The sequence below is a fragment of the Yersinia kristensenii genome, assembly GCF_900460525.1.
GTDB lineage: Bacteria > Pseudomonadota > Gammaproteobacteria > Enterobacterales > Enterobacteriaceae > Yersinia > Yersinia kristensenii.
Genome location: NZ_UHIY01000001.1, coordinates 2,593,425 through 2,651,095, shown reverse-complemented (window position 1 = coordinate 2,651,095; position 57,671 = coordinate 2,593,425). Strand labels below are relative to the sequence as shown.

The following is a 57,671-nucleotide window of genomic DNA, read 5'->3' as shown; positions in this document are numbered from 1 at the left end:
GTCTAATTTTTGGGGGGGTTATAACGGGGAAGTAATACTACCAGTGGGAGGCAGAAGCGGATATCGGCAGCAATCTGCCCCTGCAAAGCCAGCAAAACAATAACACAGCTACAGAGCGAAGAACCTGTTGGTATTGACCTGCTGGCAGACATAGCGAAGTCACAGACAAGGAGGCGCTTGTCCCCTTAATCTTTTATTTCAATCGGTTACCTTGGTCATCAACGACTCTTTCACCATCTTCCTTAGTAAAAGCACCTTTCTGTACCTCCGGCAGAATATCCAGAACCTCTTCTGAAGGACGGCACAGCCTGGTTCCAAGCGGCGTCACCACAATCGGACGATTAATCAGGATGGGATGTTGCAGCATAAAGTCGATCATCTGATCGTCAGTAAAACGGTCTTCGGCAAGCTCTAACGTTTCATACGGTTCTACATTTTTACGCAGCAATGCCCGTACTGTGATGCCCATATCCGCAATAAGTTTGACCAGTTCATCGCGGGAAGGTGGTGTCTCAAGATAATGGATAACAGTCGGCTCAGCACCGCTGTTACAGATCATCTCCAGCGTATTACGCGATGTGCCGCAGGCTGGGTTGTGATAGATAGTAATGTTGCTCATATCAGTATCTCATTACAAAGCGAAAGAGAGACGTAGCGCCAGCGCGGCCAGCGTTACAAACAGCACCGGCAGAGTCATGATAATCCCGGTGCGGAAATAGTATCCCCACGTGATGGTCATATTCTTCTGTGAAAGTACGTGCAACCAGAGCAGTGTTGCCAGGCTACCAATAGGGGTAATTTTAGGCCCCAGATCACAACCAATGACATTGGCATAAATCATCGCTTGTTTGATAACACCTGATGCGGTGCTTCCATCGATCGATAATGCGCCAACCAGCACGGTAGGCATGTTGTTCATGATGGATGACAGGAATGCTGTCAGGAACCCCGTGCCAAATGTGGCGGCCCAAAGCCCCTGGTCGGCGAGTAAATTCAACACGCCAGAGAGATATTCTGTTAGCCCGGCATTACGCAAACCATAGACCACCAGATACATTCCCAGCGAGAAAATCACAATCTGCCACGGCGCACCACGCAGCACTTTACCGGTGTTAATAGCATGGCCTCTTTTAGCAACGACAAAGAGGATTACTGCCCCTACCGCCGCAATAGCGCTGACCGGAATACCCAACGGCTCAAGAACAAAAAAACCTATCAGTAGAAAGATTAATACAACCCAGCCAGTTCTGAACGTCGCCGGATCTTTGATAGCGAGCGCAGGTTCTTTCAGTCGGTTCAGGTCATAGGTCGGTGGGATATCTTTGCGGAAGAACAGGTGCAGCATCACCAGTGTGGCAATAATGGCGGCAATATCCACCGGTACCATAACAGATGCATATTCTGTGAATCCCAGAGAGAAAAAGTCAGCCGAAACAATATTGACCAGATTTGACACAATAAGTGGCAGACTGGCGGTATCGGCAATAAACCCTGCAGCCATAACGAAAGCCAGCGTAGCGCTTTTACTGAACCCAAGCGCCAGCAGCATGGCAATAACGATCGGTGTCAGAATGAGAGCCGCACCATCATTGGCAAATAGCGCTGCCACCGCCGCACCGAGCAGAATGATATAAGTGAACAACAGGCGGCCACGGCCCTTTCCCCAACGGGAAACATGCAATGCTGCCCATTCAAAAAAGCCAGACTCATCCAGTAGCAAGCTGATGATAATCACGGCAATAAAGGTTGCTGTAGCGTTCCAGACGATATTCCATACCACTGGAATATCGGCAATGTGTACGACACCAGAGATGAGTGCCAGTATCGCGCCTAACATGGCGCTCCAGCCAATCCCTAACCCTTTCGGCTGCCAGATAACCAACACGATGGTCAGGATGAAAATTGCGCCTGCCAGTAACATAAAACCTCCTGACAGAGCAGCATGACTGCCCTGTATACATTAAAAATCAACCTGCGATCTGTCTGAGTTTGTCGACAGACTCCGGTACTGCACATATTGCCGGATCAAACACCGTTAACGTTTTCATCCCCAATACATCATATTTGAAAAATCATATATGTTTAGGCAAATTTTTTAGATACAAACAGCTTTACCACTACCAGAACAGTTTGACGATACCAGTTGGCGAGCGATGAGCTGTACGTCGTCCTGTTGGCTTAACCAAGCTTGCTCAATAACTTGGGCGGCCCACGAAGGGATATGTGGAGATAAGCGATAATGAACCCACTTCCCCTGTTTGCGATCCAGCAATAACCCACTCTCACGGAGCATTGCCAGATGACGGGAAATCTTGGGTTGTGACTGCTCCAGCGCCGAACAGAGATCACACACGCACAACTCTCCCATCTCCTTAAGCAGTAACACAATGCCCAGACGGGTTTCATCGGATAGGTTTTTGAAGAGTTGTAGGGCGGTAAGTGACATAGCTATCTCCTGATTATCAGCTCTAATGATAATCAGATTGTTTCTGCTGTCAATTATACATTCGATTTTTCATATATAATGTCAAAACAAAAGGGGAAATTTGTATTCCAGTTTGATTTTCTAAAGTGATAGTCAGTCTCAGTTTTTTTTCAAAAACGAGTTACATCACTAAAATATGAGTTCAACACATCAAGAATACTTTTAACGTCGACTACAACAATGTGCCTAAATCAGAGTCCGGTTTTAGTTGGCCGTTACAAACCATTAAATACATTCACTCGCCATCGGTAAATTTATAAAGCTTGTCCGCTGGCTTTGCACTTCTTACCTTTACACCGGTTAATGCCATTTGTAGCTCTTGATTGCTGGCTGTTGATATAAGATCCCATTGAACCTGAACTTACCGCCATTTATACCTCCAACTATCGATAGAATACAGTGAGTATGGGTGGCCTCCCAATCTGGTTTGGTCATTTTTAGAATTTCCTGCGAATTGGTAAAGTCTCAGCCACTAGTCAGTCTACATTTTTAAATATTAAAATAAATATAAAATTCAATCATATAAAAACAGTTCGATAAATAAATCATCATTCATTTAATTATTATTTCATTACTTATTGTAAAATAAAGCCCTACTAAACATACAAAGGAACCTTTTCACTTGAAAATTTCAATCATTACAGCAACCATTGTATTTAGTGCCATTTTAAGTGGGTGTGCAGTGCAAAATGACAAAACACAGTTTCACGGCATTGGTTTAACATATCAAGCAGATGTAAAAAAACTAGATAATGGGGATTACTTCACTGAAGTTGAAGCAGCACCTGCAGCAGGTCGAATTAAAGGTGCTATTGGCACGGCCAACAAAAAAGCGTCAGATTTTTGTCGGGCACAAAATAAAGCCATGAAAGAAGTGAAGACTGATATAGATACTCATTTACTCGTGAATGGTGTTGCTCGTCTGACTTTCCAGTGCGTATAAATATCCGTAAGAATTATTAATTTTTTATGATACCAAGAGAGCCGTTGTGAAAATAGCTCTCAATTGAGTTGGCTCCGAAATCAGAATTACCTATTTATCGCTTTGGCCATTTCTTGCCTTCCATCGCCAGCTGAGCATCACGAAAGGTTCGACACGCTAATAGATATACCGAATAAATCAGAAAGTGCATTGCTGATCAGTAATCATTTATACCCTCCTGAAATGAAAAAAAACGCACAAGGCGGGACAGTATCTTCAGCTATTATTTTTAATTAATACATTCGCTCCACACAGCCCATCCTCGCACTGTGGTGTCTAAATCGCATAATCTCTGGCCGTCATTATCGATAATTTCCCCGTCATATTTATGACCTTTCTCATTGAGAAACCTTATAGTTAAGGTACCATCATCTCTGACGTAATGTATTTTCCTATCAGTTATTTTTTTCAAATCTGATATATGATTGTCATCATTCTTTTTATCTAAAAAACGATACCCACCCAAAAATTCAGTACTACCATCTTTCATCCCTGCCGTTACGTTAAAAAAGACATAGTGGTACTCTTTATTGGTTGAAAGTCCGAGACCTTTTAAATCAAAAGTAACAAGTAATACATTTGGATGTGTCTTTTTCAAATCAATAATGGATACCAAATTGGTTTTAAGGGAAAACCATCCCCCAGAGCAATCTAGTCTATGTAAGAAATGCCATTAGATATATTTAGGATGGTAAAATATGCTTTATTATTTTTGTGTGTAGCCCAAGATGAAGTGACAATAATCACATCACTATCATAATCTGGAATATTTTATTTTTTCGCCACATAATGTTTTATACCCTTCCCTTGACAACATATTATCCGATCGTATTTCTCTGCGGATTGTATATTTATTGCGGGAAATGAAATTTTATCTCCCGCGCCTTGCTTAGCAATTTTTTGACAAATATTATCAACATCCTTTCCATAGCTAAAAATGAGATAAAAGATATAACTGACAATAGCCATTTCATAACTCACACCTTTACATATCATTTTACCCGCAATTTATCACTGTATGACTATGACTTCATCACTATATTTCATTATTGAGTATTATGAATAATTCATCGATGTTGATATTTTCGCCCCCTTTTGAACGGAGACTTTTTGTCGTTCACCGGTTTTGTCAGAAATCAACGTAAGTTCAATTTCTGTCTTTTCTTCTCCTATCCCCCGTGAGATATCACTGATACCTCGCACACTGTTATTAATCGGATTTAAAATTGAATCGGGCTTGTTTGGAATCATGCTTTCGATGACATTTGTGCTTTCATGGCTCGGATTAGTGGGCTGTTGGGGCAATACCACACCAGGAGACCTCACTCCATACTCATTAATAGACCCCGATTGATAGCAGCTTTTCTTTTCCAGCAATCCGATATTTCAACCGCCAGTAACGTGAACCATTTGTGTTTACTAAAAAAATAATCCGCCGCCGTCGGAGAGCTTATAAGGTTTCTCTTTTCGCTTTGCGGTATCCACTTGCCGGGCGTTTAGTTTCATGTGGGGGTATCTCATTCCATTGAACCTAGACTTACCTCCATTTATACCCCCAACTATCTATAAAACTCAGTAGATGTGGATAAGCGTAGGGATACTAGGAAGTTCCAGAGATACTGATTATATAAGGGATTTATGGACTTAGATAGACTTCAGGAGACGTAAAGATGGTACGCCCTACAGGGCTCGAACCTGTGACCTACGGCTTAGAAGGCCGTTGCTCTATCCAACTGAGCTAAGGGCGCATTTGATATTTACCGCAGCATAGAACGCTGCTGGTAGTCAGTTGCGGGTTGGATTATACGGGCAGTCGCCTTTGAGTCAATGGCTTTTCGCCTTACGGTTTATCAACTGGCTATTTAATCGTTAATTAATCGTTATTATACGCCTGACAGCACGCCCCGCTTCTGACAAAATAGGCTGATTCCCGCTTTTTTAATTGATGGACCCTTCCACTGATGTCAGCGAAAATTATAGATGGTAAAACGATTGCGCAGCAGGTACGAAACGAAGTAGCTGCGTTGGTACAGAAACGTTTAGCTGCGGGTAAACGTGCCCCAGGTCTTGCTGTTGTGTTAGTAGGTGAAAATCCAGCCTCACAAATTTATGTCGCCAGTAAACGTAAGGCATGTGAAGAAGTGGGTTTCGTGTCCCGCTCTTATGACCTGCCGATGACCACCACGGAAGCTGAGCTGTTAGCATTAATTGATTCCCTGAATGGTGATAGTGAAATCGATGGGATTCTGGTGCAACTGCCACTGCCCGCGGGTATTGATAATGTCAAAGTTCTGGAACGTATTCATCCGGATAAAGACGTGGATGGCTTCCATCCATACAACGTGGGTCGTTTGTGTCAGCGCGCACCAAAGCTACGCCCTTGCACCCCTCGCGGCATCGTGACACTGCTAGAGCGTTATGACATCCCAACTTACGGCCTAAACGCTGTCGTCGTGGGAGCATCCAATATTGTTGGTCGCCCGATGAGCCTTGAGCTGTTGCTAGCGGGTTGTACGACTACCGTTACACATCGGTTTACCAAGAATTTGCGCCAACATGTCGAAAATGCAGATTTATTAATCGTTGCCGTGGGTAAACCCGGTTTTATTCCCGGCGAGTGGATAAAACCCGGTGCTATCGTGATTGATGTCGGCATTAACCGCCTGGAAAGTGGTAAAGTAGTCGGCGATGTAGAATTTGATGTCGCCGTTGAGCGTGCGGGTTGGATTACACCGGTTCCCGGTGGCGTCGGGCCGATGACTGTTGCAACACTGATACAAAATACCTTGCAAGCCTGCGAGGAATATCACGACATCAACGAAAATAGAGTGAAAGGATAGTAATGGACATTTTTCATTTGGAAAAACACCCGCACGTCGAACTGTGTGACTTATTAAAGTTGCAAGGTTGGAACGATAGCGGTGCATCAGCAAAAGCCGCCATTGCTGATGGGCAGGTAAAAGTTGACGGGAATGTAGAAACGCGCAAGCGCTGCAAGATCCTGGCTGACCAAATTGTTGAGTTTCAAGGTATGAAAGTACAGGTTAAAGCCTAATAACCTCAGCAACGGCGAGTTTTAGCTGGTTATTGCGAAAAACTGCCGTAGCAACAGTTAAAAGTACAAAATATGGGCAAAAAAATGCGGTTACTGGTCAGCGCCAGAACCGCAATTTTTTTAATCTTAGTTCACTGAATAGTCGCCCACTCAGCGCCCAAATACGGTGTTACTTACGCCGCCATATCGTCCCTTGTGGACCATCCTCCAGCACAATCCCCAGCTCATTCAATTGATCACGGGCAGAATCTGCCAGTGCCCAGTCTTTACTGCTGCGGGCATCATTGCGCTGTTTGATAAGAGCTTCGATTTTTGCCACTTCGTCGTCGTCAGTCTGCGCACCACTTTGTAAAAACAGTTCTGGATCTTGCTCTAATAACCCCAGCACATGCGCCAGTTTACGCAACTCTGCCGCTAACGCATTTGCCGCAGTCATATCTTCAGCTTTGAGGCGGTTCACTTCACGGGCGATATCAAACAGCACAGAGTAGGCTTCTGGCGTATTGAAATCATCATCCATTGCCGCACGAAAACGTGCTTCAAATTCAGCGCCACCCGCCGGCGTTGCATTGGCATCAGTACCGCGCAGCGCGGTGTATAAGCGCTCTAAAGAAGCACGTGCTTGCTTGAGATTTTCTTCACTGTAATTAAGCTGGCTACGATAATGACCGGACATTAAGAAATAGCGCACGGTTTCAGCATCATAATAGGCCAGTACATCACGGATGGTGAAAAAGTTATTCAGTGATTTCGACATTTTTTCTTTGTCGATCATCACCATACCGGAATGCATCCAGTAATTCACATAAGGGCCATCATGCGCACAGGTAGATTGTGCAATTTCATTTTCGTGGTGCGGGAACATCAAATCAGAGCCGCCACCGTGAATATCAAAATGCGCGCCTAACTGCTTGCTGTTCATTGCCGAACATTCAATATGCCAACCAGGGCGGCCCGGCCCCCAAGGTGATTCCCAGCTAGGTTCGCCGGGTTTGGACATTTTCCACAGCACGAAATCCATCGGGTTGCGTTTAACATCAGCCACTTCAACTCGCGCCCCCGCTTGCAACTGGTCCAGATCTTGACGAGATAACAAACCGTAATCTGGATCACTCTCAACAGAGAACATAACATCCCCATTGGCAGCCACGTAAGCATGCTCGCGGGCGATCAAACGCTCGGTCAGCTCAATAATTTCGGGGATGTGATGGGTAGCGCGCGGCTCTAAATCTGGGCGTTTGAGGTTCAATGCATCAAAATCTTTGTGCATTTCAGCCAACATCCGCGTAGTCAGTTGCTCGCAGGTTTCATTGTTTTCAATGGCCCGTTTAATAATTTTATCGTCAACGTCAGTGACATTGCGGACGTACGTCAAAGAATACCCTAAATAACGCAAATAACGCGCAACAACGTCGAAAGCGACAAAAGTACGCCCATGCCCAATGTGACACAGGTCATAAATGGTGATCCCGCATACATACATACCTATTTTACCGGCATGAATAGGCTTGAATTCCTCTTTTTGGCGACTCAGTGTATTAAAAATCTTTAGCATCGGGACATTCCGTGGTTTTTGTTTTTGCGATACGCATGGTTTAACAAGATATCATCAGATTATGCGGTAAATTTGCCTTCGATACAGCACTTTTTCGCACATCTTGCCGGCGTTTCGAATGCTGACTCAATCCCGCAGATATGATATAAGAGCCGTCTAAAGAGTTACGACTCATTTGTGAATACACTTATTACACTAGCGGGAACATTATTATGGTCACTTTTCATACTAATCACGGCGATATCGTCATCAACACCTTCGCGGATAAAGCGCCAGCTACTGTTGAAAATTTCCTGAACTACTGCCGTAAAGGTTTCTATGATAACACTATTTTCCACCGTGTTATCGATGGCTTCATGATCCAGGGCGGTGGTTTTGAGCCGGGCATGAACCAGAAAACAACGGATGCCCCTATCAAGAACGAAGCCAACAACGGTCTGAAAAATACCCGTGGCACCTTGGCAATGGCGCGTACCAACGATCCACACTCTGCTACTGCTCAGTTCTTTATTAACGTTGCAGACAATGACTTCCTTAACTTCCGTTCAGAGCGCCCAGATGGTTGGGGTTACTGCGTGTTCGCTGAAGTGACTGACGGCTTGGACGTGGTTGATAAAATCAAAAACGTCGCGACTGGCCGCAGCGGTATGCATCAAGATGTGCCAAAAGAAGATGTGATCATTCAAAGCGTTACTGTTAGCGAGTAATAACGGCTTAATGAGCACGCTTTTTATTGCAGATTTGCATCTTAGCGTTCAGGAACCGGCAATCACTGCCGGTTTCCTGCATTTTATACAGCGTGATGCTATTCATGCTGATGCATTATATATCCTGGGCGATTTATTCGAATCCTGGATTGGTGACGATGATCCCGAGCCGCTGTATCGGCAAGTTGCTACTGCGTTAAAATCACTCCAGCAACAGGGCGTGCCCTGCTACTTTATTCACGGTAACCGCGATTTTTTGCTGGGCAAACGCTTTGCGCTTGAAAGTGGTATGATCTTGCTGCCGGAAGAGAAAGTTGTTGAGTTGTATGGCCGTAAAATCGTTATTTTACATGGCGATACCCTGTGTACTGATGATGCCGACTATCAGCATTTTCGCCGCCGAGTACACAATCCCCTGATCCAAAAGCTCTTTCTGTGGCTACCGCTGCGTTTTCGCTTACGCATTGCTGCTTATATGCGCAATCAAAGCCAACAAAATAATAGCGGTAAATCGCAACTGATTATGGATGTCAATCCACACGCGGTGGTTGAGACTTTCGAGCGAAATAATGTCAGTTGGATGATTCATGGGCATACCCACCGTCCTGCGGTTCATATTGTCGAATTAGCGGCGGAAACGGCACACCGGCTGGTTTTAGGTGCCTGGCATGTTGAGGGCTCAATGGTTAAAGTCACGGCTGATAGTGTTGAATTGATTAAATTCCCGTTTTAACCTTCCCGCTGCACCCCATAAACTGCGATAAAAAACTGATAAAACCCACTAAAAGCCGCTACGCAACCGTTTTCCTCGCCTTTGGCTCATGATATGCTCTACGCCCTCTCCGCCAGCCATGATTGAAATAAGATCATTCTGGCCGACGCTTGCGCAATCACAGGAGCTTTACACTCATGGGAGCTAACCTCGATTCGGCTTATCCAGCCGGGGTTAAAATCGCTATCGTAATGGGGTCCAAGAGTGACTGGGCCACCATGCAGTTCGCCGCCGACGTGCTCACCACGCTCAATGTCCCGTTTCATGTCGAGGTGGTTTCTGCCCACCGCACCCCCGATAAACTGTTCAGTTTTGCTGAACAAGCCGACGCGAATGGCTTACATGTCATTATTGCAGGCGCGGGCGGTGCTGCTCACCTGCCAGGTATGCTGGCGGCCAAAACACTGGTGCCGGTTTTAGGTGTGCCGGTACAAAGTGCGGCATTAAGCGGCGTCGATAGTCTCTATTCCATTGTGCAGATGCCACGGGGTATTCCGGTGGGGACGCTGGCTATTGGTAAAGCTGGGGCGGCGAATGCTGCATTGCTGGCGGCGCAAATACTGGCGCTGCATGATGTTGAATTGGCTGCACGTTTAGCGGATTGGCGTAAGAACCAAACTGACGAAGTGTTGGATAATCCCGATCCGAGGGATGAAGCATGAAACCCGTTTGCGTATTAGGCAATGGTCAGTTGGGGCGCATGTTGCGTCAAGCTGGTGAGCCGCTGGGTATTGCTGTTTATCCGGTGGGTTTAGATGCCGAGCCAGAAGCCGTGCCTTATCAGCACAGTGTGATTACTGCCGAGATTGAGCGCTGGCCAGAAACGGCTTTAACCCGCGAACTCGCCACCCACACCGCTTTCGTTAACCGCGATATTTTCCCACGTTTGGCTGATCGTCTGACGCAAAAGCAATTGCTCGATAGCCTGAATCTCGCCACCGCGCCATGGCAATTGCTGGCCAGCAAGAGTGAATGGCCGCAAATTTTCACCACACTGGGTGAGTTAGCCATCGTGAAACGTCGGGTCGGCGGTTATGACGGTCGTGGTCAGTGGCGTTTACGCGCCGGTGAGCAAGAGTGTTTGCCAACCGATGCTTACGGCGAATGTATTGTCGAGCAGGGGATTAACTTTTCCGGCGAGGTTTCACTGGTCGGTGCGCGCAGCCATCAAGGCCAATCAGTCTTTTATCCACTGACCCATAATCTTCATGAAGAGGGCATTTTGCGTATGAGCGTGGCATTGCCACGGCCCAATCGCAAACTACAGCAGCAAGCAGAAAAAATGCTGTCTGCAATCATGGATGAGCTGAATTATGTGGGTGTAATGGCGATGGAATGTTTTATCGTCGACGACAGTTTATTAATCAATGAGCTGGCACCGCGAGTACATAACAGTGGTCACTGGACACAAAATGGGGCGTCTATCAGCCAGTTTGAGCTGCATCTGCGGGCTATTTTGGATTTACCGCTACCCAAGCCGGTGGTAAATACTCCCTCCGCGATGGTCAATCTGATTGGCACGCCAGTGAATATCACGTGGCTGTCACTGCCCTTGGTGCATCTGCATTGGTATGAAAAAGAAGTGCGCGAAGGCCGCAAAGTGGGCCATTTGAATTTAAATGATCCCGATGGCGCAGCATTAAGTGCGGCCCTGACGGCATTAGCACCTTTGCTACCCGCGGAATACCAAAACGCTCTGCGTTGGGCGCAAGCTAAGCTGTAGCTAACTTCGATCAATACCCAAAGTAATTGGCATTGCAGCCAGGCGGCAAACGAGCGAATCCCGATGAGCTGACACAAGTCAGTGATTCGGGTGAACGAGAGCCGCCAACAACGCTGCAACGTCAAGTAAGAAGGGTATTCCGCCCCTGCAACAACCGCGCCCCCAACCAACCACCGCACAGTGACAGCAACAGTGCTGCCGCCAGTGGCAATAACCACCACATCATCCAGTTAGGTTGCCACGGGAAATCAAACACTAAGCGCTGCAATGCCCAAAGTGCCGCTTCTGCTCCAATGGCAGCCGCCATACCTGCCACCAGCCCCAGCAATGCAAATTCCCACCACAATGTGCCGCGCAGTAAGCGTTTACTTGCACCAAGTGTCCGGTAAACCACCAGTTCTTGACGACGTTGGCGCATACCGACCTGTACCTGTGCTAATAGCAGCAAAGTGCCACAAATAATCACCAATACCACCATGACTTCCAGCGCTCGGCTGACCTGTTGCAGCACCTGCCCAACCTGTTTCAGCATCGCACCAATATCCAGCAAGCTAAGGGTCGGGAACTGGCGATTCAATTGCGTCAGAACCTCGCCGTCACCGTGATAGCGGAAGCTGGTCAGCCAGGTTTGTGGCTGGCCATCCAACGTGCCTAGCGGGAAAATAAAGTAAAAATTAGGGCGCAGGCTTTCCCAATCTACCTGGCGAATACTGCTCACGGTCGCACCAAATGACTGCGTATCGCCACTGAATGTCATTTTATCGCCGATTTTAATCCCCAGCCGGTCAGCAATTCCCTTCTCAATCGACACTTCATCCGCCTTAGGCGGCCACTGTCCGGCGGTCAAAATATTGTGTGCAGGCAAATCTTGCTGCCAGGTCAGATTCAACTCGCGATTGACCGCCTCCCCGCCGGGCGCATCTTCCGCGACTCGCTCCGTCGCCAGTTGTTGATTAATTTCAGTCAGCCGAGCGCGAATAATCGGATAGAAAGTCGACGCCGTTATCTGATGTTGCGCGAGGAATTCCGTGACTTGCGGTACCTGCTGCGGCGTTATATTCAGCAGGAAATAGTTCGGGCTATCCGGCGGCAATTGCTGCTGCCAACGATCCAATAAATCACCGCGTAATACCAATAATAAAGCCAACAACATAAATGACAGTGAGAATGCCGCCAGCTGCGTTAGCGTCATCCACGGTTGGCGCAACAAGCGGTTAATCGCCAGCCGTAATGACAAGCGAGTCACCGTCAGGCGGCGCAACAGCAATAACCCCCCCCAGCCGATAATGCCCAGCAATAACGCCAGCACCACCATGCCGCCGAGAATGGCCCACAGCAGCGAATTCCCGCCCATCAGTAAGGCCAGCAAGCCGACCACCACCGCTATCATCACCGGAATAAAGTAGCGCAGCGGCCAAACATTGGCTGAAACATCGCGGCGTAATACCCGCAACGGCTGAGTTGCCAGCAGTTGCCGATAGGGGCGAATGCCCACCAGCAATGAAATCAATATCAGCGATCCCATTGACCATATCCATGGCCAGACACCGGCGGCCGGTAATGCAGCCGGTAATACCGGGGACAACAAGCGGATTAACACTTTCTCGAACAACAAGCCAATCACACTGCCGCACAAGCCCGCCAGCACCAACACCGAGATCCACTGCCCGATAATGAGCCGCCGTAGCGCGCTGCGCCCGGCCCCCAAGGTTTTCAGCACCGCCACCAAATCATAGCGACTGCGGCAATAATGCCCCATGGCCACGGCGACTGCGGCAATGGACAGTAATAATGTTAATAATGCCGATAACAGCAGGAATTGCTGGGCGCGTTGTAGGGATTTCCCCAGCGCGCCACCAGACTCTTGCAAACCATACCAGCGCTGTTCCGGCTTCAATTGTGGGGTCAGCCAATCACTAAACTGAGCAATAGCCTCCGGTGGCCCGGCAAACATATAGAGATAGCTCAAACGGCTACCCGGTTGTATTGCACCGGTTTTCTCTACATCCGCCAGATTGATTAAAACCCGCGGCGCGGTTTGAAATGGGTTAAAACCGGCGTCAGGCTCCTGTAACACTTCGCCAATGATTTTTAGCGAAGTATCACCAACTTCCAGTGTATCGCCGACTTTAACTCCGAGCAGCGCCAGTAATCGCGGGGCTGCCAGCGCAGTTCCTGGTTCAAGTTTGACATTCGCCGGTAAGGTTTCCAGCTTGCCATACAGCGGATAAGCTAAATCTGTGGCTTTCACGTCCGCCAGTTGTGGGCGATCACCGGCAAACGTCATAGTCATAAATGAAAGTTGGTGGCTGATAGCCAGCCCCTGCTGCTTCGCCTCCAGCAACCAGCTCTCCGGCACCGGATGAGAAGCTTTCAACACGCGGTCGCCCGCCAGAAAATCACGGCTCTGTTGACTCAGCCCTTGCTCCATCCGGTCACTAATACTGCCCAGCGCCAGCACACAAGCCACCGCCAGAGTTAACGCCAGCCAGACAATCAGCAGTGAGGGTGAGCGCCACTCACGCCAAAACCAGCGCCAAATCATGCTTCCTCCCACAATTTACCGTCTTGGAGCCGCAGCCGCCGCTGGCAACGGCCAGCTAATTGCACATCGTGAGTAACCAAAATTAATGTGGTGCCGTAGTCCCGGTTAAGGGAAAACAGCAAATCAGCTATCTTGTCACCCGTGTGCCGGTCAAGATTACCGGTTGGCTCATCGGCAAACAGTACTTTTGGCCGCCCACTAAAAGCCCGCGCTAGCGCCACGCGCTGCTGCTCACCACCCGAAAGCTGAGCAGGCAGATGGTGCAACCGCTTCTCCAACCCCACCAATTTTAATAGCTCAATGGCATGGGTTTTACTTTCGCGCTCGCTTTCTCCGCGTAATAGCGCCGGAAGCTGGACGTTTTCTAATGTATTAAGCGTCGGCACCAACATAAATGATTGGAAAACAAAACCGATATTTTTTGCCCGCAGTTGCGCGCGCCCTTCTTCATCCATGGCGGTCAAAGACTGGCCGAGTAAACTGACTTCGCCGCTGCTGCCATCATCCAGCCCAGCCAGAATGCCCAGTAAAGTTGATTTACCTGAACCTGACTCACCAATCAGCGCAATTGTCTGCGCGGGTTTGACAACCAGCTCAACTCCGGTAAGGATGGAGAGCTGTTGCTCACCCTGACCGACGTGTTTATTAAGATGATGAACTTCAAGAACGTTTTCCGCTGGCATCTTCCCTTCCTATTACTGTTGGGATTATTCAGTTTGCGTGCCGCCGCAACCGATACACTTTTGATTCTCGGCGACAGTTTAAGCGCCGGTTACCGCCTGCCAATTGCCGAAGCCTGGCCTTCGCGACTGGATAAAACATGGCAAGCCACGCCGTCATTACCGAAGGTGGTTAACGCCAGTATCAGTGGTGATACTGCTGCGCAGGGTCTGGCCCGCCTGCCTGCCCTGCTGAAACAACATCAGCCCCGCTGGGTACTGATTGAGTTGGGTGCCAATGATGGCCTGCGCGGTTTCCCACCGCAGGATATTCAACGGGATTTAACACAAGTTATCAATCAGATTAAAGAGGCTAAAGCTCAGCCCTTATTAATGCAAATCCGCATTCCACCTAACTATGGCCGCCGTTATACTGATGCTTTCACCGCTATGTATCCGCAGCTCGCACAGCAATTTGGCATTCCTTTGGTGCCTTTCTTTATGGAACAAGTTGCCGTCAAACCCGAGTGGATGCAGGATGATGGGTTACATCCTAACGCCGAGGCCCAACCATTCATTGCTGAATGGATGTCGCAACAACTCAAACCGTTAGTCGCTGTTCAATAACCAGAAACCACAAGAAGTAATAACACTTGTTTAGATAAATAGAATCACTCACTAGGTAAAGTTATGCAAAAAGCAGTATTAATTACCGGTTGTTCCAGCGGTATTGGCCTGATTGCGGCGCAAGACTTGAAAAACCGAGGTTATCGCGTGCTGGCGGCCTGCCGTAAAACCGATGATGTCGCGAAGATGACTCAATTGGGTCTGGAAGGTATTGAACTGGATTTGGATGACAGCGCCAGTGTCGAACGCGCTGCAGCGCAGGTTATCGCGTTGACCGGTGGACGCTTGTATGGCTTGTTTAACAATGGCGGTTTTGGGCTATATGGCCCCTTGCAGACGATTTCGCGCCAGCAGTTGGAAAAACAATTTTCCACCAACCTGTTTGGCACCCACCAACTGACGCAACTTTTGCTGCCCGCCATGCTACCTCACGGTGAAGGGCGCATTATTCAAACCAGTTCAGTAATGGGGTTGGTTTCAACTGCCGGTCGCGGTGCCTATGCTGCCAGTAAATATGCGCTGGAAGCTTGGTCAGATGCATTGCGTATGGAACTGCATGACAGCGGGATTCGGGTCAGTTTGATTGAACCTGGCCCGATAAGCACCCATTTCACGCAAAATGTCAATCAAGCTCAAGTTGATAAGCCGGTGAATAATCCTGGTATTGCCAAGCGTTTTACACTGCCGCCAGAAGCTATTTTGCCGAAATTGCGCCATGCGTTGGAAAGCCCGCGTCCGCAATTGCGCTATCCGGTCACTTTAGTCGCCCATGCGCTGACGATCTTGCGCCGCATCTTGCCGGGCCGCCTGTTGGACAAAGTCCTGCGTGGCAATTCCTAAGCTTGAGGTTGAAGCGACATAATCTGCCCCCATCTACTGTTAAAACGGATGAGAGAAATAATTCATGCTAGCACCTACTACGATTGATATTACTGAAGCGAACCTACATCAGGTTTTAGAACAATCCATGGCTGTGCCTGTGCTGTTCTATTTTTGGTCTGAACGCAGCCAGCACTGTCTGCAACTGACCCCAGTGCTGGATAAACTGGCCGCAGAATATGCGGGCCAATTCATTCTGGCGCGTGTTGATTGCGATGCACAACAAATGGTGGCGTCACAGTTTGGTTTGCGCTCCATTCCGGCTGTTTATCTCTTTAAGGACGGTCAGCCCGTTGATGGATTCCAAGGGCCACAGCCAGAGGAAGTTATCCGCGAACTACTGCAACGAGTGTTACCGAAACCTGAAGAGTTGAAAGCTGCCGAAGCTGCACAGTTGATGAGTGAGGGTAAAATGCAGGAAGCATTGCCATTGCTGAAAGACGCCTGGCAGTTGATGCAACAAAGCAATAACCCGCAAACCAGTGACATTGCGCTGCAACTGGCGGAAGCACAAATTCAGTTAAACCGCAGTGAAGATGCTGAAAGCGTATTGGCCACTATTCCACTGCAAGACCGTGACACCCGTTATCAGGGGCTAATTGCTCAAATTGAGTTGCTTAAACAAGCCGCTGATACCCCCGAAATCCAGTTGTTACAACAACAAGTGGCTGAACAGCCGGATAACGCTGAACTGGCAGTGCAATTAGCCCTGCAACTGCATCAGGTCGGACGTAACGAAGAGGCTCTTGAGTTGCTGTTGGGGCACTTGAAGAAAGACCTGACTGCGGCAAATGGCACGGCGCGTAAGACATTAATGGATATTTTGGCCGCATTAGGTACTGGCGATGCGCTGGCTGCCAAATATCGCCGTCAACTTTACTCCTTACTCTACTGAGGGGCGCGTTTAACGGTTATTCGCCGTGATACGGTTGCCATTATTTGCTACTGCGCGGGGCCATCCCGCGCTGTTTTATTCTGCCCCGGCCTCACTTTCTCTCATTTACACGCTTTTACCTGCCTTTCGTTAGGCGTTTAGCTCCCCGTCACGTAATATTAAGAAACAAAAAATCATTGCTGACAGGAAGTTAAATATGTTTACAGTCATCCCTGTTCTTATCGTCGTTGCCCTGATTGTGGTTTTTTCCTCAATCAAAATTGTTCCGCAAGGTTTTCAGTGGACTGTCGAGCGTTTTGGTCGTTATACCAAAACATTGATGCCAGGCCTGAATATCGTTGTGCCATTTATGGATCGTGTTGGTCGCAAAATCAATATGATGGAACAAGTTCTGGATATCCCATCCCAAGAGATCATTTCCCGCGATAACGCCAACGTAGCAATTGATGCCGTTTGCTTTATCCAAGTTATTGATCCCGTGAAAGCAGCTTATGAAGTCAGCAATTTGGAATCGGCCATTATCAATCTGACCATGACCAACTTCCGTACCGTTTTAGGCTCCATGGAACTGGACGAAATGTTGTCCCAACGTGACAACATCAACGGCCGTCTGCTGCACATTGTTGATGAAGCCACCAACCCGTGGGGCATCAAAGTTACCCGAATTGAAGTCCGTGACGTGCGCCCACCAGCTGAACTGATTTCTGCGATGAATGCTCAGATGAAAGCTGAACGTACTAAACGTGCAGATATTCTGGAAGCTGAAGGGGTTCGTCAGGCCGCTATTTTACGTGCCGAAGGTGAGAAACAATCACAAATTCTGAAAGCCGAAGGTGAGCGTGAATCCGCATTCTTGCAAGCAGAGGCCCGTGAGCGTGGTGCTGAAGCTGAAGCCCAAGCAACCAGAATGGTTTCTGAAGCTATCGCTGCCGGTGATATCCAAGCTATTAACTATTTTGTGGCACAGAAATATACCGACGCACTGCAACACATAGGCTCGGCCAATAACAGTAAAGTCATTATGATGCCGCTAGAAGCGAGTAGCCTGATGGGCGCTATCGGCGGTATTGCAGAACTGATTGGTGAGAGTAAAAACAGCCGGGGTAAATAACCATGCTGGAAGCAATTGCAGCGAATCCAAGTTGGTTTTGGCTATCACTCGGTGGGCTACTTTTGGCCGCTGAGATGCTGGGTGCCAGTGGTTATATGCTGTGGAGTGGCGTCGCTGCCGTGGTTGTCGGTGCTCTGGTCTGGTTATTTCCCTTTAGCTGGGAGATGCAAGGCGTGTTGTTTGCCGTTCTGACGGTGGTTTCTGCATTTCTATGGTGGTATTGGCTGAGCAAACGCACCAAACCGCAACCGGCAATGCTGAACCAACGAACGCATCAATTGCTGGGAACGCGAGCAACACTGACCGAGCCGACAGTTGACGGTTTTGGCCGCATGAGGGTTGGCGACAGCAGTTGGCGCATTTATAGCGCGACTGAGCTGGCTATTGGTACCGAAGTTGAAGTGATATTAGTGGAAGGCAATACCTTACACGTTAGAGCTATTAATCACTAATATATTGATATAAAGGCGTATTTATCTGAATGCGCCTTTAAACATATACTAAATCAATACCCCATCACCCAGCTTCTGGCTTTTGACCTCTGGTTTCTCACTGGCATGACAACACCCCGCCAGGTTATTGATAATCGGGCATTCTGCGCCGTCATCCCCTGGGCACTCATCCGCCAAAGCCAATAAACGTAATCGCATCTGTTTAAGATCATTAATATGGTGTTCTATTTCCGCAACCTTTTGTAACGTCGCGGCTTTTACATCTGCACTGTGACGGGCTGGGTTATGAAACAATGCCAGTAACTCACGACATTCATCTAAGGTAAAACCTACCTGACGCGCCTGACGCAGCAGAGTTAACTCTTCAATATGTTTGGCGCTGTAGCTGCGATAGCCATTATCGGTGCGGATAGGCGGTGTCACCAGTTTCTTTTCTTCGTAAAAACGAATGGCTTTGCTGGTTAAGCCGGTTTTTTTTGCCACATCACTAATATTCATTCGCCCCCCTTGACCTTACCCTTGCTGGAAGGTTTAACCTCTATAATTAGTGAAAGGAACGATACCAGTCAAGCAGAATAAAACCTGTGCATATGAAGGTTCATCATTGCCCTGAATAAAAGCTATGGCTGAGAATACCGACTAAACTTATCCCTACAAAATTTATGGATAGGGTGCTACTCGATAAGGAGTCAACTATGTTGCAAACCACGGTGCTGGCCTTACACGGCCTTTCCTGTATGAATTGTGCCAAACGCGTAAAAACGGCATTAGAAAGCCGGGAAGATGTTCATCATGCAGAAGTGAATGTTCACTATGCCAAGGTGACGGGCGAAGCCGACACCCCGACGTTGATTGATACCGTCAAACAAGCCGGTTATCAGGCCGAAGAAGCGCAACGCCCTGATATTGAATTACAACTCTCCGGTCTGAGTTGCGGGCATTGTACCGAATCTACCCGTAAAGCGCTGGAAGCTGTTCCCGGCGTTATTGCAGCCGATGTGTCACTCGAGAGCGCCAAGGTGTATGGCAAAGTTGAGGCACAAACCCTGATTGATGCCGTCGAGCAAGCGGGCTACCACGCCACACTGCCGGGGGTGCAATCCCCAAAAACTGAGCCGCTGACTCACTCAACCCCATCTTCGCCGGAATATCTGGCAGCGGCCTCTTCTATTCCGGCAGAAAAAAAAAGTGAGACCAACCAAGCCGCAGAGCCAGCAAACACTGATAGTGACAGTGTTCAGCTATTACTGACCGGCATGAGCTGCGCCAGTTGCGTATCTAAAGTACAAAATGCACTGGAAAATGTTGATGGTGTCGAGATTGCGCGCGTCAATTTAGCTGAGCGCAGTGCATTAGTCACCGGCCACCCAAGTAATGAAGCGCTGATCGCGGCGGTCAAGAATGCCGGCTATGGCGCTGAAATCATTGAAGATGAAGGCGAACGACGCGAACGCCAGCAGCAAATGTCGCATGCCAGTATGAAGCGCTTCCAGTGGCAAGCTACACTCGGCCTGTTATTGGGTATCCCATTGATGGGATGGGGGTTATTTGGCGGTAGCATGACGCTCACCCCCGAAACCCAGACGCCCTGGTTGATTATCGGGATAATTACCCTACTGGTGATGATATTTGCCGGTGGGCATTTTTATCGCAATGCTTGGGTCAGTCTGAAGAATGGCAGTGCGACTATGGATACTCTGGTCGCACTGGGGACTGGCGCAGCCTGGGTTTACTCCATTACGGTGAATATCTGGCCGGATGTCTTCCCGATGGAAGCCCGTCATCTTTATTACGAAGCCAGTGCCATGATTATCGGGTTAATTAACCTGGGTCATGCTATGGAACAACGCGCCAGACAGCGCTCCTCTAATGCATTGGAACGCTTATTGGATTTAGCGCCACCGACCGCGCGGGTAGTGACGGACGACGGCGAGAAACTCATCCCGCTGGCGGATGTGCAATTGGGCATGACTTTGCGCCTCACCACCGGTGACCGTGTGCCAGTTGATGGTGAGATTGTGCAAGGCGAAGTGTGGATGGACGAAGCTATGTTGACCGGCGAACCTATCCCACAACAAAAATCAGCGGGTGATGTAGTTCATGCCGGGACACAAGTGCAGGATGGATCAGTGCTGTTCCGCGCCAATGCTATCGGCAGTCAGACAACATTAGCACGCATTATCAAGCTGGTGCGTCAGGCGCAAAGCAGTAAACCCGAGATTGGCAAACTGGCCGATAGAATCTCCGCAGTCTTTGTGCCGACCGTGGTGGCGATTGCCGTTATTGCCGGGTTAATTTGGTATTTCTTCGGCCCACAACCGCAATTGGTCTATACCCTGGTGGTCGCCACTACGGTACTGATTATTGCCTGCCCTTGTGCACTTGGGCTGGCGACGCCGATGTCGATTATCTCCGGTGTGGGGCGGGCAGCTGAGTTCGGGGTATTAGTGCGAGATGCAGATGCATTGCAGCAGGCTAGTAACCTAGACACATTAGTATTCGACAAAACCGGCACCTTGACTGAAGGGCGCCCGCAAGTGGTGGCAATTCATACCTTTAACGGGGTCAGTGAGCAGCAAGCGCTAGCGTGGGCTGCCGCGCTGGAAACCGGCTCTAATCACCCGCTGGCACGTGCTATTTTACAACGTGCTGAAGGGCTGACTCTGGCGACGGTCAACCAATTCCGTACCTTGCGCGGTTTGGGGGTCAGTGGCGAGGTCGATGGCATTCCACTGTTACTGGGCAATAATCGCCTGCTGGAAGAGCAACAGATTGATACCCGTGAGTTGCAATCATTGATACAGCAACAAGCTGAAAGTGGTGCGACGCCGGTGATTCTGACAGCACAGGGGAAACCGGCGGCACTGCTGTCCATCCGCGACCCACTGCGCAGTGACAGTATCAGCGCGCTGCAACGTTTACATCAGCGAGGATACAACTTGGTGATGTTAACCGGCGATAACCCTATAACTGCAAATGCTATTGCCAAAGAAGCCGGTATTGATCAGGTGATCGCCGGTGTCCTGCCGGAGGGTAAAGCTGAAGCTATCAAGCAACTGCAAGCCGCTGGGCATAAAGTCGCGATGATTGGTGACGGCATCAATGATGCGCCCGCACTGGCACAAGCCGATGTCGGGATTGCTATGGGCGGCGGCAGTGATATTGCCATTGAAACGGCCGCGATTACCCTGATGCGCCATAGCCTACATGGGGTTGCGGATGCAGTGGAGCTTTCCAAAGCAACATTGCGCAATATGAAGCAAAACCTGTTGGGGGCCTTTTTCTACAATGCCCTGGGTATTCCGATTGCTGCGGGTATTTTGTTCCCCTTCACCGGTACATTACTCAGCCCAGTAGTCGCGGGAGCAGCAATGGCATTGTCATCCATTACCGTGGTCAGCAACGCCAACCGTTTATTGCGTTTTAAACCTAAACAGTAACGCTCAAAGTCATTGCCGATGCCGGTAGGCGGCAAGCAAGGCCCATGGACGGGCCGAGTAACCAAGGAAGCCAACGCACATGCAACTTGAAGCCAGGTAGATATAACCTAATGGCGCACAATACTTTCTTGTGTGCCATTTAGCGTTTAGGATACAGAAAACGCTAAAAATGGAATCAACCGGCATGGGCCAATTATTACGCCGCATCGCAAAATTTTTAGGGGTTGCTACAGCAACGACCTATTCCTATCCCGCGTTGGATGTCACCTTATCCGGAGGGCGCCACTTTCATTTGGTCGGCAGTATCCATATGGGAACCGAAGGGATGTTTCCCCTCCCCCACGAATTGCTGAATAAATTGAATCAAGCGGATGCACTTATTGTGGAAGCTGATATCACTGAAGCAGCCTCGCCGTTTGGTAACGAAAATCTGGCTGAGCCGTTAATTGACAGATTATCTGAAGAACACTATCAACAGTTGCTACAGCGCTGCGAAGAACTGGACAATAACCCACAGTCCATGGCCTTTTTGCCCGCATGGCAAGTCGCCTTGATGCTTCAGGCGCGCCAGGCTCAGCGTCTAGGATTACGCGGTGAATACGGTATTGATTATCAACTGCTGAAAGCGGCCGCCGCACAGGAGAAAACGGTTATTGAGCTGGAGGGCGCACAAATGCAGCTCGATTTGCTGGAGACATTGCCCGATAACGGCATGTCTTTACTGCTCGATACCTTGACCCATTGGCATACGAATGCCCGCCTGCTGCAAACCATGATTAGCTGGTGGCTGGAGCATCACCCGATAAATGATCTGTCCACACTGGCCCCCACCTTTAGCCAAGACTTGTATGACGTACTCATGATTCAACGCAACAAACGCTGGCAGCAGCAGCTTGAACAGCTACCTACCGGGCGCTATGTGGTGGCGGTTGGCGCATTGCATTTATATGGCGAGGGCAATCTTCCTGAACTATTGAAGCCTAACTCGCAGTAAAAACACAAAAAAATGGCCAATATTGCTATCGGCCAGTCAAAGAGGAACTTTCATTATTTTAGTTATTCAGCTCTCATATTCCTTGCGGATAATATAAGCAGCAAGTACAGGGTAGCAACCAGACGATTAGATTAGCAACAGACATTCGCCCTATATCATTCCACAATGGATCATTGTGCTGATTTTGCTAGGTTAATTTTTAAGCCTACCCCGATGATTGCGTGTAGGATATTCCATCTGAGTAAATTTTCATTCTTAATTGGACGTTTATTATGACACCTGCGGTCATTTTGTTGGAAAAACAAAAAGTTCCTTTCACATTGCATCCTTACCACCATGATGCAGCAGAAACCAACTTCGGTGATGAAGCGGTTAAAAAACTGGGGCTTAATGCGGACCAAGTTTATAAAACTTTACTGGTTGCGTTAAATGGCGATGCCAAAAATCTGGCGGTTGCCGTCACGCCTGTCGCCACCCAACTTGACCTAAAAAAAGTCGCACGTGCATTGGGGGCAAAAAAAGCCGAAATGGCCGACCCACAATTAGCACAACGTAGCACCGGCTATTTAGTCGGCGGTATCAGCCCATTGGGGCAAAAAAAGCGCTTACCCACGGTGATTGATAGTCCAGCCCAAGAATATGCCACCATATTTGTTTCCGGCGGCAAACGCGGTTTAGATATTGAATTAGCCGCAACAGACTTATGCCGCTTACTGCAAGGCACATTCGCGGATATTGCCAAGCGGGATTGATACTAAAAATTTTTGACCAGAAGCCTCCACGCTCTGTATGGAGGCTTCTATATTTGCAAACTATTTATAAACAATTTCGCCTTTCGGCTGATACTGATTAGTATCCAGCGGAGAATGCTTTTCAATATACTGTTTCAGCACTTCGGCATCAATAAAGCCGGTATTCACATAGCCCGGTAAGGTATCAATCTTCGGATAACCATCACCGCCTAACGCGTTGAAATTCAAGGTCGCCAGACGATACGTTTTATTCGGATCTAACGGTTTACCCTGTATTTTCACGTCGCTGACACCCTTGCCATCAGCCACTAAGCTCACATTGGCAAATTGCGCATAAGCTCCTGAATCTACTTTTTTATTGGCCACGACCGCCAGATATTTCTCAACTTCACTGCCTTTCATATCGGCATAAACCAGGGTATTACCGAATGGCTGAACTTTGAGAACATCTTTATAGGTGATATCGCCAGCATCGATAGAGTCACGAACCCCACCGCCACTCATCACCGCAAAGTCAGCACCCACGCGTTCCATTTGTGCCGCCAATAACATACGCGCCAGATTGGTTTGTTCGAAACGGACTTTACTGCGATCCCCCTCCAACTTACCATTTACACTGCCGATTTTAACATCCAACTGCGCCTTGCCTTGTTCTTCAAATGGGGTCAGTAATTTCAGCATTGCCGGATCTTGGGCGATTTCTTGCGTATAAAATACGCGCTCACTGGTGCCATCAGCTTTCTCAACTTTTTTCTTTAAATTGATCGGGATTAACTGATAGCTCACTAACTTCAACTCGCCATTACGGAATTTGAAGTCTGCCCGGCCCACATATTTACCCCATTCATGCGCCTGCACAATCCAAGTGCCATTCTGCCGATCAGGAGCACAAGGGGTGCCTGGCACATAATCAGCCTGCTTATGGTTTTCACTGGACATACAGACGGGATCTTGCGAATGGCCGCCCACAATCATATCCAGGTAACCGGCCGGTAGGCTACGCGCCATCTCGACATCACCCGGAGCATTAGATCCATGCTGGCCATCATCGTAATGCCCCATATGAGTCGCCGCGATAATAATGTCAGGCTTTTCTGTTTTTCTCAGTTGCTCGACAACTTGCTTGGCTTCTACTGCTGGCGCGTGGAATTCGATATCGGTGAAATACTCGGGATTCCCGATCTTAGCGGTGTCATCGGTGGTTAAACCAATCACTGCAATTTTCACACCTTGCTTATCAAACAGCGCATAAGGTTTGAATAATCGCTGCTGAGTACTTTTCTGATAAATATTGGCGGATAATAATGGGAAAGTCGCCCACTTCTCCTGCTGACGCAACACACTCAGGGGGTTATCAAACTCATGGTTACCGATGGCCATAGCATCATAACCAACCAAATTCATACCACGGAAATCTGGTTCGGCATCTTGCAAATCAGATTCCGGGACGCCGGTATTAATATCGCCACCAGAAAGCAACAACAGGCTCCCCCCCTCTGCAGCCACTTGTTTGCGAATATCATCGACTAAGGTTTTCTGTGCAGCCAAACCATACTCACCATGATCATTTTGCCAGAAGTGCCCATGGTGGTCGTTGGTGTGCAATATGGTGATATCGTAAGTTTTATCTTTTTCCCAGGCAGCTGCCCATCCCGGTGCAAACGCCAGCGACACAGCCAAAGCACATGCTGTGGTCGATAATGAAAAACGCATGGCAAATCTCCATGTTGTCGTTAAAACCAGCCCATTCAGTGCCAGTCTAATAAATGAAATGGGGTGACGCATATCAATATCATGAAAAATCAAGCTCATACTGTGACACAGTTCGTATTGTAATGTGATGATGTATGTATGAATTTCAGAAGATTGGAATATATATCAAATTGTATCTGCTGTAGTAAAAATCATTCGATCTGCATAATATGTATTCATTATCAAAATACTATTAACAGTGAAAATTATTAGGCGAATACTCACTATGACCGATCGTTCTGAGACTGGACCCCAGCCCTCCGCCAATACCCAGACCTTCGATAAGAGCAAGGTAAAACGCACGTCTTTCTCTATTTTGGGTGCTATCAGCGTATCTCACTTGCTCAACGATATGATCCAATCGCTGATTCTGGCGATTTATCCTCTATTACAAGCCGAATTTTCACTGAGTTTTGCGCAAATTGGGTTAATCACTCTCACCTACCAGTTGACGGCCTCACTATTACAGCCGCTCATTGGTCTCTATACCGATAAGCATCCAAAACCCTATTCGCTGCCAATTGGTATGGGTTTTACTCTGTCGGGCATCTTGTTGCTCGCAGTTGCCACCACCTTCCCCGTGGTTTTATTGGCGGCGGCATTGGTCGGAACCGGTTCTTCAGTCTTCCACCCAGAATCCTCGCGGGTAGCCCGCATGGCCTCTGGTGGTCGTCATGGTATGGCTCAGTCCATTTTTCAGGTGGGAGGCAACTTCGGTAGTGCTCTTGGCCCGTTATTAGCCGCTATCCTTATTGCACCTTATGGTAAAGGTAATGTGGGCTGGTTTTCCCTCGCGGCATTGCTGGCGATTGTGGTGCTATTACAGGTCAGTAAATGGTATCAGCAGCAACAAAGATCCACACATGGCAAGGTACTAAAAGCCTCATCGGTAAAAGTACTGCCTAAAAAGACGGTTATTAAAGCGTTAGTCATCTTAATGGTGCTGATATTCTCTAAATACTTCTACTTGACCAGTATTAGCAGCTATTACACCTTTTATCTGATGCATAGGTTCGGTGTTTCGATACAAAATGCCCAGATACATTTATTTGTGTTCTTATTCGCAGTGGCCGCTGGCACCATCATTGGCGGGCCTCTTGGCGATCGGATAGGGCGTAAATATGTTATTTGGGGGTCAATACTGGGTGTAGCACCTTTTACCCTTCTTTTACCCCACGCATCTTTGTATTGGACTGGGGTTTTAACCGTGATCATTGGGATTATCCTCGCGTCGGCCTTCTCGGCAATACTGGTGTATGCGCAGGAGCTTATTCCCGGAAAAGTCGGGATGGTATCCGGTCTATTCTTCGGTTTTGCTTTCGGTATGGGGGGGTTAGGTGCGGCTGTACTAGGGTATGTTGCTGATTTGACCAGTATTGAGCTGGTTTATCAAATCTGCGCATTCTTACCATTACTGGGGATAATAACGGTCTTCCTGCCTAATATAGAAGATAAGTAATAGTAATAACCTTAGAATCCCGATTGAAATATGTGTTTCAGTCGGGAGATCTCCCTGTGTAATAGAGATAGAAATAGCAAATCCCTCACAAACAACCACTTCAAACAATTTCCATGCCAAAGCAGACTTTTATCGATAAAAAATGAATTTTTATCGCGCATTGATCGCATAAATGCAATAAACTGATGTTATTACTGTGAAATGCTTGCCGCCCTGCCGAACTAGAAGGAGTCTGGATGCACCACTCAACACCCTTAATTACCACGATTGTCGGAGGCCTTGTTCTCGCCTTCCTCTTGGGCACCTTGGCTCACCGCCTGCGCATCTCACCACTGGTGGGGTACCTTGCCGCAGGAGTGCTGGCCGGGCCATTCACGCCAGGTTTTGTTGCTGATACCTCATTAGCACCAGAATTGGCTGAAATTGGTGTTATTTTGTTGATGTTTGGTGTCGGACTTCACTTCTCGCTCAAAGACCTCCTCGCAGTAAAAGCTATCGCCATACCCGGTGCCGTCGCACAAATTGCCGTCGCCACTTTACTCGGGATGGGACTATCGCATTTATTAGGCTGGGATTTAATGACTGGGTTTGTCTTCGGTCTTTGCCTATCAACCGCCAGTACCGTGGTATTACTACGCGCATTAGAAGAACGGCAACTCATTGATAGCCAACGAGGGCAAATTGCCATTGGCTGGTTGATTGTTGAAGATTTGGCGATGGTACTTACATTGGTGCTATTACCAGCCTTTGCTGGCGTGATGGGGAACGAAACCACCAGTCTGAGCCAATTATTCACTGAATTGGCGATTACCATCGGTAAGGTAATTGCATTCATTACTCTGATGATTGTTGTCGGCCGCCGCCTGGTGCCCTGGATACTGGCTAAAACCGCCAGTACCGGCTCCCGTGAGCTATTTACCCTGGCAGTGCTGGTATTAGCACTTGGGATTGCATACGGTGCTGTAGGGCTGTTCGATGTATCCTTTGCTCTGGGTGCATTCTTCGCGGGAATGGTATTGAATGAATCTGAACTCAGCCATCGTGCCGCGCAAGATACTCTGCCATTACGTGATGCATTCGCCGTCCTGTTCTTCGTTTCAGTCGGGATGTTGTTCGACCCAATGATTTTGCTACATGAGCCCTTAGCCGTACTGGCCTCACTGGCTATCATCATCTTCGGTAAATCAGCCGCAGCATTCATATTAGTGCGGATGTTTGGCCACTCAAAACGCACCGCACTCACCATTTCGGTCAGCTTGGCACAAATAGGTGAATTCGCCTTTATTCTGGCAGGGCTTGGGATTTCTCTCGGTTTAATGTCAGAACACGGCCGTAATCTGGTACTGGCGGGAGCGATTCTGTCCATCATGCTCAATCCGTTACTTTTCACATTGTTAGATCGCTATTTGGCCAAGAACGAGACCATGGAAGATCTGATTCTGGAAGAAGCAGTCGAAGAGGAAAAGCAGATCCCTGTCGATTTATGCAATCACGCATTATTAGTGGGTTATGGTCGGGTTGGCAGCTTATTAGGCGCCAAACTACATGCGGAAGGTATTCCCTTAGTGGTCATCGAGAACTCCCGACCCAGAGTGGAAGCACTACGTGAACAAGGTATTAATGCAGTATTAGGCAATGCTGCAAGCGCAGATATTATGTCGCTGGCTCGTATAGATTGCGCACGCTGGTTATTACTGACCATTCCGAATGGCTACGAAGCCGGGGAAATTGTCGCCTCAGCCAGAATTAAACGACCGGACCTTGAGATAATTGCGCGCGCGCACTATGACGATGAAGTAGTTTATATCTCAGATCGAGGTGCAAATCAGGTTGTTATGGGCGAACGTGAAATTGCTAACAGTATGCTTAATATGCTGAAGATAGAAACACTGACGGAAGAAGATAAGCGCCCTCTTTGCCCGATTTAAAAGTATTACTGTGTTAGCACAATATAAATAAGTAGGGCCAGCATATGCTGGCCCTACTTATAGCGAATATTCTCTTATCTATCCCAGTACGACTCTTCTAAACTATCTTCTCGCTCAGGCAAACCACGAGTTAAACGTGGTGAATGTTGATTCAACACCTGATAACTGACTCGATTGGCATATTTACATACTTGTGCCAACGAAGAGTAACTAAGGCAGCTACGAACATGTTTGCTTGAGTTAGGAACATTATTACGATGAAAGCCATTAGCAGCAATATCATGCAGCACGGCGGATAATGCACCATCGCCTGCCCCATTAGTATTCATTATTTTCTCTGGCCCCCCCATATAAGGGGCGATATGAGAATAAATACGCAATGGATTCTCACAATGCTCTTTGCGCATTGCTCGACTGAACTCATACAGATTAAATTCTGCAATAGCGCCAGGCAATAAAGGATGCTGCGTTTGTCGCTTATTGGCCTCCTCTGTATAACCCGCCATATAAAGCCCATTCGGGCCTGCGGTACAAAGCACTAAATCAACCCAGCTCAACGCCATATCTGAAGCCATTAATGGGTCATTCAGGCCAGTCAGCTCATAAGCTTCATCTTCATTCATCGCAACGATAGAAACATGCTCTTTAAGAAAATCGCGCCACCACTGCGGATTATCTGCAATGACATATTTGGTTCCAAGTGTCATCACAACGGGAACATTATATTTTTTTGCATAACTGATAGCTTGCATAGTCGCATCAGGCATTGGCTCACCAGGCTTACAACGCACCAGATAAGCAGTAAGAACCAATGCTGAAGCACCAGCGATAATATCTTCAGGAATACTTTCCGGCCGCAGTTGATTCATTTGACCTGGGCTGATCGCAAATGTCCGCTCACCATTATCTGTAATTAAAGTGAAACAGCGACCAATGGCACCATCAACAGCCTGTAGATAGTTCAAATCTGTACGACTCGAGGTATTGCATAAGTAACGGTAGGCATAGCTGCCAATTTTGATATTACTACACATCGTCCCTAGCAAAATAGAACGGTCATCGGCCAACACAGAATAATTGTGCAATGTATTTCCAATGGTACCACCGGCAAACTCATGAGTTATCAATCCATTAGCCGTTAGTTCCTGATAAAGGCGCTCAGCGACATCATCCTCTATAACCAAAGAATGCCCTTGGCTAAGGCCATAACGCGTAATAAAGTTCTCATCGACTTTCGCTTCAATATCAACCAGCGTCTGATCAATGCCGACGATATAAGAGGTACTCACCTCATTTTCTGTCTGCGCCGGTTGCAGTAAAGGATCTCGGGCATTAACAGGAAAATAGTGCTTAGATTTGCGTTTACCAGGAAATTTCATTGTTGTTTGTTACAAATTTAGGAATGAAGAGATAAGGAATTTTAGCACAAGTACCCAATATTTAACGAACATAGCCATTAGGATTAGATTGCTGCCAATTCCAAGCGTCTTTTAGCATATCCGTTAAACTTCTTTTGGCTTTCCACTCTAATTCTTTCAAGGCAAGTTCTGCACTCGCCCAACATTCTGCAATATCCCCAGAACGACGAGCCACAATTTCATAAGGAATTTTTTTACCTGATATACGCTCAAATTCCGCGATCATCTGTAGCACTGAATACCCAACACCCGAGCCAAGATTATAAACCTTAAATCCTGCTGTTAGCTTATTAAGCGCACAAATATGCCCTTCAGCGAGATCCATGACATGAATATAATCTCGGACACCAGAACCATCTGTCGTAGGATAATCATCGCCATAAACAGCTAATTTAGGGAGTTTACCAATCGCAACCTGAGTAATAAAAGGCAGCAAGTTGTTAGGTTTACCATTTGGGTCCTCACCAATTAGGCCTGAAGTATGAGCACCAACAGGATTAAAGTACCGCAGCGCTCTTATGGAAAAATCAGGGTGAGCAAAAGAGAAATCCTTCAATATTTGCTCAACCATGACCTTTGATGAGCCATAAGGGTTGGTTGTACCGCCAATACGAGCATCTTCAGTCAGAGGAACAAATTCAGGATCGCCATACACTGTAGCAGAAGAGCTAAATATTAATTTTTTGACGTCAGCAATGACCATTTCTTCAAGTAAGACAATCGAACCGGTGACATTATTTTGGTAATATTCAATCGGCTTAACCACTGATTCACCGACTGATTTCAAACCCGCGAAATGAATAACTGCATCAATTTTATGCTCAGAAAATATCTGCTTAAGACAATCGCTATCTAATACATCACCTTGGTAAAAAGTTGCCATACGACCTGTAATTTGAGATACACGCAATAATGATTCAGCAGAAGCGTTAGATAAATTGTCTAATACAACAACATCCTTGCCATTCTCTAAGAGTGTTAGCACTGTGTGTGAACCAATATACCCCGCACCGCCAGTCACTAAAATAGTCATAACCTACCTATTAAATTTAAGGAGCCGAAATAGACTTCATCGCCCAAGAATAATTTCCCTGCACTTATCCTTAACATTGTTTATATCAAATTTATTTTTTTGTTTTTGCGCAGCTTTATAGAATGAAGCATAATTTGAAAACACCTTATTAAGAGCAGCATCTAACTCTTCTGTTGTATTCCTAATTAAAATACCATTTTGGTCAACAACCTCACTACAACCACCTACATTACTTAAGATAACGGGTAGACTGGCACTAGTCGCTTCAATTGCTGCCATCGGTAAACCTTCGCTGTCTGATGTTAATACAAATACATCATACTGATTAAATTTATCGAACCCTTTAATCTCACCATAGAAATGAATATTGTCATAACTACCATATTCATTTTTAAGATCTTGATAATACTCACCATCACCAACAATATCGAGATCATATTGGGGATTAGCAGCAACAACTTTTAAGATCAAGTCAGGACGTTTTGGATAAGCTAATCGGCAAACATAAATAATTTTATTTTCACACGGGCGGTCTGAGCGCTCAGCTAAGGGTGTTATAGCATTAAGCTGCGTTATTATCTTCTCAGGTTTAATACCAATAATTTTAATTGCTTTATCCGCATCACTTTGAGATACACACCATACAACATCGGTAATATGTGACAATAATTTTTCAATATAACAAAATATAAACTTCAATACATTGCCATTGTAAATACATGACCATCCATGAGAAACATACACACCGCGGAAACGTAGGAATAAGCGAGCTAATCGACTATAAAGCCCCGCGTTGGCAGAACTGGATACAACAATATCAATCTTATTTTCTTTAAGTGTTTTATATAAACAGTAAATAGCCTTAATACTGGCCATTTTCCTGATCTCTGGAATAATAACGATTTTGTCACAGACAATAGTTTCGGTTAACCAACCAGGCTCAGAGGTTATCAAAATAATATTACAATCATCTTTAAGCAGCTTAACTTGCTCTAAAACCCAACCTTGGGCACCACCAATGATTGATTTAGTAATTACAAATGCAACATTCTTCATATCAATTCCGTAAATAATAAAATGCAAATATAATTAGAGAGCAATCTCAAGGCCATCATTAAACAAATGTGTTTTTTGCATTTTCATCGTGAGTTTTTTGCCAAACGATATCACAGATACCATCTGTTGGTTGAAATCCGGCAGGCGCCTCTATCAATAAAGAACGAATACACTCATAATTAAAGTCATTGCAGGCAATTTCAATTTTGTTTAGTAAAGTGTTCAAATTGTCCCATTCAAGCATAACTTCAGTTGCTGTCATAATTCGAGGATGATGGGTATTCTGTACAGATTCACCGATTAATAACTCTTCATATAATTTTTCACCTGGCCGCAACCCCAAAATCTCTATCGCGATATCACCATCGGGGTTTTCTTCACTCTTAATTGAAAGACCTGAAAGATTAATCATCCGTTTGGCCAAATCAATGATCTTAACAGGATCGCCCATATCTAATACGAAAACATCGCCACCCTGCCCCATAGCACCGGCTTGAATAACAAGTTGAGCAGCTTCAGGAATCGTCATAAAGTAGCGAATAATGTCTTTGTGCGTGAGAGTTACTGGGCCCCCCTCTGCGATTTGTTTCTTAAAGAGAGGAACAACAGAGCCGGAAGATCCCAAAACATTGCCAAAGCGAACCATGCAAAATTTTGTATTATTTTGTTCTTTCGATAACGCCTGCAACACAAGTTCTGCCATTCTCTTGGTTGCTCCCATGGTATTGGTTGGTCGTACTGCTTTATCTGTAGAAATTAAAACAAATTTTTCCACACCTGATTTTATCGCCGCTTTTGCACAGTAAAGTGTACCAAATATATTGTTCTTCACCCCCTCAATCACGTTATTTTCAACAAGAGGGACATGCTTATAAGCAGCAGCATGATAAACCGTATTAACCTGGAAGCTGGACATTATTTGAACTAACCGTTTTTCACTTTGCACCGAGCCAAGCAATGCGACAACCCCTATATCAACCTTATTATTTTTACATATTGCGGCTATTTCATTCTCAATGGAATAAAGTGAAAACTCAGATATATCAAAAAGAATTAATAACTTTGGTTTCTCCACAATAATTTGTCGACATAGCTCAGAGCCAATTGACCCACCCGCTCCTGTCACCATTACGACTTTTCCTGTAATATTTTTAGCTAATAACTTCTTATCTGGCTCTACAGGGTCTCTCCCGAGTAATTCCTCAATTGAGACTTTCTTTAAACTACTGATTTGTGCCCGACCTTCGACTAAGTCAGACATACCAGGAATAGATAAAACTTCACAAGAGAGATTCTCAAGTTTAGCGACAACAGCTCTACGCTGACTTTGGCTAACACTTGGCATCGCCAATAACACTTTCTTAATACCATAGCGCTCGATTAAATATTCAAGTTTCTCTGAAGGGTAAACTGTAACGCCATGAATAACAGCTTTATTTAATTTTGGATTATCATCAATAAATGCAATTGGAAAATATTCACTAGCTTGCATAAGTGCAGGTAATAATTGTCGACCAGAAGCACCAGCACCGTATATGACTACCGGAATTTTCCCCCTAACACCATAGTTTAATAGCATGCGAAAAAACAGCCGAGAACCACATATCAATACTAATGAGAAAACAAAGAACATAACAGCAACAGTTCTTGGTAAATATATTCCCAAGAAGTATGAACCCAGTACCAGCAATCCAGAAGATAATACGACACCAATCATTACAGTAGTGACAATTTTTGCACTGACATACCGTAATACCGTCCGGTACAAACCAAGTCTAATATAGACCAAAAGAGTTGGTGGTATAATGACAGCCAATGCCACCCATTGTTCAACACTAGAAAATGGACTGTCTACATCCAGCCGTACCCAGAAAGCGCCCCAATATGCCAAAACAATTAGAATTGTATCTAACAATAGCATAATGATTCGTTTAATCGGTCTTGGTAAAGACAACAGAAACACAAGAAACATAATACTAACCCCAAGACGGAACACGCCATTTCAAGCAATGAGAATTAAATGCAGTAACTGGCCATAAATTATGGTCGGTTAATAATTATTAACTCCAGCATTAAATTTATAGTCAACAAATAGAAGAGGAATATAAGAAATAATAAGTCCAATTATTGGATTAACAATGTCAATTCCTACAAGTAATGCAATAGGGAATAGCCAAATTATATTTATAGTAATAGCAGATAAAGTCACTGGCAAATGTCCGTTAAATCTTCTGGATAATATTTGATAACCGTGACTTCTATGGGCTTCATAAACTTTAAAACCACTAATAACTCTACGCACCAAAGTCCATGTAGCATCAACAATAAATAAACCTAATAAAATTAGCCAACAGAAGAAGAATTTTGTTTCTATCCAACCCGCGCTTATCGCTAAAGAACCGATAATTAACCCCAGAAAACCACTCCCTGCATCACCCATGAATATTTTAGCGGGTGGAAAATTCCACAGTAGAAATCCTAAAACAGTGCTAGCAAGCAAACCAAGCACCAGATAACTGCTCAGATCTACGTTATATCCACTGATAAAATAAATGACGAGCGCGCCAATACTGGTTGTGACTGCCTGTGCGCTTGCTAAACCATCTATACCATCCATGAAATTATAGAGATTTAACATCCACACTAAAAATAACAAGCCAAATAAGTTTCCCAAAATACCGAGATTGACAACAACTCCAGAGACAATTAATACCGGGAAACCACCGAGACAAAATAGTAAAAATGCCGCAGCAGAAAAATGAGCCAGAAGACGCCAGCGAGCAGCAATATGCCCATGATCATCCCAGAAGCCAACCAATGCGATGGCTCCACCTGATACAACCAATCCCACTGCAGGTAAAAGAGGAAAATAACCTTGAAAATAAAAAATAATTATACCAATAAGAAAGCTAACAACAATTGCAACACCGCCTCCTCGAGGGGTTGGGACGAGGTGTGAGCTACGTGAGTTAGGTTTATCTATAATATTATTCTTAAGAGCATATCGACGTAATAAATATGTTAACCCTACAGAAGCCAGAAAGAATACTAATAGTAATAATATTAAAGTTGGCATTTTAACCCCAAATTTATTTCACAACTATGTTAACTATAAAAAACATCATGTTTTATAGTAAACACAAATTAAGATTAGAGATTATTAATAATGTTGAGTATAAATTGATATCCAGCGCTCAATTATTTTCTCAATAGCGTTTGTTTCAATAATTCGTTCTCTCACCTTATTACTTAGTATTTCTTTTTCTTCATCTGATAAATTTATCATTTTATTTATTTCTTGGGATAAACTAGTGGGATCTTTTACTGGAACAACAGAGCCACAATCGCCTAGCGCCTCAGTGATACCACCAGCATCTGTAGCTACAATCAATTTCTTACATGCCATGGCTTCAGTAATGACTAGTGGAAAACCTTCCCATTCGGAGGACAGGATAAAAATATCAGCAGCACACATTAATTGTCGTATATCATTTCTTTGTCCAAGAAATGTTACATATTTCTCAATACTAAGTTCTTTAGATATATTTTTAAGATGATTCTCAAGATGACCCGTTCCTACAATATACAGCGGTGGAACACGTTCAAATTCATTTTTTTTAATAAGTAAAGAATAGGCAGTCAACAAGTTTGGATAATCTTTTGCTTCCGTTAATCTTCCTACGCTGAGGAGCATAGGAGTATTATCAAATACACCTAACTCTAATCTCTTCGTTTTTCTATCGTCCATTGAAAAATCGAACTGAGAGGTATCAATACCATTTGAAACGACTATCATTCTAGTTATGGTTGAAGCATCTTTTTGAATGAAAGAATCAACTGCATCCTGGCTCACATTAGTTGAGATAGAAGCGAGTTTATCCGTATATCTATATGCTAACATCCGTAGAGAACTGCCTTCATTTGTATTATGCGCTGTACATATTAAAACAGGTATTTTCGTGAAGACTCGCAGAAACCTGGCAAATATATTAGCGTGAAACATATGACTATGAACAACATCTGGTTTGAATTTTTTTATTATTTTTCTAACTTTAAATAGTCCCTTAAATAAACTAAAAGGGGTTTTATCTAATTTTAATTCATTCAACTGAATACCATCAGCCGGGTTAACTAAAGTATCGCCAGTGAGGGAAATGATCATAACGCTATGACCAGCCTCATGCATCTTATTGGCGATCAATACAGTTTGTTTTTCGGCTCCCCCTATCCCAAGCCCGGTAATAATATACAATAAATTCACTGGCACCCTCTTATTATTTTTATCTCTATAGCATAAAAGTTATTAATAACTAACATTTATATTATAACCATTAGTTAATATTTTATCTGTCATGATTCGATGCGTAAGGTATGAAATAAATATCAACCGCAGTCTCATTCTATTAAGATATTTTGTATTAGATTCTTCCATTTATTTCCTATAGTGACCTCTATTTTATATTTCTCTGCATTTTCTAGCGACTTTAATGACATAGTTTCCCTTACGTCTTCATTATTCATAAGAAAAAGTAGCTTTTCAATAAAAGTATCGCTATCAGCAAAAGGTACAAGATACCCATCTTCATTATCCATTATCAACTCTGAAGGGCCGGTATCGCAATCATATGCAACGATAGGTAATCCACTGGCTTTTGCTTCAAGTAATACCATGGGAAAACCTTCAAATCGCGATGTCATTGCATAGATACTAGACTGGGAATATAAATCATTCACATGGGGAGTTGATGGAAGTAATTCAACATTTTTTAAATTTAACTCTTTGATCTTATCTAATAACAAATTTTTATCTTCACCGTCACCAGCAATAATAAGCACCCAACTATTATTTATCTTTTCAACCTTTGCCCAAAGATCTAATAAAAGATCAAAACCTTTCTGATAAGTAAGTCGCCCCAAGGCTAAAATATTTTTTGAGTGTTTTTTAGTTAATTTACTTTGGGGTTCAAAAGGTAATGGATTGGATATTGATATTATTTTTTCAGGATATTTATTCTCTTCTAGCCAATATTCACGATCTTTCTCTGTTAAAGTAACGACCGCATCTGCATATTTGGCAGCCACTCTTCTGGCAAGTTTTCGTGATTTTATCGTTAAGTTACTTTTATAATTAAAGTGCTCCCACGATATATGTTTTATATTTGTACCTAATAAAGCAGTTGTACTAAATAGTGCCAGCATAGTATCAACATCAACCAGAACATCGATTGACTCATCTATTAAAACACGACGTAATCTAAAAACAACAGAAAAATAGGCAAGTGAAAAACGTCTTTTTTCATCAAAAAGTGAGACTAACTTTATACTCTTGTCGACAGAAAACTTAGGTGGTGTATTGCCACTTAAACTGATAATAACAGCTTGATAGCCATTTTGAACAAGATAGTTAGCAAGTGCGATACTGACTCTCTCTGTTCCACCGGAATGACTTATATCACCACCAAAGAAAGCAATTTTTTTCATAAAATCCCTTATCGTTTTTTAATTTTATGAATAATTAAACCTGGTAGAGTAACAATTCTCACTAAAATAGATTTTTTACTATTAACAATATTTTTGTCATCCATCGTAGCCAGAGCTTGGTTAATTCGTAGAACGGATTTTATAAAATCTAATGGACGATATAACCATAATTTTAGAGGTACATTCTCTAATAAAGCCTTGCGGGATATATAATGACCTACAGCATGTTTTTTTATAGATGACTTACTCAGCCTATTAGTTGCTTCAGCATCAAAAAAAATACGAACTGGTATTGAGCTATAGTAAAAACAATATTCTTTAGCCACAGTACTATAAAACCAAATTTCAGGAATGAAATTTATACCGGATGCTACAGGGTAGAGATACTTTTGTAGTAATTCAGTTTTGAAAAAATCAATTCTCTCACCACAAATTCCTGAACGAAACTCATCAAACCATGAGCTCTTTTTATCTATATTAGACAAATAAGAATTATTAGGTTTTAATGTTTCGGAGCTCACCGAGATAGCTCTAACCCCAATGATTTCTTTATCGTAAAATACGGTACTCATTGAAAGTAACTTATTGATAGAACCGGCGACGAGTGCATCATCAGAATCTAAGCCGATAAAATACTCTCCGCTCGCATTCTCCACAGCTTTATTCCATGCCGCTTGTTTCCCACTATTATTTTGGTATATATATTTTATATTTAACTTATTTTCTATCTTTAATAATTCGATTAATTCTGCTGTATTATCAGTAGATCCATCATCAATTATTAACCATTCAATGTCATTCCTATCTTGTTCTAGAATAGAAATATAGCAGCGTTCTAATACATGTGCTCTATTGAATGTAGGCGTAAATATAGTAACTTTTGTCATTATGTTCTTAATATCCTTTCAACCTATTTTTAATTTTATTTAATGTTATAAAGAACTTCAAATAGTAATTTCTTTCTTTTAAGAATTAATATTAACAGAACTAGTGTAAATGTCTCAGCAGTAATAATTGAAATTATTCCACCCCAAGCACCATACTTAGAAGCGAGATAAGCACAAAGAGGAATATGTATAATTGCTGATGCCATTGGCAATATAGTATATGCTTTTTTATGTCCATGCGTTAGTAATATATAATTCCCCAACACGGCAGATTGTAAAACAAGAAAGTAAACAGGCGAAAATAATATTAATAGATCAGACACTGCTGAATATTCAGCACCAAACATTATTTGAGTGATTATTTTCGAAAAAACAACAACAAATATAATTATTGCTATACATAATGCACCTTGCCAATAAAATATTTTTCTTATTAAGGAATAAGCTTGGGCTTTATTATTAACTAACAAAGCATTTATTCTTGGATAAAAAGCATTCCCCAATATTAAGAATACCCCCAGAATCGCTCCTTTCATCCTGTCCGCTGCAGTAAATATACTAACCTCATAGACATTACTAAATATCCCAATAATTACTATAGTGCTCATTGTATATAGGCTATTAGATAGTGCCGCGATAAAAATAGGAAATGAGTCTTTTAATGTATGTACTATTTTTAGACTGGTAAAATCAACTACTTTTATTAATCTTTGTTTATATATATATATTATTGCTATTAAACCAGCGAGTAAACTCAATGATGATTGTATTATTATGGCATATTTAACATCTGCATCACTACGAACAAATATAAAAAACAAGGGTAATAATGCTAATCTTGAGAATATCATCAATTTTGTAACAACAGCTAGCTTTTCTATTCCCTGAAAAAACCAAATAGGCATTAATACAGTACCTATTAGCATGATAATTATATATATTAATTCACTTCTAATAACTGAGTAAGCATTTATTGATGAGAATATAACAACACAGACTATAGATATAAGGCATAGTATTGATTTAGCATAAATTGTTTCAAAAAACACCTTGGATATATACTCTGGTTCGTCTTGGTGTTCAGCGATTCTCTTTGATGCTGATAAATTAAATCCAAAATCAATTAAAATAACAAAATATTGAGCTATGGAAAGAGTAAGGCTGTAAATACCAAACCCCTCAACACCCAAAACTCTGGTTAAATAAGGTAGCGTTAGGAGAGTTATAAAGTAATTACTACCCTGCAATATAAATAAAGAAAAAATATTTCTTCGTAACACTGACATTTAAATTTCCAGCTATTGGATTAAATTATTTTTCATGAGTCTCGAGTGTATTAATTAGCTCGTTATTCTCATGACATAAAATTTATTTCGGGCAGAAATTTGCGAATAGTTAGTCTGAAATCAAGGCACGCTACCGCCCTTGGCTTACAGTTACCAATGCACTGATCTTAAACTTCACTATGTCGTTCGACTCAGAAAAACAATTTATAACAAACAGTTACACAATATACTGACATGCCTGTTTTTATTAATACTTAATTCTTATACATCTAAACAGGCATTACAAGCAAAAGGGTTGGGCAAAAACTGACGATAATGTGCTAATCAATACATAAAAAATCATGAATGCTGGGGTAGTTAGCCCATCTCTTGTTTTACCAATTGTTCTAACAGATCAATATGGCCTTCATCGTCGTTCAGTGCTGGAATATATTCAAATTTCTCACCGCCTGCATGCAAGAAAATTTCTCTATTTTGCTCTTTGATCTCTTCGAGCGTTTCCAGACAGTCAGCCGAAAAACCGGGACAAATGAGCTGAATATGCTTAATACCTTGGGAAGGTAAGCTTTTTAATGTCTCGTCGGTATAAGGCGTGAGCCAAGGCTCGCGGCCAAATCGCGACTGATAAGTCATCATAACTTGCTCTGCGGGTAATTCGAGTTCAGCCCGTAAAGCACGGCTGGTATCTTCACAACGTTGCGGATAGTCATCCCCTAATTGCGCATAGCGTTTAGGAATCCCATGAAAAGACAGCACTAACCGGTCTGGTTTACCATGTTGAACAAAAGCGCGCTCAACACTTTGCTTTAAAGCTGATATATAAGCAGGGTGCTCGGCATAATCTCGGATAAAAGAAACCGATGGTAAACGGCGATAGCCTTTCAATATTCGCGCCACAGCATCCCACACTGCCGCACTTGTCGAGCAAGAATATTGCGGATAAAGCGGTAATACCACCAGCTTGGTTACACCTTGCGCGAGTAATTTATCAATGGCATCCGGTAGATTTGGCGAGCCGTAACTCATACCTAACTCAACAGGGATATCGGGCATACGTGCCGCTAATGCTTTTTGCTGCCGGCGGCTATAGACCAATAAAGGCGAGCCTTCATCCATCCAGACAGATTGATATAATTTGGCCACGCGCGGCGATCGAATGGGCAAGATAATACCGCGCAACAATGGCCACCAAAGTAATCGCGATGTATCTACCACCCGGCGGTCACTCAGGAACTCGGCCAGATAACGTTTGACCGCTTGTGGTGTAGGGGCATCCGGTGTTCCCAGATTAACCATCAGTACGCCAAGCTTACTTTCCATCATGCAGGAGTCCTTTTGTGTATTACGCCGTTTATTCGAACAGACAAATATGCTGTCAACGCTATTTGGAACTGACCGGGTAAAATAATAAAGGCGACCCTAGGCCGCCTTAGCTATCTTACCATCCAGAATTAACCGAGAATAGTCGCCAGTTCAGCACTGACTTCTGCTACTTTACGGGTTCCGTCCAGTTTAAAATATTGCGTATTACCGGCATCAGCTTCTTTACGATAGTAAGAAACCAATGGTGCCGTTTGCTGATGATATTCAACCAGACGTTTGCGAACAGTCGCTTCCTGATCATCTTTACGGATAGTCAGTTCTTCGCCGGTGACATCATCTTTATCTTCAACTTTAGGCGGGTTGAATTTAATGTGGTAAACACGACCCGAAGCAGCATGTACCCGACGCCCGACAATACGATCAACAATCAGATCGTCCGGAACATCAAATTCCAATACATAATCAACCTTGATACCGGCTTCTTTCATGGCATCAGCTTGAGGAATAGTACGTGGGAACCCATCGAGCAGGAAACCGTCACGGCAATCGTCCTGTGTAATGCGCTCTTTAACCAATGCAATGACCAGCTCATCAGTGACCAGCTTGCCGGCATCCATAATTTCTTTCGCTTTCAGACCTAACTCAGAACCTGCTTTTACAGCGGCGCGCAACATATCACCAGTAGAGATTTGCGGAATACCGTATTTCTCCATGATGAATTGAGCCTGAGTACCCTTACCAGCGCCCGGAGCGCCCAGCAGAATGATACGCATTGCGTAAATCCCCTTGCTATGTAGTTTTTCTATGTGTTTTGGCGTAAACAAATCAAAATTGCGGAAAACACGCAACCATACCATTTTCAGGGGGGTTGGCTCAAGGCGCGCGAGCCGCGGCAGTGGGATTGGATCAGAGAAACACTGAATAAATATAACTATAACAGGCTGAAATTAAATAAAAAAAACGCCCCGAACACATTATCTGCTCGAGGCGTTCTAATACTAAATTAAGCCGTTAATAGCTGGTTCATGCGGCGAATAAACTGATTAGGATCCTCTAAGGTCCCTCTTTCAGCCAAGAGGGCTTGATCCAGTAATAACTCAACCCATTCAGCAAACTGGGTGTCATCCGCAACATCAGCGGCACGTTTGACCAAACCGTGCTCAGGGTTCAGTTCAAAGATGTATTTCACTTCTGGTGCTTGTTGACCAGCAGCTGCGAACAATTTCGCCATCTGCGTGCTCATTTCATCCGCATCCGTGGTGACAATCGCCGGAGTATCCGTCAGGCGGTGTGTCAGGCGAACATCTTTTACCCGCTCACCCAGCAGGATTTTCACGCGCTCAACAAAAGGCTCCAACGCTTTATCCGCTTCTTGCTGCTCTGGGCGCTCTTCATCCGCCAGTTTGTTCAGTGAGTCATCCGCTTTGCTAACTGACTGGAAGACTTTGCCATCGAACTCAGTCAGGTAACTCATCATCCATTCGTCAATGCGATCGGATAACAGCAAGACTTCAATGCCTTTTTTACGGAACAGTTCCAGATGTGGGCTGTTCTTAGCCGCGGCATAGCTGTCAGCAGTGATGTAATAAATCTTCTCCTGCCCTTCGGCCATGCGGCTGACATAATCTTCTAACGACACGGTCTGCGCGGAGCTGTCTGTATGGGTTGAAGCAAAGCGCAACAACTTGGCAATAGTCTCTTTATTGCTACCATCTTCAGCTGGCCCCTCTTTTAGTGCCATACCGAACTGTTGCCAGAACTGCTGATATTTCTCAGCATCGTCTTTAGCCAGTTTTTCCAACATTTGCAGCACACGTTTGGTCAGCGCACTACGCAGATTCTGAGTCACGCGGCTGTCTTGCAGGATCTCACGCGAAACATTCAGCGGTAAGTCATTGGAATCAATCAGGCCACGGACAAACCGCAGGTAATTCGGCATAAACTGCTCTGCGTCATCCATGATAAACACGCGCTGGACGTACAGTTTCAAGCCGTGTTTATGGTCGCGATTCCACATATCCCAAGGCGCTTGCGCCGGAATGTACAGCAGGCTGGTGTACTCTTGCTTACCTTCGACGCGGTTATGACTCCAAATGAGTGGGTCAGTGAAGTCATGAGCAATATGTTTGTAGAATGCTTTGTATTCGTCGTCAGTTATTTCAGCTTTTCCGCGGGTCCACAATGCCTGGGCTTTGTTGATTTTCTCCCAGGTTACCGTGCCATCTTCTTCATTTTTACTTTGGATTTCGACTGGCAGTGCAATATGGTCTGAATATTTGCTGATAACAGAGCGCAAACGCCAGTCATCAAGATATTCATCTTCACCTTCTCGCAAGTGCAAGGTAATTTCTGTACCGCGATCTTCTTTAGTGATATCGGCGATGGTGTAATCACCCTCACCTTCTGATTCCCAGAACACACCGGCATCTGCTGGTGCACCAGCTGCACGGGTACGAACAGTGACTTTATCTGCCACGATGAAAGCAGAATAGAAGCCCACACCAAACTGGCCAATTAATTGGCTATCTTTAGCTTGATCTGAACCAATAGATTCAAGAAATGCTTTAGTCCCTGATTTCGCGATAGTCCCAAGATTATCAATGACTTCTTCACGGCTCATACCAATGCCGTTATCACTGAGGGTCAAAGTACGCTTTTCTTTATCAAAAGATAAACGCACACGCAATTCACCATCACCTTCAAATAATTCTGGTTGAGATAGCGCGCGGAAACGGAGTTTATCTGCCGCATCAGAGGCGTTGGAGATAAGCTCGCGCAAGAAAATTTCTTTATTGGAATAAAGCGAGTGAATCATCAAATGGAGAAGCTGTTTTACTTCTGACTGAAATCCACGGGTTTCTTGACCTTTCATACTCATTAATTACCTCAATCCAAATTACCGACAGATTTACCCTATAGATTTCAAAAATACAGTGCGGCGGCAAACCCATGAGCCCGATGAGCTGACTCCAGTCAGTGATTCGGGTGAACGAGTACAGCCAACACACCTGCAATTTGAAAGATGACGGGTATAGATAAAACCAAACAATGAGTATCAAATGGGGTCAATCGCGAAAGGTTTCAAGTCTAAACAGAGAAAAAACAGAGAGTCGGGGGCGATTTACTGAACATCACGAATGAAATTATTCATATGATAATCAATAACAAAACAATCGCCCACCAGCGTTAAGGGGATAGTGACTTGATGAAATTAAAACTTAATAGGATTTCGCCCTGCTAATGAGTGGGATAAGGTGGTGCCGTCAACCATTTCCAACTCGCCCCCCACCGGTACGCCATGCGCAATACGGCTGGCTAACACCCCATATTGACCGCACATCTGGCCGATATAGTTGGCAGTAGCATCCCCTTCGACTGTCGGGTTAGTCGCCAGAATGACTTCAGTGATGGTTTCAGTTTCAAGCCGTTTTTCCAGCAAATCTAAACCGATATCACCTGGGCCAATACCATCCATGGGAGATAAATGCCCCATCAGCACAAAATATCGCCCGCCAAACTGACCGGTTTGCTCGATAGCATGAATATCTGCCGGGCTTTCGACCACACAGATTTGGCCATTTTGCTGCCGTCGTGGATTAGAGCATATAGTGCAATGGTCTTGCTCGGTAAATGTACGGCAATCAGCACAGTGGCCAATTTCGGACATTGCCCGAGTCAAAGACTGCGCCAGACGCATGCCACCGCTACGATCACGTTGTAGCAGTTGGAATGCCATCCGCTGCGCTGATTTCGGGCCGACACCCGGCAAGCAGCGCAGCGCCTCCATTAATGACTCAAGGAGTGGACTGGTTTGCATCAGAACGGCATCTTAAAGCCTGGTGGTAATTGCATACCACTGGATACAGACGCCATTTTCTCTTTTTGTGTTTCATCGATACGGCGAGCAGCGTCGTTCAATGCGGCAGCAATCAAGTCTTCCAGCATTTCTTTATCTTCTTCAACCAACAAGCTTGGGTCGATTTCAACCCGGCGGCAGTTATGCGCCCCATTGATGGTTACTTTTACCAAGCCCGCGCCAGATTCACCGGTAACTTCCAATTTGGCGACTTCTTCCTGCATCTGCTGCATTTTTTCCTGCATCTGCTGGGCTTGTTTCATTAAATTGCCAATACCGCCTTTACCAAACATAGTCATCTCTCATAGCAAGGGGCCGCGTCAGTGCACCATGCACTTATCGCAGCGGTTAAACCGGTCGGATACTGTCTTCATCCAGTTCGGCGTCGAAGAAACGACGCAGTGTTTGAATATTATTATCCGCAATAATTGACTGGCGTGCTTGTGCCAGCTTTTCTTCATATATGGCCTGCCGCCATTCCAACGGAGTACGCGCCGTCAGGTTATCATCTTCGATAACGCTAAGTGTGACAGCAGTCCCCTGTAATTCGCTCAATGCGTCTGCCAGTGCCTTTTGTGCCGAAGGCGAGTTTAAATGGCGCTGGGCAGAACGCAAGTGAAGGCAAATATTACCCGGTTCTATTTCTTCTTTAAATGCATTCAATGCAAGTTGCTGCACTAATTTGGGAATTTGTAGCTTATCTATCTCTGCGGCCCATGAGTCTCGCGCCATCGCCTCTTGAGCTAACTTAGCAGAAAGCTCGGGCGTTTTTTCATGCTCCAACGCAGAGCGCAATGCTTTTGGTGTAGCGATAGGCTCAGCCGATACCTCCGGTTGATTCTGCGCCGTCCAACGATAGGCTTCTTTCTTCGTTGGCTTTTTTTCTTCCGTAGATTTAGCCGCCAGGCGCTGCTGGCTACGCTCAGTCACCGAAGCTAAACGCTCCAGTGCTGAGTTTGCCGGCCGCGCTTTTCCTGGCGCCGCCGGCTCATTCTTTTTTGGTGTGGTTGTCCCCGATTGTCGCAATAACTGCGTGCGCGCTTGAAGCAATTGTGCGGTGGAATCAGGGAGCGAGGTATTGACCGGTGCAACAGCGCCTAATGGCGGAGCCTCATGCTGTGGCACCTGTTGAGCATAGACCGGCGTCTCTGTATGTTGCGGCTGCGTATTATCAGCCTGCGCTGCAGGAGCACTGATTGGCACAGTCTGCGGCTCGGCAATTATCGCTTTAGGGTGAAACGCCAATGCACGCAATAAGGTCATTTCAACCCCCATGCGGCGGTCAGGGGCGTAGGCCAACTCTTTTCGCCCCACCAGCAATGTCTGGTAATACAGCTGGATATCTGTAGGCGGCAGGGTTCGCGCCAGCTCACGTAGTCGCGGCTCAATAGTGGCGTAGTGATTATCCAGCATGGATGGCAATAGCTGCACCATCGCAATGCGATGCAGCAAACTTAAGGTTTCAACTAATAGGTTTTCCCAGTCAACACCCCGTGAAGCCGCCTGCTCCAGCAGAGCCATCACTCGCGCGCCATCTGCACTCACCAGCGCTTCAATAATCGCCAATGGCTGTTCATCATCCAGCGTTCCCAACATTTGGCTGACGGTAGCGGTAGTGACATGACCATCCCCCATCGCGATAGCTTGATCGGCCAAACTGAGTGCATCTCGCATACTGCCATCAGCGGCTCGAGCCAGTAATTGCAATGCGCGAGCATCACTGCTGATTTGCTCAGCTAACAATATTTTTTCGAGCTGGGCACGAATCACCTCAACATCAATGACCTTAAGGTGAAACTGCAAACAACGGGACAGTATGGTGACGGGCAGCTTCTGTGGATCTGTCGTCGCCAGCAGGAATTTCACATGCGCAGGCGGCTCTTCAAGCGTCTTCAACAATGCATTGAAACTGTGCCGAGACAACATATGAACTTCGTCGATCAAATAGACCTTGAAGCGGCCACGGGCGGGCGCATATTGGACATTATCCAACAGCTCTCGGGTATCTTCGACTTTAGTCCGAGAGGCAGCATCGATTTCGATCAAGTCAACAAAACGGCCTTGCTCGATTTCCTGGCAGTTCGCACAGGTGCCGCAAGGGGTAGCAGTAATACCCGTTTCGCAATTAAGCCCTTTGGCCAACAACCGGGCTATAGAAGTCTTACCTACCCCGCGGGTGCCAGAGAACAAATAGGCGTGATGAATTCGCCCTAATGAAAGGCCATTAGCTAACGCCGTCAGGACGTGTTCCTGACCAACGACGTCTGCAAACGTTTTGGGGCGCCACTTACGGGCAAGAACCTGATAGCTCATTAATACTTCATCGTTGATTTGTAAAGAATAATTTAGTCACTCATAAAAAAGCCACAATCTACCCAAGTATTTAGTGGTCTGTTTTCGAATACATTCACCCGAATAGTGACAGGCTGAATCTTAGTGTACCAGTACGCCCATTGTCATTCCCAAAAATTTACTTTGCGGACGTAGACTTGTCTATTTGTTGTACCCGGCAAGACAGTAATAAATGATTCTTAGTTTCTGTAACATAGAAAAATGTATTCAAATCTATCAACAAAGTTTTAGCTTAGGCGTAGTCAATATAGCGTTTATGAGTGATACAGGCGGGTTAGCCTCGCCAGAGAATTGATGCACACTGATATCCGGGCTTCAAAATTGATACCACTGAGGACGAGCATCCGTCAGCCATGGTGGCAGAAAAAACTGCCGACACTTTTTCATGCTTTCCTTACAGGACGGTGCTCTTTGGATCAACAGTATGTTCATATATCCATCGCCTGACCGCCTATCTCGCCAATGAGTTGCGCTTCTTTGAGGCGGTTTTGCTCTTTCTCTTTATCAAATATCGGGCCGATGCTGCCGTTGGCATTGTCGATATCGCAGCTCAGGTCATCGACATTTTGCTGCTGTTTATCGGTATCCCGGAGGGTGATGCTGCCCTCAGAGACCGCCGCCTGAGTGGTGCCCGCGGCATGGCCGTCATTGTTCATACCCGACGGGGCTATACCGCCCAGATTGCTCAACAGGTCAGACCCCACCGGCCCGCCGGAACTCAGGCCCGCCCCCTGATGCTCAGCGTTGAAATCGGCTTTATTGTCGATATTACTGAAGCCCAGCGTGCCGGTGTCCAGACTGTTTTTACTTTGGTCCGCGGTGCTGGCAATCACTGCGCCATCCAGCTGAGTATGCTCGCCGACGGTGATATCAAAGCCGCCAGCGCCCGCAAAGATGCCGGTCTGCTCCTGCACCGAGTCATAGTTGCTGTGCAGTTTGTCCTGACTCATGCTGAGGTTGGCCGAACCACCACCACCCGCCGCGACACTGACGCCACCGCTGGTGCTGGTCTGCTTCGCATCATAGTTATCGCTGTCTTGCTGGCTTTGCAGCAGCAGGTCGCGGCCGACATCCACCTTGACGCTTTCGCCGCTGGCCTGAGCGCCGATTAGTGAAGTATCGCGGCCGCTGTTTAGCGACAGGGTACCGCCGCTGTCGATGGTGGTTTCCGTCCAGGTGGTGCCGTTGCCATGCTCATTACCTTGCCCTTTATTGGCATTGGCGAAGATACTCAGGCCACTGCTGGTGCCATTCAAGCCCAGACTGCCCCCCACGCTGCCGCCGCTGCTGCTGTTACTGCCGTCAGTTTTTTGCGTGTTGGCGGCTCCGAGTAGCAACAAGTCGCGGGCGGCGTCTAAAGTGGTATCGCCGCCAGCTTTAAGCTGGCTGCCTTGCACCAGAATATTGTAATGAAAGAGCCGCTCCTAAAATTAACTGTTTAATAGAGCCTCTAGCTGCTTTACAGCCTCTAGTATGTCAGGATCATCGCTATTGATTAATTGATTGATTTCGAAAAAGTGCTACAGCATAAACTTGTTCTAACATAAACCAATGCTCATGAAATGCCCCTTTCCACTCAGCATTAATAGATTCTAAACAATCTAACAAACCTTCAAGATCGTCGATCAAATCCTTAAAGATAAGTTATTTGACATAAATGAGCTTAGTCTTTCCTTAATTAAGGAAAGCTGCCGTCTGTCATACTCACTTATCTTCATTTAGTTTAATAACTTTATAATATTAGCAATAGGTTCAATCAAATAGTCATTGTATTCACTTATAGGCTTACTTTCATCTAAAGAAACCGCATAAATTTGCTCTAAAGTAAACCAGTTTTCATGAAAGCACTGTTTCCATTCAATATTTACATTTTGTAAACAATCTAGCAAAGCCCTCAGTTTATTAATTAAAGTAATTAGATCGAGCTCTTTTTTTTCATAGCTGTCTACCAACTCTTTCATGAGATTAATCTGTCTCATATCATAATCAGTCACAAGAAAATCAGTTATTTTTATCATTGTTTTATTAGCCCAAAATCAACAGTCACTATCCGACCAGTATTTTCATTAACTATTATCGTAATATTATTCATTTTATCATGGTATGCAGTAGTTCCTGGTACTTTTCCCTTAACTGCATTTTCAGGTTTGATAGCATTCTCTACAACACTTGGTGTAATTCCTTGTTTTTGCATGCGATCTAAAGCATGTCCTGAAAATTGCCGATCGTTAATAGTAGTTGGTCTATTAGATCCATCTTGAACTTTCAGCACATTTCCTTTTGAACCCGTAGGTGTTTTGGCTGATATGCCACCACCACGAATACCTCCGCCCTCTATCAATGGGTCTCTACATGCGAGTGGATCCAGGCCGCAGCCCTTTTTATTACCCAGCGCATTATTCTCAACCGCATTTTTCCCAGCCTGTGCACCGGCAACCGTATCAGCGGTGCTGTCGCCGGTCAATCCACCGGCTAATCCTGCGGCCAGTGTGGCCAGCGCACTGACGGTCTGTTTCTGGTCTTCGCTGAGATTATTTTTATCCCAACCCATGGCGGCGATGATAACCGGGGCCATCAACTCGGCGGTAGCCGCACCTGCCGCGCCCGCTAACGCACTGTTGCCACTGGCGTAGGCGGTGACAGCGCCCAATACGGCGTGGGCCATGGCATTGGCCGCCTGATTATCTCCGGTGCTTTTCTTAATCACCTCAGCCAGATACGGTGCAGAAGCCCCCGCCAGTGCTTGTGCCATATTCCCGCCCGCCAGACCTTGGATAGCGGCGGTGGCGGCCTGAAGCCCTTGTTGCAGTGCGCTGCCGGTGCCGTATTTCTGCATTTCGGCTTTATATTCGGGTGTTTCGCGCAAGGCTTCTACATTGCCTTGCAACTCAGGATGGCGTTTCAAAGCTTCCTCAAGCCCGAGGATATCTCCCTGCGTCCGCGCAATATCCATTGCCTGACCGCCTATCTCGCCGATAAGTTGCGCTTCTTTCAGCCGGTTCTGCTCTTTCTCTTTATCAAATATTGGGCCGATGCTGCCGTTGGCATGGTCGGTGTCGCGGCTCAGGTCATCGACATTCTGCTGCTGTTTATCGGTATCGCGGATGGTGATGCTGCCCTCCGAGATCGCCGCCTGAGTGGTGCCCTCGGCATGGCCGTCATTGCCCAGCCCCGACAACACCACGCCGCCCAGATTGCTCAACAGGTCAGACCCCACCGGGCCGCCAGTGCTCAGGCTGCCGCCCTGATGTTCCGCTTTAAAATCGGCTTTATTTTCAATGTCACTGAAGCCGAGCGTGCCGGTGTCCAGACTGTTTTTACTCTGGTCTGCGGTGCTGGCAATCACTGCGCCATCCAGCTGAGTATGCTCGCCGACGGTGATATCAAAACCGCCTTTACCCGCAAAGATGCCGGTCTGCTCCTGCACCGAGTCATAGTTGCTGTGCAGTTTGTCCTGACTCATGCTGAGGTTGGCCGAGCCACCACCACCCGCCGCGACACTGACGCCACCGCTGGTGCTGGTCTGCTTCGCATCATAGTTATCGCTGTCTTGCTGGCTTTGCAGCAGCAGGTCGCGGCCGACATCCACCTTGACGCTTTCGCCGCTGGCCTGAGCGCCGATGAGTGAAGTATCGCGGCCGCTGTTTAGCGACAGGGTACCGCCGCTGTCGAGGGTGGTTTCCGTCCAGCTGGTGCCGTTGCCGTGCTCATTGCCCTGGCCCTTATTGGCGTTGGCAAAGATGCTCAGGCCACTGCTGGCACCATTCAGGCCGAGACTGACCCCTACGCTGCCGCCGCTGCTGCTGTTACTGCCGTCAGTTTTTTGCGTGTTGGCGGCACCGAGTAATAGCAAGTCACGGGCGGCGTCTAAGGTGGTATCGCCGCCAGCTTTAAGCTGGCTGCCTTGCACCAGAATATCGCCGCTGTTCCCGTCACCGGTGGCTGTCACCGTCAGGTTGTTGCCCGCGGTCAGGGTCGAGCCAGTCACACTGGTCTGTTCCTGATGCTGCTGCGAGGACGATTTTTGTGAGCCTAATGAGGCGCTGACACCGACCATACGGTACAGATTCTTATTCATGGTCATTCTCAACAGCTAAAGGGTTAATAAGGCGCATCAGTATTGCCAGTTCAGGTTAAAGCCCAGGGTTATCGAGTCGGTTTTGAAGCCATCGGGTTTAGACAGCGGTTTGCCCGCAAACAGGTCATAGCGGGTATTGAGCACGTTGCCACGCACACCCAAAGCCGCACCCGCCAGATGGTGGCCCAGTAAGTAAGGATCACTGCGGCCACCGACCTCGCCGTAATCCACGCCGACATACAGCTCATGCCCCGGCAACGGGGTATACCAGCCGAGATCATTGCGTACCGTCCAGCCGCGATCAGCATTTAGTGTGCGTTCGCCATCAAAACCGCGCACCGTCCAGCGGCCACCGATACTGAATTGATCCTGTGGCGTCAGTGGCGTGTTGGTGCTTTGCCGCTGGTATTGCAGGTTGTAATGGAAGTTTTGTTTTTGGATGGCAAAAGGAATATCCAGTTGCGCATTCAGCCGCAGAATTTTGCTGAGAGCAGTGGCTTCGCCGACATACTCTTCTTGTGCTGGCACTGCACCAAACCAGCGGGTACCGCGCTGGTAGCTGACACCCGCGTCCAGTATGGCTTGCGAGATAAAGTGGCGATGCTCTAAACCAACACGCCAGGCCGAGGTGCGGCGACGTTGCACTTCCACTTCGGTATCATTGATGTAGTTTTTCGACGAGCGAGTCAGTACATCGTAGATCAGAGTGGTTTTCTGGCTGGCATTGCGGTGCAATAGGCGGCTAAGTTGTAGCGATACATTTTCACTTTCGCCGCGATAGCCGTAATCGCCATTGAGACCCGCCACTGTCTGGTGATAGTCATAGCTGCTGGCGGTCATGCCGACAGTCCAGTAGCCGAAGGGGAGTGAGTAATGGCCGGTCAGGTTATTGGTGCCTTTATTGCCGCGATTTTTTATTGAGCCACCGGCAGAGACATAAAACAGGTCACTCAGAGAGAGCGGATTATCCAGAAATAGGGTCGCGCCGCCTTGATAGCGGCCAGTGCTGCGGGTGCCAGAGTCATCCAGCGAAGCGGCCAACCGCCACATTTTGTTCTGTTGCCAACTCAAGGCGATGTCGGTCTCGCCGGGGGCCTCTCCGGGGATCAACTCCATGCTGGCTTGCACGGTGGGGACGCGCTGTAGGTTTTCCAGCCCTTGCTCAATATCACGTAAATCCAACAGGTTACCGGGGCGGGCGGGGAAAGCACTGAACAGCGTAACATGGCGGTCACTGTCGGGTGTCAGCTCAACATGACGTATTTTGCCGGGCACCACTTGTAGCGCCAGCGTACCACTGTTCAAATCCTGCTGCGGGGCCAGCACTCGGGTAGTGACATAGCCGTGATCAATCAGGCGGTTTTGCATCTGGCTCATCAGCAGATTTATGCCCTGTCCCCCCAAACATTGACCTTGTGCTTGATCGGCAAGTCGTTGCAGTGGTAACCAGCGAGGTAACGGCTCGGTTCCGCTGAGGGTAATATGGTCGATGACAAAGCAAGGGGTCTCCACCGGGAAAGTGAGTCGGCCTGAAGAGACTGGTGGAGCAGATAAGCGTACATCCGGCGCTGAGGGGGCCAAACGCTCTTCCAGTGCCCGTTGCCGTTCCTGTTGATGAATACTTTGTTGTTTAAGAGCAGCAGGTTCAGCACTTTTACCAGAGGGTGAAACAATGATGGCTGGGAATAACACACTAGAGATTAATATAAAATAATGGGCGCGCAGCACAGGCATATCCTCATTTGCCCGGCTGGGGCAGAATAAATGAATAGAATAAAATTTCGCCGCATTATGACTGTATATAAGTTATTTACAATAATTTCATACAATATAATATATATACAAGAAATAACTCATGTATTCTGTAGGAAATATCATACAGTTCGAGTGTTTTTGTATGAAATATCCTATTTTAATGTGAATTAATTAATCTTATAGGATAGGAAATAATGTTTTCAATGAATATTACACGGTTATTTTAATTATTCACTTATACTTCAATGGGTTATATCATCCAGTACGCCCTCTTGCCCAGAAAATTAATGGCAATATATTGCTGTGCAAGCTGGGTTGATTTCAGTTGCAGTGGCGTATCTTTATTTTTAATTTTTAAGTCTTGGTATTTAGGAAAAACTTGCACGAGGAGATAGAAGAGAAACTGCCTATTTAAATTCTGGTGCTAATGAAGCTCAATGACATTGAACCAAAATCATAAGTATTTTTATATTTAATATAAAAACAGTCAATTAGGATAATTGCCAGAAGCATTAACGCCAGATAAATTGAATCAGATAGGGGCATATTCACTCAGCCCCACTACCGACAGCGAGGCTGATATTTTCATTACAATTAATGGCCGTCGAAATCAACCAAGCTGTAACAAGTAATCCCTTGTTGGTTCAGGCGATCCTCGCCCCCCAGATCGTGTAAATTAATCACAAACGCAGCATCAGTCACTTCACCACCTAATCGGCGAATGAGTTTAACCGTGGCTTCAATCGTCCCACCAGTAGCCAGCAAATCATCAATAACCAGGACTTTATCGCCCGGTTGAATGCTGTCGGTATGAATTTCAAGTTTGTCAGTACCGTATTCTAACTCATAGCTTTCACTGATGGTTGCACGTGGTAACTTGCCGGGCTTACGGACTGGAACAAAACCAACCCCAAGAGACAAAGCTACTGGCGCGCCAAACAAAAAACCACGGGCTTCAGTACCCACGACTTTAGTCACGCCCTTATCCAGATAACGTTCAGTCAGCAGCTCAATGCTGGCAGCGTAGGCTAATGGATCTTCCAGCAAGCTGGTCACATCACGGAACAGTATTCCCGTTTTCGGATAGTCGGGGATAGTTTTGATACTGTTTTTAATATATTCAAGCTGTTGTGCTGTATTAGGTGCAGTAGCGGTCATAATTTGTGCCTGATAAAACTGCTGTACATACTAAAGCGCGGCCAATCGATGTTAAAATGGCATCAATTGAGTCACTCATTCTATCGACTCATAACACTTCGATAGAGTAAATGACTGCGCCCCTAACGCTAAGGACGCAACGAGGGAAGATCCCGCGCACGAAAACGCTCAAATTTATGCAAACTGGCATTAAAATGCAACTGATGTGAACAACTCAGTGCCTTTTTTGTTGCGATAGGTCAATAACTGGCATCCGCAACATAAATATCAATAATAGCGTTAATATCACCAGCAAGAGGCTTCTGACCCACCAAATTTTCACCAGCCAAAGTGAAACGGCAAAAGTGAGGACAGTGACCAATATTGCTTTCCATTTAACGCCGGGAGGCAAAGCTCGATGTTGTTGCCAGGTGCGTATATAACCACCAAACCATGAACGATGGAGCAGCCAATGATGAAAACGGGGAGAGGAACGCGCAAAACACCATGCAGCCAGTAGCAAAAACGGCGTAGTGGGTAAAAGAGGAAGCACGATACCTAAGGTGGCCAAAACCACGGCGAGCCAACCTAAAGTTATCAACAACCAACGAGACATAAACGCCCTTTATTATACATTCATTAATGTGCCTTTATCATTAACGCATGCTCTCATTAGCATCAATAGGTATTCTTAGCATTATTCGTTCAAAATACCGTTTTAACCATCACCTTGCTTGTAACCACTGGCATTCAAAGGCAAGCTGGCGGAAAGATCTTCGGGAGAAGCGCCATGAGTACAGAAAAGCTATTGCAGGTGCTTGAAAGCCAAATAGAGGCATTGTCGGCACAAGTTGGCCCACAAGCCAATACTCCGTCTCAGCAAGCGCGTTTTGACCTGAATTTATTTGGTAATCATGGTAACCGTTTTCGCGATTATTTACTGGAAGTGCATAAAAACATGGCCCAGCTGAAACAGGTCGTTGCAGACAATCGCACACAGCAGGTCGCTTTCTTGGCTGAGAAGTTGGTTGCACAAATCTCCGCCTTACAAAGAGAGTTAGCGACACAGAAGCTAAGAAAATCCAATCCTGAGCCCAAGTATAATAAGCTAGATCCTTACCATAAGCTGGCTGAACATCAAGATTATGAGCGGCGAATACTGTCTATGATTCAGGACAGAGAGAACCAACTGGGTAAGCAAAATTTATTAACTGAACAGCAAAAAATACAGAAAGAACTTGCCGCATTAGAGGGACGTTTAATGCGTTGCCGACAGGCGTTGATAAAAATAGAACGCAGTATTGAGAAAAAAGAGAACGGTTTTTGAATATTTATCACATTTTTTGAATCATTAGGGTTTCGATAGCGAATACTTTTCTATAATGTTTTATATCTACCGTGTTTCAAGTTGCAGGTGTGCTGACAGGACTCAATATCCCAAGTCCCTTGTTTATGTGAGCTTATCGGGCTCTTTCACTTGCCCCCGTTGTACTGCTTGAAATCTATTAGGTAGATGGATTGAAATCAAGTCAGGTGGAAACCGGCAGCAAGGTATCCTCACCCGGCTTTTCTAACTCACCGAAAATCAAATATTGGCCAGATTATGTCAGTTGAAAAAGCATCACCAGAACTGCAACTGGCAGTAGATCTTATCTACTTGCTGGAATGCAATGAGATAGCGCCGGAAACGGCATTGGCAGCATTGGCTATCGTGCAACTTGATTATCAGCGCAAGTTGCGTAATCAAGTCTCTGATTAACCAGCTTGTTTTGAGGTGCAACCGAGGCGATACGAGCGGATATCGCCTTGCTGTGAATCATTGCAAGGCGAGTTATTGAGTTTATCAATCTCACCCGTCAGATAGCCTTAAGCAAGTGGCTTATTGATATCCGGTAAATCAGGTTTAGTATCCCCGATTGCAGAATCTTTAGACGGTGCTGAGGGCAATTCTTTGGTATCAAACGGCCGACTTACTTCCTGAATTTCAGTCCCGTCGGGCTTGTGTAAATAAACATCTAACTGATTGAATGCAATATTAATGTCATTCTCACGGCATAGCTTATCAATCCTGCTATTCAATTCATCCACCGTATAACTACGGTCTCGTAATTCACGCACATACACACGCAACTCATGATCAAGGGTGCTGGCACCAAAATTAAGGAAGAACACATGAGGTTCAGGGTCTGTCATCACCCGTGGGTTTTCATGGGCTGCTTTTAGCAATATTTCTTTTACTTTTGCTAAATCAGAGCCATACGCAACCCCGACTTTAATAATAATTCGGGTGACGGTATCGGATAGAGACCAGTTGATCAACCGCTCGGTTACAAAGGCCTTATTCGGAATAATCACTTCTTTACGGTCAAAATCGGTGATTGTAGTAGCACGAATTCGTATTTTGTTAACATTACCAGAGAAAGTACCGATAGTAATGGTATCGCCGATACGCACAGGCCGTTCGAACAAAATAATCAAACCAGAGACAAAGTTGGCAAAAATTTCCTGCAAGCCGAATCCCAAACCAACTGACAGAGCCGCGACCAACCACTGTAATTTATCCCACGAAACCCCAAGTGAGCTAAGTGCAGTAATCGCACCAACAGCAGTGATCAGATAAGTCAAAATGGTGGTAATGGCGTAAGAAGTCCCTTGGCGCAGTTGTAGCCGCGACAATATCACCACTTCAAGCAAGCCAGGTAGGTTGCGAGTCAGAATATAAGCAACCACTAATGCCATTAAAGCCACTAGCATATTTCCCAATGTGACAGACTGCACGACACTCGCCCCCGCCACGGTGGTGGTGTAATGCCACAAAGAGATGCTGTCTAAATAGGAGATAACTGTTATCAAATCAGCCCAGATTGCGTAGAAACAGGTGGCGAAAATCAGGAACAGAACCATAGTCGTCAAACGTAATGATTGCTGGTTAATTTGTTCCAATGCCAATGGGGGTTCTTCTACCGGCTCCCCTCCTTCTGCGCCCTCTTTCACCAGATTTTGTCGCCGAGCGATGGCGCGACGGTAAGCCAAGCGCCGCGCTGCAACCCCTAATCCACGAATAGCGGTCAGATAAACGATATTCCACAAAAATAATAAATAGAGGCTATCAATCCAGCGGCCAGCCAGTTGCAGTGTGGTGTAGAAATATCCGGCAATCATTAATCCGATCAATATGATCGGTGTTCCCGCTATTGCCGTCACTATCACTAATCGTACCGCATGAGAGTCTTTCTC

50 protein-coding genes, 1 tRNA gene, 3 pseudogenes and 1 other annotated feature (1 of these 55 only partly in view) are annotated in these 57,671 nt (G+C 45.8%); of the genes and pseudogenes, 19 read left to right on the top strand and 35 right to left on the bottom strand.

The genetic code is table 11. From position 1 onward, the window contains the following. Window positions 1–193: 193 nt before the first annotated feature. The 3 genes from arsC to arsR form a co-directional block, all read right to left on the bottom strand. Window positions 194–619, bottom strand: coding sequence for a glutaredoxin-dependent arsenate reductase (gene arsC, locus DX162_RS12060; RefSeq protein ID WP_004390627.1), 426 nt, complete (start codon window positions 617–619; stop codon window positions 194–196). A gap of 12 nt (window positions 620–631) precedes the next feature. After that, window positions 632–1,921: an arsenic transporter gene (locus DX162_RS12055; protein WP_004390628.1), complete on the bottom strand. Its 1,290-nt coding sequence runs from the start codon at window positions 1,919–1,921 to the stop codon at window positions 632–634. 174 nt (window positions 1,922–2,095) lie between these two features. Then, a complete protein-coding gene (gene arsR / locus DX162_RS12050; protein WP_032819859.1) occupies window positions 2,096–2,446 on the bottom strand; it encodes an As(III)-sensing metalloregulatory transcriptional repressor ArsR in 351 nt (116 codons plus the stop codon). Between the two features lie 661 nt (window positions 2,447–3,107). Between arsR and DX162_RS12045 the strand changes: the two genes are divergently transcribed. After that, window positions 3,108–3,428, top strand: a complete 321-nt coding sequence (locus DX162_RS12045; protein WP_032819860.1) for a hypothetical protein — start codon at window positions 3,108–3,110, stop codon at window positions 3,426–3,428. Between the two features lie 268 nt (window positions 3,429–3,696). Here DX162_RS12045 and DX162_RS12040 read toward each other — a convergent pair whose 3' ends face one another. The 5 genes and pseudogenes from DX162_RS12040 to DX162_RS12025 form a co-directional block, all read right to left on the bottom strand. Continuing rightward, a complete protein-coding gene (locus tag DX162_RS12040) occupies window positions 3,697–4,065 on the bottom strand; it encodes a hypothetical protein (protein WP_127446280.1) in 369 nt (122 codons plus the stop codon). A 173-nt stretch (window positions 4,066–4,238) separates the two neighbouring features. Next, window positions 4,239–4,436: a hypothetical protein gene (locus tag DX162_RS12035; protein ID WP_032819862.1), complete on the bottom strand. Its 198-nt coding sequence runs from the start codon at window positions 4,434–4,436 to the stop codon at window positions 4,239–4,241. Window positions 4,437–4,523: 87 nt separating this feature from the next. After that, window positions 4,524–4,844: a hypothetical protein gene (locus DX162_RS22295; protein WP_169311111.1), complete on the bottom strand. Its 321-nt coding sequence runs from the start codon at window positions 4,842–4,844 to the stop codon at window positions 4,524–4,526. Continuing rightward, a pseudogene (locus DX162_RS22575) lies at window positions 4,807–4,973 on the bottom strand (Arm DNA-binding domain-containing protein); the annotation flags it as partial. The pseudogene DX162_RS22575 and the gene DX162_RS22295, both read right to left, overlap by 38 nt. Before the next feature lie 165 nt (window positions 4,974–5,138). Then, window positions 5,139–5,215 (bottom strand) — tRNA-Arg (locus DX162_RS12025). Between the two features lie 213 nt (window positions 5,216–5,428). Between DX162_RS12025 and folD the strand changes: the two genes are divergently transcribed. Next, on the top strand, window positions 5,429–6,307 hold the full coding sequence (folD, locus tag DX162_RS12020) for a bifunctional methylenetetrahydrofolate dehydrogenase/methenyltetrahydrofolate cyclohydrolase FolD (RefSeq protein WP_004390633.1): 879 nt from the start codon (window positions 5,429–5,431) through the stop codon (window positions 6,305–6,307). Window positions 6,308–6,309: 2 nt separating this feature from the next. Beyond that, the gene (ybcJ, locus tag DX162_RS12015) at window positions 6,310–6,522 is read left to right on the top strand and encodes a ribosome-associated protein YbcJ (protein WP_004390634.1); all 213 of its coding nucleotides are present in this window, start codon (window positions 6,310–6,312) and stop codon (window positions 6,520–6,522) included. A 169-nt stretch (window positions 6,523–6,691) separates the two neighbouring features. Here the strand turns inward: ybcJ and cysS are convergent, their stop codons facing one another. Next, window positions 6,692–8,077, bottom strand: a complete 1,386-nt coding sequence (gene cysS / locus DX162_RS12010) for a cysteine--tRNA ligase (RefSeq protein ID WP_004390635.1) — start codon at window positions 8,075–8,077, stop codon at window positions 6,692–6,694. A 212-nt stretch (window positions 8,078–8,289) separates the two neighbouring features. Between cysS and ppiB the strand changes: the two genes are divergently transcribed. From ppiB to purK, 4 genes are all read left to right on the top strand, one after another. Then, on the top strand, window positions 8,290–8,784 hold the full coding sequence (gene ppiB, locus DX162_RS12005) for a peptidylprolyl isomerase B (RefSeq protein WP_004390636.1): 495 nt from the start codon (window positions 8,290–8,292) through the stop codon (window positions 8,782–8,784). Window positions 8,785–8,794: 10 nt separating this feature from the next. Continuing rightward, on the top strand, window positions 8,795–9,517 hold the full coding sequence (locus tag DX162_RS12000; protein ID WP_004390637.1) for a UDP-2,3-diacylglucosamine diphosphatase: 723 nt from the start codon (window positions 8,795–8,797) through the stop codon (window positions 9,515–9,517). A gap of 176 nt (window positions 9,518–9,693) precedes the next feature. Next, window positions 9,694–10,218 (top strand): 5-(carboxyamino)imidazole ribonucleotide mutase, encoded by a 525-nt coding sequence (purE, locus tag DX162_RS11995; RefSeq protein ID WP_004390638.1) that lies wholly within the window; start codon window positions 9,694–9,696, stop codon window positions 10,216–10,218. After that, window positions 10,215–11,279, top strand: a complete 1,065-nt coding sequence (gene purK / locus DX162_RS11990) for a 5-(carboxyamino)imidazole ribonucleotide synthase (RefSeq protein WP_032819863.1) — start codon at window positions 10,215–10,217, stop codon at window positions 11,277–11,279. The genes purE and purK overlap by 4 nt, the downstream gene beginning before the upstream one ends. Before the next feature lie 121 nt (window positions 11,280–11,400). On the opposite strand, the gene ybbP is transcribed toward purK, so the two are convergent. Further along, complete coding sequence (gene ybbP, locus DX162_RS11985) at window positions 11,401–13,824, bottom strand: putative ABC transporter permease subunit YbbP (RefSeq protein WP_032819864.1); 2,424 nt, start codon at window positions 13,822–13,824, stop codon at window positions 11,401–11,403. Further along, complete coding sequence (gene ybbA, locus DX162_RS11980; protein ID WP_004390643.1) at window positions 13,821–14,507, bottom strand: putative ABC transporter ATP-binding protein YbbA; 687 nt, start codon at window positions 14,505–14,507, stop codon at window positions 13,821–13,823. Before ybbA ends, ybbP begins: the two co-directional genes overlap by 4 nt. Between ybbA and tesA the strand changes: the two genes are divergently transcribed. The 5 genes from tesA to DX162_RS11955 all read left to right on the top strand — a co-directional run bounded on the left by tesA (window position 14,478) and on the right by DX162_RS11955 (window position 18,447). Beyond that, window positions 14,478–15,110 carry a multifunctional acyl-CoA thioesterase I/protease I/lysophospholipase L1 gene (gene tesA, locus DX162_RS11975; RefSeq protein ID WP_032819878.1) on the top strand — a complete coding sequence of 211 codons (633 nt, stop codon included), beginning with the start codon at window positions 14,478–14,480 and terminating at the stop codon, window positions 15,108–15,110. The genes ybbA and tesA overlap by 30 nt on opposite strands. Before the next feature lie 63 nt (window positions 15,111–15,173). Continuing rightward, the gene (locus DX162_RS11970) at window positions 15,174–15,950 is read left to right on the top strand and encodes an SDR family oxidoreductase (RefSeq protein ID WP_004390646.1); all 777 of its coding nucleotides are present in this window, start codon (window positions 15,174–15,176) and stop codon (window positions 15,948–15,950) included. Between the two features lie 64 nt (window positions 15,951–16,014). After that, a complete protein-coding gene (locus DX162_RS11965; RefSeq protein WP_004390647.1) occupies window positions 16,015–16,884 on the top strand; it encodes a thioredoxin family protein in 870 nt (289 codons plus the stop codon). Window positions 16,885–17,080: 196 nt separating this feature from the next. Beyond that, window positions 17,081–17,995: an SPFH domain-containing protein gene (locus tag DX162_RS11960; RefSeq protein ID WP_004390648.1), complete on the top strand. Its 915-nt coding sequence runs from the start codon at window positions 17,081–17,083 to the stop codon at window positions 17,993–17,995. 2 nt (window positions 17,996–17,997) lie between these two features. Further along, a complete protein-coding gene (locus DX162_RS11955; RefSeq protein WP_004390649.1) occupies window positions 17,998–18,447 on the top strand; it encodes an NfeD family protein in 450 nt (149 codons plus the stop codon). 48 nt (window positions 18,448–18,495) lie between these two features. On the opposite strand, the gene cueR is transcribed toward DX162_RS11955, so the two are convergent. Beyond that, window positions 18,496–18,945 carry a Cu(I)-responsive transcriptional regulator gene (gene cueR, locus DX162_RS11950; RefSeq protein ID WP_004390650.1) on the bottom strand — a complete coding sequence of 150 codons (450 nt, stop codon included), beginning with the start codon at window positions 18,943–18,945 and terminating at the stop codon, window positions 18,496–18,498. Between the two features lie 197 nt (window positions 18,946–19,142). Between cueR and copA the strand changes: the two genes are divergently transcribed. From copA to ybaK, 3 genes are all read left to right on the top strand, one after another. Beyond that, window positions 19,143–21,887 carry a copper-exporting P-type ATPase CopA gene (gene copA, locus DX162_RS11945; RefSeq protein ID WP_098081178.1) on the top strand — a complete coding sequence of 915 codons (2,745 nt, stop codon included), beginning with the start codon at window positions 19,143–19,145 and terminating at the stop codon, window positions 21,885–21,887. A gap of 184 nt (window positions 21,888–22,071) precedes the next feature. Continuing rightward, complete coding sequence (locus DX162_RS11940; protein ID WP_032819879.1) at window positions 22,072–22,881, top strand: TraB/GumN family protein; 810 nt, start codon at window positions 22,072–22,074, stop codon at window positions 22,879–22,881. Between the two features lie 272 nt (window positions 22,882–23,153). Further along, on the top strand, window positions 23,154–23,633 hold the full coding sequence (gene ybaK / locus DX162_RS11935; protein ID WP_004390654.1) for a Cys-tRNA(Pro)/Cys-tRNA(Cys) deacylase YbaK: 480 nt from the start codon (window positions 23,154–23,156) through the stop codon (window positions 23,631–23,633). Between the two features lie 60 nt (window positions 23,634–23,693). On the opposite strand, the gene ushA is transcribed toward ybaK, so the two are convergent. Next, the gene (gene ushA / locus DX162_RS11930) at window positions 23,694–25,346 is read right to left on the bottom strand and encodes a bifunctional UDP-sugar hydrolase/5'-nucleotidase UshA (RefSeq protein WP_098081285.1); all 1,653 of its coding nucleotides are present in this window, start codon (window positions 25,344–25,346) and stop codon (window positions 23,694–23,696) included. 265 nt (window positions 25,347–25,611) lie between these two features. Here ushA and rosA point away from each other — a divergent pair, with 265 nt between their 5' ends. Both rosA and ybaL read left to right on the top strand, forming a co-directional pair. Beyond that, on the top strand, window positions 25,612–26,844 hold the full coding sequence (gene rosA, locus DX162_RS11925) for an MFS transporter RosA (protein ID WP_032819865.1): 1,233 nt from the start codon (window positions 25,612–25,614) through the stop codon (window positions 26,842–26,844). 236 nt (window positions 26,845–27,080) lie between these two features. Continuing rightward, window positions 27,081–28,772 carry a YbaL family putative K(+) efflux transporter gene (ybaL, locus tag DX162_RS11920; RefSeq protein WP_032819866.1) on the top strand — a complete coding sequence of 564 codons (1,692 nt, stop codon included), beginning with the start codon at window positions 27,081–27,083 and terminating at the stop codon, window positions 28,770–28,772. 74 nt (window positions 28,773–28,846) lie between these two features. Here ybaL and DX162_RS11915 read toward each other — a convergent pair whose 3' ends face one another. From DX162_RS11915 to DX162_RS11810, 21 genes and pseudogenes are all read right to left on the bottom strand, one after another. After that, the gene (locus DX162_RS11915) at window positions 28,847–30,151 is read right to left on the bottom strand and encodes an inosine/guanosine kinase (RefSeq protein ID WP_004390659.1); all 1,305 of its coding nucleotides are present in this window, start codon (window positions 30,149–30,151) and stop codon (window positions 28,847–28,849) included. A gap of 61 nt (window positions 30,152–30,212) precedes the next feature. Continuing rightward, window positions 30,213–31,223 (bottom strand): UDP-glucose 4-epimerase GalE, encoded by a 1,011-nt coding sequence (gene galE / locus DX162_RS11910; protein ID WP_004390660.1) that lies wholly within the window; start codon window positions 31,221–31,223, stop codon window positions 30,213–30,215. A gap of 36 nt (window positions 31,224–31,259) precedes the next feature. Next, window positions 31,260–32,279: a glycosyltransferase gene (locus DX162_RS11905; RefSeq protein ID WP_032819867.1), complete on the bottom strand. Its 1,020-nt coding sequence runs from the start codon at window positions 32,277–32,279 to the stop codon at window positions 31,260–31,262. A gap of 58 nt (window positions 32,280–32,337) precedes the next feature. Continuing rightward, window positions 32,338–34,251, bottom strand: a complete 1,914-nt coding sequence (locus tag DX162_RS11900) for a polysaccharide biosynthesis protein (RefSeq protein ID WP_071777615.1) — start codon at window positions 34,249–34,251, stop codon at window positions 32,338–32,340. A gap of 78 nt (window positions 34,252–34,329) precedes the next feature. Continuing rightward, a complete protein-coding gene (locus tag DX162_RS11895; protein ID WP_004390663.1) occupies window positions 34,330–35,355 on the bottom strand; it encodes an MraY family glycosyltransferase in 1,026 nt (341 codons plus the stop codon). A gap of 84 nt (window positions 35,356–35,439) precedes the next feature. Then, window positions 35,440–36,540: a glycosyltransferase gene (locus DX162_RS11890; protein ID WP_032819868.1), complete on the bottom strand. Its 1,101-nt coding sequence runs from the start codon at window positions 36,538–36,540 to the stop codon at window positions 35,440–35,442. Between the two features lie 134 nt (window positions 36,541–36,674). Next, complete coding sequence (locus DX162_RS11885; protein WP_004390665.1) at window positions 36,675–37,760, bottom strand: glycosyltransferase family 4 protein; 1,086 nt, start codon at window positions 37,758–37,760, stop codon at window positions 36,675–36,677. An 8-nt stretch (window positions 37,761–37,768) separates the two neighbouring features. Next, entirely contained in the window at window positions 37,769–38,647 is an 879-nt protein-coding gene (locus DX162_RS11880) for a glycosyltransferase family 2 protein (protein WP_004390666.1), read from the bottom strand. Window positions 38,648–38,682: 35 nt separating this feature from the next. Then, a complete protein-coding gene (locus DX162_RS11875) occupies window positions 38,683–39,933 on the bottom strand; it encodes an oligosaccharide flippase family protein (protein WP_004390667.1) in 1,251 nt (416 codons plus the stop codon). A gap of 357 nt (window positions 39,934–40,290) precedes the next feature. Further along, a complete protein-coding gene (hemH, locus tag DX162_RS11870; protein WP_004390668.1) occupies window positions 40,291–41,256 on the bottom strand; it encodes a ferrochelatase in 966 nt (321 codons plus the stop codon). A 128-nt stretch (window positions 41,257–41,384) separates the two neighbouring features. After that, entirely contained in the window at window positions 41,385–42,029 is a 645-nt protein-coding gene (gene adk, locus DX162_RS11865; RefSeq protein WP_032819869.1) for an adenylate kinase, read from the bottom strand. Window positions 42,030–42,259: 230 nt separating this feature from the next. Beyond that, window positions 42,260–44,128, bottom strand: a complete 1,869-nt coding sequence (htpG, locus tag DX162_RS11860; protein WP_004390670.1) for a molecular chaperone HtpG — start codon at window positions 44,126–44,128, stop codon at window positions 42,260–42,262. A 339-nt stretch (window positions 44,129–44,467) separates the two neighbouring features. Beyond that, entirely contained in the window at window positions 44,468–45,073 is a 606-nt protein-coding gene (recR, locus tag DX162_RS11850; RefSeq protein ID WP_004390671.1) for a recombination mediator RecR, read from the bottom strand. Beyond that, window positions 45,073–45,405, bottom strand: coding sequence for a YbaB/EbfC family nucleoid-associated protein (locus DX162_RS11845; RefSeq protein WP_019081276.1), 333 nt, complete (start codon window positions 45,403–45,405; stop codon window positions 45,073–45,075). Before DX162_RS11845 ends, recR begins: the two co-directional genes overlap by 1 nt. Before the next feature lie 55 nt (window positions 45,406–45,460). Continuing rightward, window positions 45,461–47,425, bottom strand: a complete 1,965-nt coding sequence (dnaX, locus tag DX162_RS11840; protein ID WP_032819870.1) for a DNA polymerase III subunit gamma/tau — start codon at window positions 47,423–47,425, stop codon at window positions 45,461–45,463. Beyond that, window positions 46,067–46,130: a sequence feature (DnaX frameshifting element), on the bottom strand. Its footprint overlaps the gene before it by 64 nt. Before the next feature lie 470 nt (window positions 47,426–47,895). Beyond that, window positions 47,896–48,870, bottom strand: a pseudogene (locus DX162_RS11835) (hemagglutinin repeat-containing protein); the annotation flags it as partial. Between the two features lie 312 nt (window positions 48,871–49,182). After that, complete coding sequence (locus DX162_RS11830; protein WP_004393645.1) at window positions 49,183–49,425, bottom strand: hypothetical protein; 243 nt, start codon at window positions 49,423–49,425, stop codon at window positions 49,183–49,185. 53 nt (window positions 49,426–49,478) lie between these two features. Next, a pseudogene (locus DX162_RS11825) lies at window positions 49,479–51,521 on the bottom strand (hemagglutinin repeat-containing protein); the annotation flags it as partial. A 57-nt stretch (window positions 51,522–51,578) separates the two neighbouring features. Beyond that, the gene (locus tag DX162_RS11820; protein WP_004392618.1) at window positions 51,579–53,276 is read right to left on the bottom strand and encodes a ShlB/FhaC/HecB family hemolysin secretion/activation protein; all 1,698 of its coding nucleotides are present in this window, start codon (window positions 53,274–53,276) and stop codon (window positions 51,579–51,581) included. Window positions 53,277–53,891: 615 nt separating this feature from the next. Further along, window positions 53,892–54,455 carry an adenine phosphoribosyltransferase gene (apt, locus tag DX162_RS11815; protein WP_004392621.1) on the bottom strand — a complete coding sequence of 188 codons (564 nt, stop codon included), beginning with the start codon at window positions 54,453–54,455 and terminating at the stop codon, window positions 53,892–53,894. Window positions 54,456–54,669: 214 nt separating this feature from the next. Next, on the bottom strand, window positions 54,670–55,050 hold the full coding sequence (locus DX162_RS11810) for a DUF454 family protein (RefSeq protein WP_032820897.1): 381 nt from the start codon (window positions 55,048–55,050) through the stop codon (window positions 54,670–54,672). A 174-nt stretch (window positions 55,051–55,224) separates the two neighbouring features. On the opposite strand from DX162_RS11810, the gene priC reads away from it, so the two are divergent. Then, window positions 55,225–55,761: a primosomal replication protein PriC gene (gene priC / locus DX162_RS11805; RefSeq protein ID WP_004392623.1), complete on the top strand. Its 537-nt coding sequence runs from the start codon at window positions 55,225–55,227 to the stop codon at window positions 55,759–55,761. Window positions 55,762–56,037: 276 nt separating this feature from the next. Next, a complete protein-coding gene (rsmS, locus tag DX162_RS11800) occupies window positions 56,038–56,193 on the top strand; it encodes a pleiotropic regulatory protein RsmS (protein ID WP_004392624.1) in 156 nt (51 codons plus the stop codon). Between the two features lie 107 nt (window positions 56,194–56,300). Here rsmS and mscK read toward each other — a convergent pair whose 3' ends face one another. Then, window positions 56,301–57,671: the 3' portion of a mechanosensitive channel MscK gene (gene mscK, locus DX162_RS11795; protein WP_004392625.1), read on the bottom strand. The gene runs 2,091 nt beyond the window's last position; 1,371 of the gene's 3,462 nt are visible here — the last part of the coding sequence; its start codon lies off the right edge, out of view; it ends in the stop codon at window positions 56,301–56,303.

Coding starts and splice junctions, on each gene's coding strand:
- folD (WP_004390633.1), top strand. CDS start 5,429: ATGTCAGCGAAAATTATAGATGGTAAAACGATTGCGCAGCAGGTACGA.
- DX162_RS11810 (WP_032820897.1), bottom strand. CDS start 55,050: ATGTCTCGTTGGTTGTTGATAACTTTAGGTTGGCTCGCCGTGGTTTTG.
- htpG (WP_004390670.1), bottom strand. CDS start 44,128: ATGAAAGGTCAAGAAACCCGTGGATTTCAGTCAGAAGTAAAACAGCTT.
- DX162_RS11915 (WP_004390659.1), bottom strand. CDS start 30,151: ATGAAATTTCCTGGTAAACGCAAATCTAAGCACTATTTTCCTGTTAAT.
- DX162_RS11940 (WP_032819879.1), top strand. CDS start 22,072: ATGGGCCAATTATTACGCCGCATCGCAAAATTTTTAGGGGTTGCTACA.
- ybcJ (WP_004390634.1), top strand. CDS start 6,310: ATGGACATTTTTCATTTGGAAAAACACCCGCACGTCGAACTGTGTGAC.
- dnaX (WP_032819870.1), bottom strand. CDS start 47,425: ATGAGCTATCAGGTTCTTGCCCGTAAGTGGCGCCCCAAAACGTTTGCA.
- priC (WP_004392623.1), top strand. CDS start 55,225: ATGAGTACAGAAAAGCTATTGCAGGTGCTTGAAAGCCAAATAGAGGCA.
- DX162_RS11955 (WP_004390649.1), top strand. CDS start 17,998: ATGCTGGAAGCAATTGCAGCGAATCCAAGTTGGTTTTGGCTATCACTC.
- DX162_RS11845 (WP_019081276.1), bottom strand. CDS start 45,405: ATGTTTGGTAAAGGCGGTATTGGCAATTTAATGAAACAAGCCCAGCAG.
- DX162_RS11875 (WP_004390667.1), bottom strand. CDS start 39,933: ATGTCAGTGTTACGAAGAAATATTTTTTCTTTATTTATATTGCAGGGT.
- DX162_RS11885 (WP_004390665.1), bottom strand. CDS start 37,760: ATGAAAAAAATTGCTTTCTTTGGTGGTGATATAAGTCATTCCGGTGGA.
- DX162_RS11830 (WP_004393645.1), bottom strand. CDS start 49,425: ATGAAAGAGTTGGTAGACAGCTATGAAAAAAAAGAGCTCGATCTAATT.
- purK (WP_032819863.1), top strand. CDS start 10,215: ATGAAACCCGTTTGCGTATTAGGCAATGGTCAGTTGGGGCGCATGTTG.
- cueR (WP_004390650.1), bottom strand. CDS start 18,945: ATGAATATTAGTGATGTGGCAAAAAAAACCGGCTTAACCAGCAAAGCC.
- galE (WP_004390660.1), bottom strand. CDS start 31,223: ATGACTATTTTAGTGACTGGCGGTGCGGGGTATATTGGTTCACACACA.
- tesA (WP_032819878.1), top strand. CDS start 14,478: ATGAACTTCAAGAACGTTTTCCGCTGGCATCTTCCCTTCCTATTACTG.
- ybbA (WP_004390643.1), bottom strand. CDS start 14,507: ATGCCAGCGGAAAACGTTCTTGAAGTTCATCATCTTAATAAACACGTC.
- ybbP (WP_032819864.1), bottom strand. CDS start 13,824: ATGATTTGGCGCTGGTTTTGGCGTGAGTGGCGCTCACCCTCACTGCTG.
- DX162_RS11880 (WP_004390666.1), bottom strand. CDS start 38,647: ATGACAAAAGTTACTATATTTACGCCTACATTCAATAGAGCACATGTA.
- arsC (WP_004390627.1), bottom strand. CDS start 619: ATGAGCAACATTACTATCTATCACAACCCAGCCTGCGGCACATCGCGT.
- DX162_RS11965 (WP_004390647.1), top strand. CDS start 16,015: ATGCTAGCACCTACTACGATTGATATTACTGAAGCGAACCTACATCAG.
- DX162_RS12000 (WP_004390637.1), top strand. CDS start 8,795: ATGAGCACGCTTTTTATTGCAGATTTGCATCTTAGCGTTCAGGAACCG.
- rosA (WP_032819865.1), top strand. CDS start 25,612: ATGACCGATCGTTCTGAGACTGGACCCCAGCCCTCCGCCAATACCCAG.
- hemH (WP_004390668.1), bottom strand. CDS start 41,256: ATGATGGAAAGTAAGCTTGGCGTACTGATGGTTAATCTGGGAACACCG.
- DX162_RS12055 (WP_004390628.1), bottom strand. CDS start 1,921: ATGTTACTGGCAGGCGCAATTTTCATCCTGACCATCGTGTTGGTTATC.
- rsmS (WP_004392624.1), top strand. CDS start 56,038: ATGTCAGTTGAAAAAGCATCACCAGAACTGCAACTGGCAGTAGATCTT.
- ushA (WP_098081285.1), bottom strand. CDS start 25,346: ATGCGTTTTTCATTATCGACCACAGCATGTGCTTTGGCTGTGTCGCTG.
- ybaL (WP_032819866.1), top strand. CDS start 27,081: ATGCACCACTCAACACCCTTAATTACCACGATTGTCGGAGGCCTTGTT.
- DX162_RS11905 (WP_032819867.1), bottom strand. CDS start 32,279: ATGAAGAATGTTGCATTTGTAATTACTAAATCAATCATTGGTGGTGCC.
- ppiB (WP_004390636.1), top strand. CDS start 8,290: ATGGTCACTTTTCATACTAATCACGGCGATATCGTCATCAACACCTTC.
- DX162_RS11970 (WP_004390646.1), top strand. CDS start 15,174: ATGCAAAAAGCAGTATTAATTACCGGTTGTTCCAGCGGTATTGGCCTG.
- purE (WP_004390638.1), top strand. CDS start 9,694: ATGGGAGCTAACCTCGATTCGGCTTATCCAGCCGGGGTTAAAATCGCT.
- copA (WP_098081178.1), top strand. CDS start 19,143: ATGTTGCAAACCACGGTGCTGGCCTTACACGGCCTTTCCTGTATGAAT.
- DX162_RS11960 (WP_004390648.1), top strand. CDS start 17,081: ATGTTTACAGTCATCCCTGTTCTTATCGTCGTTGCCCTGATTGTGGTT.
- adk (WP_032819869.1), bottom strand. CDS start 42,029: ATGCGTATCATTCTGCTGGGCGCTCCGGGCGCTGGTAAGGGTACTCAG.
- DX162_RS11820 (WP_004392618.1), bottom strand. CDS start 53,276: ATGCCTGTGCTGCGCGCCCATTATTTTATATTAATCTCTAGTGTGTTA.
- DX162_RS11895 (WP_004390663.1), bottom strand. CDS start 35,355: ATGCCAACTTTAATATTATTACTATTAGTATTCTTTCTGGCTTCTGTA.
- DX162_RS12035 (WP_032819862.1), bottom strand. CDS start 4,436: ATGGCTATTGTCAGTTATATCTTTTATCTCATTTTTAGCTATGGAAAG.
- cysS (WP_004390635.1), bottom strand. CDS start 8,077: ATGCTAAAGATTTTTAATACACTGAGTCGCCAAAAAGAGGAATTCAAG.
- arsR (WP_032819859.1), bottom strand. CDS start 2,446: ATGTCACTTACCGCCCTACAACTCTTCAAAAACCTATCCGATGAAACC.
- apt (WP_004392621.1), bottom strand. CDS start 54,455: ATGACCGCTACTGCACCTAATACAGCACAACAGCTTGAATATATTAAA.
- DX162_RS11900 (WP_071777615.1), bottom strand. CDS start 34,251: ATGTTTCTTGTGTTTCTGTTGTCTTTACCAAGACCGATTAAACGAATC.
- recR (WP_004390671.1), bottom strand. CDS start 45,073: ATGCAAACCAGTCCACTCCTTGAGTCATTAATGGAGGCGCTGCGCTGC.
- ybaK (WP_004390654.1), top strand. CDS start 23,154: ATGACACCTGCGGTCATTTTGTTGGAAAAACAAAAAGTTCCTTTCACA.